Annotated in this window: 53 protein-coding genes and 1 riboswitch (1 of these 54 running past the window's edge); of the genes, 38 read left to right on the top strand and 15 right to left on the bottom strand. The window is 41.8% G+C overall.

All coding sequences use genetic code 11. The features are described 5' to 3' along the window. Positions 1 to 500 carry the final stretch of a methyl-accepting chemotaxis protein gene (locus tag VB083_RS08405; protein ID WP_323401960.1) on the top strand. Its footprint begins 1516 nt before the window's first position, so 500 of the gene's 2016 nt are visible here — the last part of the coding sequence; its start codon lies off the left edge, out of view; the stop codon is at positions 498 to 500. 166 nt (positions 501 to 666) lie between these two features. Here the strand turns inward: VB083_RS08405 and VB083_RS08400 are convergent, their stop codons facing one another. Next, positions 667 to 1281: a hypothetical protein gene (locus VB083_RS08400; protein ID WP_323401959.1), complete on the bottom strand. Its 615-nt coding sequence runs from the start codon at positions 1279 to 1281 to the stop codon at positions 667 to 669. A 416-nt stretch (positions 1282 to 1697) separates the two neighbouring features. Between VB083_RS08400 and VB083_RS08395 the strand changes: the two genes are divergently transcribed. Both VB083_RS08395 and VB083_RS08390 read left to right on the top strand, forming a co-directional pair. Further along, positions 1698 to 2564 (top strand): hypothetical protein, encoded by an 867-nt coding sequence (locus VB083_RS08395; protein ID WP_323401958.1) that lies wholly within the window; start codon positions 1698 to 1700, stop codon positions 2562 to 2564. Between the two features lie 86 nt (positions 2565 to 2650). Further along, on the top strand, positions 2651 to 2908 hold the full coding sequence (locus VB083_RS08390; RefSeq protein WP_323401957.1) for a hypothetical protein: 258 nt from the start codon (positions 2651 to 2653) through the stop codon (positions 2906 to 2908). A gap of 195 nt (positions 2909 to 3103) precedes the next feature. On the opposite strand, the gene VB083_RS08385 is transcribed toward VB083_RS08390, so the two are convergent. Next, positions 3104 to 4096: a DUF128 domain-containing protein gene (locus VB083_RS08385; protein WP_323401956.1), complete on the bottom strand. Its 993-nt coding sequence runs from the start codon at positions 4094 to 4096 to the stop codon at positions 3104 to 3106. 229 nt (positions 4097 to 4325) lie between these two features. Here VB083_RS08385 and VB083_RS08380 point away from each other — a divergent pair, with 229 nt between their 5' ends. The 21 genes from VB083_RS08380 (at position 4326) to VB083_RS08280 (ending at position 29229) form a co-directional block, all read left to right on the top strand. Continuing rightward, complete coding sequence (locus tag VB083_RS08380; RefSeq protein WP_213691199.1) at positions 4326 to 5714, top strand: acyclic terpene utilization AtuA family protein; 1389 nt, start codon at positions 4326 to 4328, stop codon at positions 5712 to 5714. Beyond that, on the top strand, positions 5714 to 7114 hold the full coding sequence (locus VB083_RS08375) for an MmgE/PrpD family protein (protein ID WP_213701635.1): 1401 nt from the start codon (positions 5714 to 5716) through the stop codon (positions 7112 to 7114). Before VB083_RS08380 ends, VB083_RS08375 begins: the two co-directional genes overlap by 1 nt. Further along, positions 7111 to 7437, top strand: coding sequence for a DUF4387 domain-containing protein (locus VB083_RS08370; protein WP_213691201.1), 327 nt, complete (start codon positions 7111 to 7113; stop codon positions 7435 to 7437). Before VB083_RS08375 ends, VB083_RS08370 begins: the two co-directional genes overlap by 4 nt. After that, positions 7430 to 8809 (top strand): MmgE/PrpD family protein, encoded by a 1380-nt coding sequence (locus VB083_RS08365; RefSeq protein ID WP_213699565.1) that lies wholly within the window; start codon positions 7430 to 7432, stop codon positions 8807 to 8809. Before VB083_RS08370 ends, VB083_RS08365 begins: the two co-directional genes overlap by 8 nt. A 14-nt stretch (positions 8810 to 8823) precedes the next feature. After that, on the top strand, positions 8824 to 10209 hold the full coding sequence (locus VB083_RS08360; protein ID WP_213691203.1) for an MmgE/PrpD family protein: 1386 nt from the start codon (positions 8824 to 8826) through the stop codon (positions 10207 to 10209). A 2-nt stretch (positions 10210 to 10211) separates the two neighbouring features. Beyond that, on the top strand, positions 10212 to 11486 hold the full coding sequence (locus VB083_RS08355; RefSeq protein WP_213691204.1) for a 3-isopropylmalate dehydratase large subunit: 1275 nt from the start codon (positions 10212 to 10214) through the stop codon (positions 11484 to 11486). Next, positions 11486 to 12001 (top strand): 3-isopropylmalate dehydratase small subunit, encoded by a 516-nt coding sequence (locus VB083_RS08350; protein WP_213691205.1) that lies wholly within the window; start codon positions 11486 to 11488, stop codon positions 11999 to 12001. Before VB083_RS08355 ends, VB083_RS08350 begins: the two co-directional genes overlap by 1 nt. A gap of 64 nt (positions 12002 to 12065) precedes the next feature. Beyond that, positions 12066 to 13088, top strand: a complete 1023-nt coding sequence (locus VB083_RS08345; protein ID WP_213701637.1) for a TAXI family TRAP transporter solute-binding subunit — start codon at positions 12066 to 12068, stop codon at positions 13086 to 13088. Between the two features lie 79 nt (positions 13089 to 13167). Next, positions 13168 to 15099: a TRAP transporter permease gene (locus VB083_RS08340; RefSeq protein WP_213701638.1), complete on the top strand. Its 1932-nt coding sequence runs from the start codon at positions 13168 to 13170 to the stop codon at positions 15097 to 15099. Further along, positions 15077 to 15949 (top strand): isocitrate lyase/PEP mutase family protein, encoded by an 873-nt coding sequence (locus tag VB083_RS08335; protein WP_213695619.1) that lies wholly within the window; start codon positions 15077 to 15079, stop codon positions 15947 to 15949. Before VB083_RS08340 ends, VB083_RS08335 begins: the two co-directional genes overlap by 23 nt. A gap of 192 nt (positions 15950 to 16141) precedes the next feature. Further along, positions 16142 to 16897: an IclR family transcriptional regulator gene (locus tag VB083_RS08330; RefSeq protein ID WP_213691308.1), complete on the top strand. Its 756-nt coding sequence runs from the start codon at positions 16142 to 16144 to the stop codon at positions 16895 to 16897. 83 nt (positions 16898 to 16980) lie between these two features. Then, a complete protein-coding gene (locus tag VB083_RS08325) occupies positions 16981 to 18222 on the top strand; it encodes a LeuA family protein (protein WP_213691309.1) in 1242 nt (413 codons plus the stop codon). A gap of 34 nt (positions 18223 to 18256) precedes the next feature. Continuing rightward, positions 18257 to 19426 carry a pyridoxal phosphate-dependent aminotransferase gene (locus VB083_RS08320; protein ID WP_323401955.1) on the top strand — a complete coding sequence of 390 codons (1170 nt, stop codon included), beginning with the start codon at positions 18257 to 18259 and terminating at the stop codon, positions 19424 to 19426. 21 nt (positions 19427 to 19447) lie between these two features. Continuing rightward, positions 19448 to 21871, top strand: coding sequence for a glycyl radical protein (locus VB083_RS08315; RefSeq protein WP_213691311.1), 2424 nt, complete (start codon positions 19448 to 19450; stop codon positions 21869 to 21871). Between the two features lie 14 nt (positions 21872 to 21885). After that, positions 21886 to 22659 carry a glycyl-radical enzyme activating protein gene (locus tag VB083_RS08310; protein ID WP_323401954.1) on the top strand — a complete coding sequence of 258 codons (774 nt, stop codon included), beginning with the start codon at positions 21886 to 21888 and terminating at the stop codon, positions 22657 to 22659. Between the two features lie 91 nt (positions 22660 to 22750). Next, positions 22751 to 23764: a TRAP transporter substrate-binding protein gene (locus VB083_RS08305; RefSeq protein WP_213699571.1), complete on the top strand. Its 1014-nt coding sequence runs from the start codon at positions 22751 to 22753 to the stop codon at positions 23762 to 23764. 95 nt (positions 23765 to 23859) lie between these two features. After that, positions 23860 to 24363 carry a TRAP transporter small permease gene (locus VB083_RS08300; RefSeq protein WP_213691314.1) on the top strand — a complete coding sequence of 168 codons (504 nt, stop codon included), beginning with the start codon at positions 23860 to 23862 and terminating at the stop codon, positions 24361 to 24363. Between the two features lie 28 nt (positions 24364 to 24391). After that, positions 24392 to 25675, top strand: coding sequence for a TRAP transporter large permease (locus VB083_RS08295; protein WP_213701643.1), 1284 nt, complete (start codon positions 24392 to 24394; stop codon positions 25673 to 25675). A gap of 31 nt (positions 25676 to 25706) precedes the next feature. Beyond that, positions 25707 to 26702: a C-terminal binding protein gene (locus tag VB083_RS08290; RefSeq protein WP_213701644.1), complete on the top strand. Its 996-nt coding sequence runs from the start codon at positions 25707 to 25709 to the stop codon at positions 26700 to 26702. Between the two features lie 163 nt (positions 26703 to 26865). Then, positions 26866 to 27588, top strand: a complete 723-nt coding sequence (locus VB083_RS08285) for a FadR/GntR family transcriptional regulator (protein WP_213691317.1) — start codon at positions 26866 to 26868, stop codon at positions 27586 to 27588. Positions 27589 to 27624: 36 nt separating this feature from the next. Continuing rightward, positions 27625 to 29229 carry a gamma-glutamyltransferase family protein gene (locus VB083_RS08280; RefSeq protein WP_323401953.1) on the top strand — a complete coding sequence of 535 codons (1605 nt, stop codon included), beginning with the start codon at positions 27625 to 27627 and terminating at the stop codon, positions 29227 to 29229. A gap of 43 nt (positions 29230 to 29272) precedes the next feature. Here VB083_RS08280 and VB083_RS08275 read toward each other — a convergent pair whose 3' ends face one another. The 6 genes from VB083_RS08275 to VB083_RS08250 form a co-directional block, all read right to left on the bottom strand. Next, on the bottom strand, positions 29273 to 30754 hold the full coding sequence (locus VB083_RS08275; RefSeq protein WP_213701646.1) for a tripartite tricarboxylate transporter permease: 1482 nt from the start codon (positions 30752 to 30754) through the stop codon (positions 29273 to 29275). A gap of 14 nt (positions 30755 to 30768) precedes the next feature. Then, positions 30769 to 31209, bottom strand: a complete 441-nt coding sequence (locus tag VB083_RS08270) for a tripartite tricarboxylate transporter TctB family protein (RefSeq protein WP_213696066.1) — start codon at positions 31207 to 31209, stop codon at positions 30769 to 30771. A gap of 113 nt (positions 31210 to 31322) precedes the next feature. Further along, the gene (locus VB083_RS08265) at positions 31323 to 32294 is read right to left on the bottom strand and encodes a tripartite tricarboxylate transporter substrate binding protein (protein WP_213696067.1); all 972 of its coding nucleotides are present in this window, start codon (positions 32292 to 32294) and stop codon (positions 31323 to 31325) included. Between the two features lie 68 nt (positions 32295 to 32362). Further along, complete coding sequence (locus VB083_RS08260; protein WP_213696068.1) at positions 32363 to 33361, bottom strand: uroporphyrinogen decarboxylase family protein; 999 nt, start codon at positions 33359 to 33361, stop codon at positions 32363 to 32365. A gap of 28 nt (positions 33362 to 33389) precedes the next feature. Then, a complete protein-coding gene (locus tag VB083_RS08255) occupies positions 33390 to 34049 on the bottom strand; it encodes a GntR family transcriptional regulator (protein ID WP_213696069.1) in 660 nt (219 codons plus the stop codon). A gap of 68 nt (positions 34050 to 34117) precedes the next feature. Then, positions 34118 to 35731, bottom strand: a complete 1614-nt coding sequence (locus tag VB083_RS08250; protein WP_323401952.1) for a PucR family transcriptional regulator — start codon at positions 35729 to 35731, stop codon at positions 34118 to 34120. Positions 35732 to 35870: 139 nt separating this feature from the next. Between VB083_RS08250 and VB083_RS08245 the strand changes: the two genes are divergently transcribed. The 3 genes from VB083_RS08245 to VB083_RS08235 are packed head-to-tail and all read left to right on the top strand — an operon-like array spanning position 35871 to position 39321. Next, the gene (locus VB083_RS08245) at positions 35871 to 36182 is read left to right on the top strand and encodes a YhdT family protein (RefSeq protein ID WP_213691320.1); all 312 of its coding nucleotides are present in this window, start codon (positions 35871 to 35873) and stop codon (positions 36180 to 36182) included. A gap of 14 nt (positions 36183 to 36196) precedes the next feature. After that, positions 36197 to 37699 (top strand): sodium/pantothenate symporter, encoded by a 1503-nt coding sequence (gene panF / locus VB083_RS08240; protein WP_213699576.1) that lies wholly within the window; start codon positions 36197 to 36199, stop codon positions 37697 to 37699. 20 nt (positions 37700 to 37719) lie between these two features. Continuing rightward, positions 37720 to 39321: a D-aminoacylase gene (locus VB083_RS08235; protein ID WP_323401951.1), complete on the top strand. Its 1602-nt coding sequence runs from the start codon at positions 37720 to 37722 to the stop codon at positions 39319 to 39321. An 85-nt stretch (positions 39322 to 39406) separates the two neighbouring features. Here the strand turns inward: VB083_RS08235 and ortB are convergent, their stop codons facing one another. The 7 genes from ortB to VB083_RS08200 all read right to left on the bottom strand — a co-directional run bounded on the left by ortB (position 39407) and on the right by VB083_RS08200 (position 46426). Next, on the bottom strand, positions 39407 to 40813 hold the full coding sequence (gene ortB, locus VB083_RS08230; RefSeq protein ID WP_213695783.1) for a 2-amino-4-oxopentanoate thiolase subunit OrtB: 1407 nt from the start codon (positions 40811 to 40813) through the stop codon (positions 39407 to 39409). After that, entirely contained in the window at positions 40810 to 41127 is a 318-nt protein-coding gene (gene ortA, locus VB083_RS08225; RefSeq protein WP_307879784.1) for a 2-amino-4-oxopentanoate thiolase subunit OrtA, read from the bottom strand. The genes ortB and ortA overlap by 4 nt, the downstream gene beginning before the upstream one ends. Positions 41128 to 41133: 6 nt before the next feature. Then, positions 41134 to 42489, bottom strand: a complete 1356-nt coding sequence (locus tag VB083_RS08220) for an aspartate aminotransferase family protein (RefSeq protein ID WP_213691324.1) — start codon at positions 42487 to 42489, stop codon at positions 41134 to 41136. Between the two features lie 88 nt (positions 42490 to 42577). Further along, on the bottom strand, positions 42578 to 43615 hold the full coding sequence (gene dctP / locus VB083_RS08215; protein ID WP_213691325.1) for a TRAP transporter substrate-binding protein DctP: 1038 nt from the start codon (positions 43613 to 43615) through the stop codon (positions 42578 to 42580). A gap of 93 nt (positions 43616 to 43708) precedes the next feature. Continuing rightward, the gene (locus VB083_RS08210) at positions 43709 to 45010 is read right to left on the bottom strand and encodes a TRAP transporter large permease (protein WP_213691326.1); all 1302 of its coding nucleotides are present in this window, start codon (positions 45008 to 45010) and stop codon (positions 43709 to 43711) included. Further along, positions 45010 to 45612 (bottom strand): TRAP transporter small permease, encoded by a 603-nt coding sequence (locus tag VB083_RS08205; protein WP_213691327.1) that lies wholly within the window; start codon positions 45610 to 45612, stop codon positions 45010 to 45012. Before VB083_RS08205 ends, VB083_RS08210 begins: the two co-directional genes overlap by 1 nt. A gap of 19 nt (positions 45613 to 45631) precedes the next feature. Continuing rightward, entirely contained in the window at positions 45632 to 46426 is a 795-nt protein-coding gene (locus VB083_RS08200) for an IclR family transcriptional regulator (RefSeq protein ID WP_213691328.1), read from the bottom strand. Between the two features lie 168 nt (positions 46427 to 46594). Here VB083_RS08200 and VB083_RS08195 point away from each other — a divergent pair, with 168 nt between their 5' ends. The 11 genes from VB083_RS08195 (at position 46595) to VB083_RS08145 (ending at position 57601) form a co-directional block, all read left to right on the top strand. Continuing rightward, positions 46595 to 47734 (top strand): metallophosphoesterase, encoded by a 1140-nt coding sequence (locus tag VB083_RS08195; protein ID WP_323401950.1) that lies wholly within the window; start codon positions 46595 to 46597, stop codon positions 47732 to 47734. A 250-nt stretch (positions 47735 to 47984) separates the two neighbouring features. Next, entirely contained in the window at positions 47985 to 48689 is a 705-nt protein-coding gene (locus VB083_RS08190; RefSeq protein ID WP_213691330.1) for an aspartate/glutamate racemase family protein, read from the top strand. 34 nt (positions 48690 to 48723) lie between these two features. Then, positions 48724 to 48821, top strand: a riboswitch (THF riboswitch). A 68-nt stretch (positions 48822 to 48889) separates the two neighbouring features. Then, positions 48890 to 49417 carry a folate family ECF transporter S component gene (locus VB083_RS08185; protein WP_213695787.1) on the top strand — a complete coding sequence of 176 codons (528 nt, stop codon included), beginning with the start codon at positions 48890 to 48892 and terminating at the stop codon, positions 49415 to 49417. 514 nt (positions 49418 to 49931) lie between these two features. Next, a complete protein-coding gene (locus VB083_RS08180) occupies positions 49932 to 51155 on the top strand; it encodes an ABC transporter substrate-binding protein (RefSeq protein WP_213691332.1) in 1224 nt (407 codons plus the stop codon). 73 nt (positions 51156 to 51228) lie between these two features. Next, a complete protein-coding gene (locus VB083_RS08175) occupies positions 51229 to 52032 on the top strand; it encodes an ABC transporter ATP-binding protein (protein ID WP_213695788.1) in 804 nt (267 codons plus the stop codon). Then, positions 52026 to 52733: an ABC transporter ATP-binding protein gene (locus VB083_RS08170; RefSeq protein ID WP_323401949.1), complete on the top strand. Its 708-nt coding sequence runs from the start codon at positions 52026 to 52028 to the stop codon at positions 52731 to 52733. The genes VB083_RS08175 and VB083_RS08170 overlap by 7 nt, the downstream gene beginning before the upstream one ends. A 3-nt stretch (positions 52734 to 52736) precedes the next feature. Further along, entirely contained in the window at positions 52737 to 53639 is a 903-nt protein-coding gene (locus VB083_RS08165) for a branched-chain amino acid ABC transporter permease (protein WP_213691335.1), read from the top strand. 12 nt (positions 53640 to 53651) lie between these two features. After that, on the top strand, positions 53652 to 54695 hold the full coding sequence (locus VB083_RS08160; protein WP_213691336.1) for a branched-chain amino acid ABC transporter permease: 1044 nt from the start codon (positions 53652 to 53654) through the stop codon (positions 54693 to 54695). Next, complete coding sequence (locus tag VB083_RS08155) at positions 54670 to 55539, top strand: acetamidase/formamidase family protein (protein WP_213691337.1); 870 nt, start codon at positions 54670 to 54672, stop codon at positions 55537 to 55539. The genes VB083_RS08160 and VB083_RS08155 overlap by 26 nt, the downstream gene beginning before the upstream one ends. A gap of 624 nt (positions 55540 to 56163) precedes the next feature. Further along, on the top strand, positions 56164 to 56895 hold the full coding sequence (locus VB083_RS08150) for a DUF5058 family protein (protein ID WP_213695789.1): 732 nt from the start codon (positions 56164 to 56166) through the stop codon (positions 56893 to 56895). Positions 56896 to 56914: 19 nt separating this feature from the next. Further along, positions 56915 to 57601 (top strand): hypothetical protein, encoded by a 687-nt coding sequence (locus VB083_RS08145; RefSeq protein ID WP_213690257.1) that lies wholly within the window; start codon positions 56915 to 56917, stop codon positions 57599 to 57601. Positions 57602 to 57671 lie beyond the last annotated feature (70 nt).

The following is a 57671-nucleotide window of genomic DNA, read 5'->3' as shown; positions in this document are numbered from 1 at the left end:
GAGAAGCGGGGCGAGGTTTTGCTGTCGTTGCCGAGGAGGTTAGAAAATTGGCAGAAGAGTCGGCCGAGGCAGCTCAGCAGGTTCGCTCTATTACTGATGTGATAGTGACCGATACGGGTAAGACTAATGAAGCGGCAGAAGCGGTGATAGGCATTCTTCAAGAGGCATCTCAGCGGATAAAAGATACACAGATAAAGGTGGGGGAAACGAGTGATATGTTGCCCCAGATTAATGAGGCGGTGCAGAATATAGTAGAGCTGTCTTATGGGCAGGCAACAGAGGCTCAAACTTTAAGCAAAAACACCGACGAGTCTACACGACGTATTGAGGAATTGTTAGAGACAATACGTCAGATCAGCCAGGCCTTTGAAGATACGGCTCGTGCGGGAGAACAGCTAGCCATAGAGGCTCAAAGAATGTCGTCTCAGGCCGAGGAAACTCAGAATATTATGGAAGAGTTTACGTTAGAAGAAGGCACGGCTCTTATGGCGCAAGCGTAGTTCAAGAGTAGTTAAAGAAGGCTGCAAAAGACGAGAAAAAAGGCAGGAGACCTCAAAAGTAAGACGCGAGGTCCCCTGCCCTAATAATTGACGAGTTATAAATATCGGAGAAATATATTGATGTTTTTGCCCCACAAACATACAAATTGATTTAGGATTTAAAATCCTACTCTTCTTCGTCCTCTTCTCCAGGCTCCTTTACATGAAAAAACTTTACAAAGACATCTTTTACCATATCGTTCAAGTCCAGAATGTCGTAACCCCTTTTGTCATAAAATTTTTGCAATTCGGGTGAGCATTTGAACTTTATTTTTGAGATATGTATCTGAAATCTGACAATGTTGTTGATATCTTCCGCCGGCATTTTCAACTTCCTATACGCGTGGGAAATGTCCCGTAATATATCGGTATAACATTCCTTTAACGGAATATACGGCGGGAAATAAGATGTGTTGTTCAAAGTGGTGAACGAAGGGTCGTAATATTTATAGAGCGCCTCTTCTTCTTCCTCCTCGTCATATTGACGTAGTTGTCTTCTAATCTCAACGAGGGGTTCAATGCGTATCCATGTCTCAATTTCTCCCTGTCCAAAATCCCGGAAAGGATATTCACTTTGCGAACCGTGATATCCTTGGTTTACATACACGAAATCTTTTTTTGATGAAAGGGGATTTGTCCCATCCGATTGTGTCATAACCATCATCCCAATCGCAATAACAATAACGAAAACTATTAAGCCTAAAATAACATATTTTTTATTAACGTTTTCTTTTGCTGACATATATATACTTCCTTTCTGTTATGTTTATATAAAAACATACAACATAATTAGAAAATATCAATCTTTATAGAATGTTTTATGAAAAATAATAAAAAGAGTTCATTATGCTATCAACTATATGATGTCACAAGCTGTACCTCATGCTGCTTTGTGTTATGGTGCTGGGCGCATAAATATACAGCCATTCTTAGCGTTTAGCGTTCGTATTTCGGTTCTTATACATACTCTTTCTCCTCTTTTTTGCCAGTGTTTCGGCCCGTCTAAAAATTATTAAGACTCTATGATTGACAAGGGTGAAGACTTTATATAAGATTAAAATTGTACAAAACAATTAAATCACAAGTTTAAAATGGGTATATAAATGCCGCTTGCAACTTAGTCTATTTAATTTAATTATACTGGGAGGACTTATATTTATGAGAAAAGTTTTTTCAATCAAAAATATGGTTGTGCTCGGAATATGTGGACTTCTGTTTTTTGTTGCCCCAATGAAGGGGCATGCTTTTATCGAAAACATGATACGAAATACGATAGTTGATGGAATTGCCGAATCACAGCGGGAGCAAATACGAGATACCCCGTCCCAGGCATATATTGCTCTTTTGCAGTCTTTTAGCGTTACAACAGATATTGATATTGACGCTAAAATGGCGAGCAAGCTATGGAAAGCAACCCGTCAGCCGTATGTGGATACCCCTAATAATATGTATCTTGGGTACAAAAAAACCGCTCAGGCATGCAGGTTGAGTAAGGACGATTACCAGGTCCTTATTTTTAAAGATAGGGATGAGATTTTTGTCAATGAGGATTCCTTGCGTAATGCGTTTTCCAAGGGAGCAACAGCGTTGGCTTTTATAAGCGATGATACATACCAAAAACAAAATAGCATATCTTCCACATCGTCTACGCTTCGTGATATTGGCTATCGTACAAAAGACCATGGTATTTTTAGTGACATGGCATATATAAACAGTACGGGCAAATATGACCGTAACTGTGAAGTGGCTGTTGCGATTTTGGGAATGACTGAGGGTGGCGACCTCATTGTGGCGGATGTTGATGGTCAATTCCGCTTGTATCCAGTTGATATTTTGGACGATGCCGAGTTTGTCATGGGGTTTCGGTATCTCCCCTATCAGGTTGACCGAAGTCATCTGGTTATAGATGAAGATACTATCGGTAAAAATAACATAGAGGAAAAAACGGAAGTGCGAGATAGTAAAATCTCTCAGGAGAGTGAAGATTATATTGAAAAAATGAGGCAAGAGCTTAAAAACAAATAAACATTGACGTTTAGGTAAAGTGTCGTAAACACTGATAATTTAATTTTATAAATTATTATATTATTTTTTAGCGGAGGTGTTTTTATATGGCGGATATGTATTGTGAGAATTGCAAGAGAATTGTTGGAACAAAGAAAAACTTAACTGGCGGTCTTCTTTGTTTGTTAATTGGAGTGATCTTAATGCTTTTTCTCCCTGTTATGGGATGGATCATTGGCCCGATACTTATTATTATAGGGATAGTCCTTATAATATGTGGTGGAAAAAGATGCTCAATTTGTGGGGGTAAAAACTTAAGCAAAAAAATACCTACAGAAGCGGATAGTGTGTCGACAGGTAAGTGATTTTTTTAGAGTAGCTTTGGGTGAATTATTATAATGTGGAAGGGAAAAGCTTTTTTGTTCATTTTTTTTAAACATAGAACCTTCACAATAACTGAAAAGGAATGAGGTAGAGCTAATTCCTTTTCAGTTATTTATAAGGCCTCGTATAGTTTAGTAGAAACTTGGTCGTTCTTTATCTTTGAACTAAATCTAGCCTTAATAATTTCGTATATCGGTCATTTTTTCTACATCGAATAGACTGCTGGCAATAGAGAGATTGGTAGCGATTCCTTTCTCTATGAGGGGGGCAAAAAGGTTGGCTCCTCCATAGATGATCATATATCCTTTATTCCTGTCTTTTGAGCTTATTCTGTATGAAGGGGAAATAATGCCACCATGCGAAATAAGACCGGAGAATATTGACGGTGTAAGTTTTTTAAGAGCATTTTGCAACTCTTTATACAGAAATGAAGGAAAAATTTTAATGGCCGCAGTAGCGAGTCCATTCCCCGTTTCTACAAGTTTGCTCACAGAGGTATATTTGCCCCGAATAAGAATTTCACCAGGGCTTAAGGTCGTTCCAGTATGAGAAATGATCTCAGTAAAACCACATGCAGTGAAGTTTTCAAGGCGATAGAGCCCTGTTGCTGACGTTTCTACGTAAATTCCCATTTTTTGAAGAGCGATGTCATAGTTTCGAGATGAAACACATACAAGTGCTACATAATCTTTAGAGATATTGCAATTCCAAAGCTTTTCTGGCTCTTTAGCTATACCAATCAATGAAGAAACACATATATTAACTTCAACAGCCTGTTTTAACTCCTTCAGAGCTTTTTCAAGCTTGTCTTTTTCGAGAAGCAGGCAGTTGACCACAATCCTTCCTTTGTTTTTTAATAGATCGTAAGAGTAGTAAGAAGAGAGTTTTTCTGTTTCAAAAGAGGATGTGCCAATACGATCAAAGACGAAGAGCATTTTTGCTTCGTTAATACCTTTTTCTGTAAGATGGGCCCCCCTGTTTCCCTTCCTCGTAATAAGGTTTTCTGTTTCCATATTCGAGAGGTGATATCGTATCGTTCTTGAATCGAGGTGATAGCCACGTTCTTCAAGCTGTTTTCGTATATGTCCTGACGATTGTAATCCTTCAGAAAAATAAAGAATGCGAAGTATCTCTATTACTGTCGCTGCATATTTTTCGTCGGCAAACATAAAAAAGACTCCTTTTTTGCTTGGCGTATTTTCGGAGATTGTTGTCCGAATTGCTATCCTGAATATTAATGATCTATAAAGAAAAAAGCAAGTGTTTTAGTCTTTTAGGCTGCTTTTTGCTAGTTTTTTTGAGTGAAAATAGAAAAAAGTTTATGTTGACAAAATACATTGATTATATTAACCTATGACAAAACGGAAGTCAACTTCCGAAAAAAGAGGAGGGAATGTTGTGGAAAAATGTTCACTTCTCGTGTCTACCGGCAATTTGGGTGACAACATTATTGAAGAAGAATCTTTCTACGAAGGGGTAAAGCACCATATTGATTGTTTTGCTGCCGATGCGGGAACCGCCGACGCAGGTCCTACTTTTTTAGGTGCAAACAAACCTCATAACCCAATTGAATGGGAAAGACACGATCTCGAAGTTATGCTTGTCGAATCGAGAAAGAAAAAGGTTCCCATGATTGTAGGTTCATGTAGCACTACCGGAACAGATCGCACAGTAGATCTCTACGCAGATCTTATTCGTGATATTGCCAAAGAACATCATCTCGCACCCTTTAAAATGGCCCTCATCTATTCTCAAGTTGATAAAAATGAGCTCTTGAAACGAGCTGAAAATGGAGAAACAGAACCTCTCGAAGCAGATTTTCCTCTAACTAAAGAAGTAATAGATCAAACGACAAATGTTACAGCCAGTATGGGGGTGGAACAGATTGTTTATGCACTGGAACAAGGTGCCGATGTAATTATGGCTGGCCGTGCTTGTGACGATGCTGTATTAGCAGCCTACCCCGTATTTAGGGGATTTGATAGAGGAATCAGTCTTCATATGGGGAAAGCCGCCGAATGTGCCTCTCTTGTTTGTTGGCCTCAGATGGTTAAAGAGTCTATTATTGCCACCGTTCATCCAGATCACTTTACTATTGAACCGATGCACCCGAATCAGCGAGCTACGCCCCATAGCTTGGCCGCTCATTCTATGTACGAGCGAACCAATCCCTTTGTTCAGGGGCTGCCTGGTGGAATTCTCGATATGCACGAAAGCGTGTATGAGTCTGTTACAGATCGTATTGCCAAGGTTTCAGGAAGCAAATTTGTTACCTCTCCCGATAGAAGTTACAAAGTAAAGCTAGAAGGGGCTGGCGAAGCCGGACACAGAGTCTATCACTTTGTAGGAATCCGCGATCCCCGAGCCATTGAACATATTGACACGATTATAGAAGACACGAGAAAAAAAGTGTCTCATATTATCGGCCCTTCCAGAGATAAAGATTATGAGCTCTTCTTCCATGTTTATGGACGCAATGCCGTTATGAGAGAGTACGAACCTATTTTGAAAACACAATCTCACGAACTGGGAATTTTTATTGAAGTTATTTCGCATGATTTGGAATTAGCTACCACTGTTGCGAAATGTGCTAAATTCCGCTTTTTCTATATGAGCTATCCTGGTCAAATGAACTCTTCTGGCGGTTCTGTTGCCCTTCTCACTGATGAACCTCTCTACCCACAGAATAAGTGTTATCGCTGGACTATCGACCATTTATTGAGTCTTAAAGATCCCCTTGACAGCGGCATTTTTAAATATCATTTCGAGATGGTAGGGGAGTCGTAATGAAAGTTCCCCTCGATCTAAACAACACGTATCTTTCAAAATTGAGCCGGTTCTACGCAGATAGTAACGCATCGGCTATTCCTGAAGATGTGCTTCTGAAAGCCCGTCGTGTACTTATCGATTTTCTTGCCGAAGTTGCAGCGGGGTATAAAACAGGAGTTTTCCCCGCTATTTGTGCTACATATTTTTTGGCTCTCGGTGGAAAGCCGGAAGCAACCATTCTTTGCTACGGCAAGAAAGTTCCGGCTCTTCATGGAGCATTGGCTCTTGGTGCCTTAGGTCATTCAATCGAATTGGATGATGGGCATAGATGGGGAACAAGCCATCCTGCAGTGGCTATTATCCCGGCAGCGTTGACCGTTGCAGAAAGGGAAAAAGCCGATTTTACACGTCTTTTGAGAGCTATTGTCGTTGGGTATGATGTAATGCTTCGCGCTGCGCGAGCTATCAACCCATCTCACTTGAGAAGGGGCTTCCACTCGACGGGAACATGCGGAGCTCTCGGCGCCGCTGCTGCATGTGCATGCCTTCATAACCTTGATGCCGAATCCTTTGCTTACGCCGTATCTCTTGGGGGATTACAAAGCGCAGGTTTGCAAGAGATGCTTCACGATCATCCTGAAGTAAAACCTCTTCAGCCAGGAAAGGCAGCCCTTGCCGGCGTTTTAGCAGCAGATCTGGTGAGAGGTGGGGCAAAGGGGCCTCGATCTCTTTTTGAAGGAGAGCATGGATGGCTCAAAGCCATGTGTCATAACGAGTTTTCCGAAGATGCACTCATGGGAGATCTGGGAACTCGTTGGGAAATCATGAAGACCTATACCAAGTTATATCCTACCTGTCGGCATTGTCACGCAGCTATCGACCTGGCGAAGGAGGCAAAAAAAACATTAGGTTTGAGCCTTAACGATATTCAGTCGATTCATGTGAAGACATATGCTTTAGGCATTGTCGAAGTCGGCCAGATCTTTGTTCCAGAGACCTTTGAAGAGGCTATGTTCAGCCTTCCCTTTTCCGTAACTTTGGCCCTTGAACGAGGACACGTAACCTTACAGGATTACGACAATGAATCTTTACATAATGAGGTTCTTCGGCAGGCGTCACTCAAAATACGTGTTGAAGAAGATGAAGCTATGAATCGCCTTTATCCAGAAGAGCGAGGGGCCTGGATGAAGATAGATCTGCATGATGGGCGCTCTTTTGAAAAGTACATTCCCGTAGCGAAGGGAGAACCTGAAAATCCAGTATCTGACAGTGATCTTCTGGAAAAACTCAAGGGTATGGTGGATGTCTATTATCCAGAAGAATTCTTAAGCGGCTTATGGCAGATTTGTGTGGAAAGGCCCATAGACTCTGTCTCCTATGGGGAAATTGTTGATCATTTTGGGAGGTTCCACTCATGAAAACAAAAAATATATGTGACCTGGCCAGAACGGTTCGAAGTAAAAATGCAGGGAGCTTCATGATTACTCTTGAGATTATTTTTGACGACCGTTCAGTCTACGAGAAAGTGAAAAAAAGCGGTGTGGTAACTCAGGAGGCTATCGCCCGTGTCTACGATGTTTCTACAGATAAAGTGCTTGATTTTATGTTTTTTGATCCTGGAATGGGTATAAAGGCCAATCTCCGTCGTTCAATAGCCAGTGGCGGGCCATCTGAGACAGATGTATACGGGTGTCAGCAGTACGCGCCACTCTTTTCATTAGAGGTTCCATGGGATGAGTAACAAGCCTTATGCAAGGAAATTAGCCGAATTTGCTGCCGGCGCAACTTTTTCAGATCTTCCTAAAGAGGTTGTTCATCAAGCACGGCGATGCCTTCTCGATACTGTTGGTGTCATTATTGCCGGTTCGGCTATGGCTGATTCATCGAAGGCGATACAAAAATTTGTGAAGAAAATGGCTCCGCAAGGGAAAGCGTCTGTTATTGGAACATCTCAAAAGGTGGAAGGGGCTTACGCTGCTCTTGCCAATGGAGTGGCTGCCCACGCCTTAGAACTTGATGATGGTTCTAAATATGCAACATATCATCCTGGAGCGTCTATGATTCCCACTGCTTTGGCCTTGGCAGAAGAGCGAGAAGCTACATTAGGCGATGTGCTTCTTGCCCTTGCTTTAGGATATGAAGTTTCATTGCGTATTGGTACATCGGTGAATCCCTCTCACTATTTAAAGGGTTTTCATCCTACCGGGACAGTGGGAACTTTCGGCACGACTATTGTAAGTGCCAGTTTATCGGGATTAGATGCTGATGGCATTACGTCGGCTCTCGGTATTGCTGGAAGCCTGGCATCGGGTATTAATCAATACGAGATTGACGGCTCGTATGTGAAACATCTTCATCCGGGGAATGCCGCGAGAAACGGCATATTTGCAACCCGTCTTGCAGAAAATGGTTTCACGGGGCCAGGGGAAATTATTGAAGGGCGATTGGGTTTTGCTCACTGTTTTTCCAATACATTTGTTCCACAAATTCTTTATGAAGACCTTGGTGGAAGGTGGGAGTTCTTAAAAATATACTTTAAGCCCTACTGCTCGTGTCGATATGTTCACTACGCTGTTGAAGCTGTTGAAAATATCTTGAAAGAACATCCTTTTGCGGCCGACGATATCGATTTTGTACGGGTTCGAACCCATCAGAATGCAAAACAGGGGTCTGATATTCCCGATTACCAGACAGTTCTTCATGCTCGGCTCAGTTTGCAGTATGGAATGGGATCAATGATCGTTCGAGGAAAAGCCGGTCTTCAGGAATACACGGAAGAGAGTATTAAAGACGAGCGAGTCAGAGCTTTGGCATCGAAGATCGCAATTGAAGAAGATGCTGAAATACAGAAACATTATCCTGAAAAACGAACAACTATTGTGGAAATAACAGATAAGCGCGGAGAGACCTTTTCTTCAACTGTAGATTATGCCAAAGGAGACCCACTAAACCCCATGTCAGATGATGACATACGAGAAAAATTTAAAGATGTTACCCACACGCTTCTCGAAGATAAACAGCAAGAAGAAATAATGAATTGGATTATGAATGAAGAACCGACGAAGAAGACTCTTCGTAATCTTATGTCTATGCTCTCAGTGAATGAGGGATAAGGAGGAGAATCGAGATGGCAGATAGAATTAATGAAAGTATTTCTCAGTTCATTTTTGATCTCAAATACGAAGATATTCCCCCAGAAGTAACGTTCCACCTAAAAAATATTCTGCTTGATTCTTATGGATGTGGTCTGTTTGGTTCAACAACACCGTGGATGAAAATCTACAAAGATGTACTTTTGAAAATGACAGACAGACAAGAGGCCACAATTTGGGGAACGAATCAAAAAACATCCACTACGGCGGCTATGATGCTTAACGGTTCTGCCATCAATTCTTTTGAGCTTGATGATACTCATACAGATGGCATTATTCACGTTTCCACGGGAGTTTTGGGATGTATTACTGCTTTTGCAGAAAGTCTTGGAACTGTATCTGGAAAAGATTTTCTGACAGCCGCGGTATTAGCTTTTGAAATTGCTTGTCGTGTCGCGGCTCCTATCGGTACAGAGCTGGCACATCAGGGATTTAATAACACCGGTACGTGTTGCCCATTCGGATCGGCTGCCGGAGTAGCTAAAATGTTGGGGCTGACTAAAGAACAGGTAATTCACGCTATGGGCATTACGGGAAACTGGTCGAGCGGTCTTCAGGCTGTTCAATTTGCGTCTATGGCAAAACGTATTGTGCCGTCGAAGTCTTCTGAAGGGGCCATTGTTGGTTGTCTTTTGGCCAAGGAAGGATTTACCGGCATAGAAGATGTTTTCGAGAATAAATTTGGTGGTTTCTATAATTGTTTCACCGATGATGTCTATAACATAGAACGAACGGCTGGTGAGCTTGGAGATCGTTGGGAGTTGCTTGGCATAGGTTTGAAGTTCTATTCAACGTGTCGCAGCAAGCATTCTACCATCGACACCCTTCGCAGATTCAGACAGGAACATCCGGAAGTTAAACCTGAAGATATTAAGAAAATAAGAGTGGGAACAACTTCGATTACCCATAAATATTCAGTTGATGCTGACGCCATTACCAGCGTTGTAGCAGCTCAATTGAGCCATCCCTATGTATGTGCTGTAACCATGCTTGAAGGAAATGCCTTTGTAGACCAGTTTACTGAAGAGAAAATTCGTAATAAAGAAATTCTTGATTTTGCCAAAAAAGTTGAAGTATACACCGATGAAGAGATAGAAAAGCTTCCACGAGCTCTTCGTTACACAGTAAATGTGGAAGTGGAACTGAATAGCGGTCAAAAATATGCCATGAAAACAGAGTACCCAAAGGGACATCCGAAAAACCCGTTCACGAAAGATGAATTACTTTGGAAATTCAACTCTCTTGCGGGAAAAGTATTTACCGACGAAGAACGGCGCAAGAATATTGTTGAAGCCGTGCTTAACCTTGAAGAACTAGATAATATTCAGACACTCACAAGCCTTTTGAGAAAAGAGGCATAAGAATGGCTCGCGGGAAGACCATTGTCGAGAAAATAATATCATCTCATTGCGGGCAGGATGTATATGCTGGGGATTTTGCCGTTGTCAATGTGGATTTGGCTATGGCCCATGACAGCACTGCTCCTTTGGCTATTCAAGCTTTTCGACAGTATGAAGAGCCTCGTGTTTGGGATGCTTCCCGTTTGGTTTTTGTACTCGATCATGCTGTTCCCAGCCCTAATGAACAGGTGAGTCGCCTTCATTCGATGATTCGCGACTTTGCTCATGAGCAGAAAGCGCATCTTTTCGAAGCAGGAGAAGGAATTTGTCATCAGTTGCTTGCAGAACAGGGTCTTGTGAGACCTTCAGATATTGTGGTGGGGTGTGATTCTCACACCTGTACCTATGGAGCTTTGAATGCTCTTTCTTTTGGTATCGGTTCTACTGATATGAGTGGCGTGTTACTTACAGGTCAGCTTTGGCTGAAAGTTCCTGAAACACTGAAGCTCATTTATGAGGGAAAGATGCAAAAGGGAGTAAGTGCCAAGGATGTAATGCTCTTTACTATTGGCAAGTTGAGATCTGACGGGGCTGATTATCTGGCCCTTTCTTTTACAGGTGAAGCCATAGAAAACATGGAGATCTGCGATCGTTTAACCATGTGCAATATGGCTATCGAATGCGGGGCGAAGGCTGGCATGATGGAGTGTGATGATAAGACAAAAGCATATCTTTCTGGTCGGTCAAAAATGGAAATTTTACCTGTTTTTGACGACAAAGATGCCCTCTACCGTGATACTATAACAATTAATATTAGTGCTTTAGAACCACAGATAGCCCTTCCCCATGCTGTGGATAATGTTTGCCCCGTAAAGAAAGTTGAAGGAACAGAGATCCAGCAGATTTTTATTGGTACATGCACCAATGGCAGGCTTGAAGATTTGCGAGCTGCGGCTTCGATTTTGCGCGATAAACATATTAGTTCGAGCTGTCGGCTCATTGTTGGTCCTGCATCTCGTGAGGTTTTGCGAGAGGCCATACGTGAAGGAATTATAGAAGTTTTACTTCAGGCGGGAGCTACTATTATTCCACCTGGCTGCGGACCTTGTCCAGGAACACATTTAGGGGTTCCTGGGGATGGCGAAAAGGTTCTTTCTACAGCCAATCGGAATTTTAAGGGACGTATGGGTAACAATAAAGCCTCTATCTATCTTGCTTCACCAATGACATGCGCAGCATCTGCTTTGAGGGGATGTATAAGTGATCCCCGGGAATTTCTCGAAATGGGGGATGCGTAATGATTGAGGGACGTGCACACCTTTTTGGCGATAACATAAATACAGATTACATTATTGCCGGTAAATATACGAAAACCCTTGATTATTCCGTTTGGGTTAGTCATCTCTTTGAAGACATTTCTCCGGGGTTTAGTCAGAAGGTGAAGCCTGGCGATTGTGTTGTTGCCGGTCGCAATTTTGGATGCGGTTCCTCGCGAGAACAGGCTGCTGTAGCTTTGAAATATGCCCAAGTCGGGGCAGTTTTGGCAAAATCTTTTGCCAGAATATTTTTTAGAAATGCTATCAATCTCGGAATTCCAGCACTTATTTGTAATACTGATGAAATCCACGATGGAGATCAGTTGGAAATTGATTTAACCAACCAGAAAATTTATAACCTCACAACACATCAAATACTCACAATTGAGCCACTTCCTGATGTAATGATCCAGATTCTTTCCGAAGGTGGGTTAACTCCCTACTTGAAAAAATTCAAGACATTTAAAAAGCCCCAGGTAAAGGAGGGACGCGCATAACGAAAATAGTCGTAATGTAGAAATAACTGAAGATACTTCTGTAGAGAGAAAAGGGGGAAACACAATGCAGAAACATAGAAAGTGGTTATTTGTTACATGTCTGCTGGTGATCTTTTCTTTAGGAATTGCAGGAGCAGGTTATTCACAGGAGACCAGTTTGAATATGGGCAGCACCTCATCATCTTCTGGCGTATATGCATGGTGTGTGGCCGCTGCCAATGTTATCAATAAGGCAGATGCGGGGTTAAATGTTACTGTTGTTGAAAGCGGAGCTGGAATTGATAACCTTAAGAAAGTTCGTGACGGTGTTTTTGATTTTGCTCTTTGTATCGATTTGCCTTCTACACTTCAGCTTTATGAAGGCACAGGCACTTTTAAGGGAGAAAAACCCTACACAGATGTGCGCTGGCTCTTTTTAAGAAATGTTTTCGCCGATCGGCTTTACGTGCGTAAAGATGCCAATATCAAAACTTTCGCAGATCTTGCCGGTAAAAGATTTTGCCCAGGCATTCCTGGTTCAGCTTCAGCTTCGTATGTAATGCAATATAACGATATTTTGGGAACTGGCATCAAATTGATGCCCATGGCCTACGGAGATGCTGTAAATGCCCTTAAAGAAGGGCGTATTGTTGGGCTTCAGAAATCAAGCGGGCTTAACTCGATGGATGCCTCTCTTATAGAAGTGAATATATCTACCCCTCTCGCTGTTATTGGCTACTCCGAAGAAGATGTGAAAAAGATTCGTGAAGACATTCCAAGCATGAGTTTCATGACCACTAAAAAAGGAACAATTTCTCAACTTCCAGATATCGGACCGATCTGGGAAGAGTGCCCCATAGCTGGAGCAGTTGCCAGTACTCGTATGTCTGAAGAAGTGGCATATAACCTCATTAAGGCATATATGGAAGGAATCGAAGAGGTCGCAGCCGCTTACGCTCCCATAAAAGGATGGGATCCTGTTGCAGATTACTTTAAATTCGCATCAGAAGATGCTTTCATTCCAGCCCATCCAGGGTTGATTCGTTATGCGAAAGAAAAAGGGATAGAGGTTCCTGAATACTTTATTCCACCTGAGTATAAAAAATAGGTCGTATAAAGCGTGGAGGTGGAGATTCCTTCACCTCCTGCACCCTCGATATATAACATAAGAAGAGGGGGGAGAGAGGGTGAACGTACAGAATTTCTTTAAGAAGCATATAGGCAGCATTTTATTTTGGAGCGGCATTGTCTTTTCTTTAACACAACTTATCGTTCCTATCTATTTTCAACATTTACTTGATATTCAAGTTCGGGCTCTTCACGTAGCGTTAGGTGTTTCTATTGCATTGCTGAACTTTCCCTTTCGAAAAAAGGGTGACGATAGCGAGCGTTCCTACGTTTGGGATATCTTTCTTATCGTTGTTATTGTTGTTGCGTGCGTCAATATTGTTTTGAAAGCGCTTGATGTATATATGAACCCCGGAGGGGCTACTTCTCTTGATCTGCTTTTGGGAACAGCTCTTATGGTTATAGTTCTTGAAGCGGCTCGTCGCACTGTTGGTGCTGCTATACCCATACTTGTTGCCCTTCTGTTTAGCTATATCTATGTGGCTCCTTATTTAGGCGGTTTATGGAAGATTCGAGGCTTATCTTTTGAGTTTGTCATGAATTCTATATATTATTCTCCCCTTGGTTTGTTTGGTAGTGTAACAGGCATGTCTGCTACCTTTATTGCAATGTTTATTATCTTCGGTTCTCTTCTTTCTGCTACCGGAGGAGGAAAGACATTCATTGATTTAGCGCTGGCTCTTACTGGCCGTTTCGTTGGAGGCCCGGCGAAAGCAGCCGTTATTTCAAGTGCCCTCTTTGGCAGTATTTCAGGAAGTTCGGTTGCTAATGTTATGGTAACGGGCAGCTATACCATTCCCCTAATGAAACGACTCGGATATCGTCCAGAATTTGCCGGAGCCGTTGAAGCTATTGCCTCTACAGGAGGCGGAATTACACCTCCTATTATGAGTATTACGGCTTTTATGATGGCCGAGTTCTTAAATATTTCGTATTTGAATATTATCGGCTACGCCCTTTTACCCTGTTTGCTTTTTTATACAGGTGTTTTGAGTGGCGTACATTTCCAGACGAAACGGAGAGGATTGGCCTCGGTTCCAGAGGATGAAATTCCACGTTGGAAAGAAATTCTGACTTTTGAGCGAATGGCAGGATTGCTTATTCCGACGGCGCTCCTTCTATACCTCATCGCCACAGGACAACCTCTTTTGAAAGCGGGATTTTATGCCTGTATTTCATCTATTGTTGTTTTGATTATCAGCGATGCTTTAAAGAAAAAAATCAAAGAAACGCCCCAAAAAATACTGTCAGCTCTCAGTGAGGCAGGTTCTGACGTTGCCCGTATCGCTCCCATTCTTATTTCAGTGAGTATGCTTGTGAATCTTATTGGAATAACTGGAATCGCTCCTAAAATAAGTGGCCTGATTCTTGATTATGGAGGGTCTAATCTTTTTATAGCGTTGCTTGTCGCTACTATCGTGCCCTTTCTTCTAGGAACCTCCCTCCCTGTTGTGCCCACTTACGTTCTCTCTGTTTCCATTCTCGTTCCTCCTCTCTTGAAGATAGGCATTGATCAGGTTGCAGCGCACCTTTTCTTTATCTATTGGGCCATTCTTGGAGGCGTAACTCCGCCTACATGTACAGCAGCAGTTGCCGCATCAAGTATTTCTAAGGGGAATTGGGTAAAAACAGGTTTTAATGCCGTAAAACTCGGGGCTGTTGCCTTTATATTGCCATACTTCTTTGCTTTAAACCCCTCTCTTGTCGGAAGAGGAACGTCTCTCTCTATTTTGAGTCACGGTTTAACTGGGTTTATCGGGGCAATTTCCATAGCTTACGGGTTCTTTGGTTTTGGAAATAGCATTATGGCGAAGATCAGCCGAGTGCTCTTTTTTGTCAGTGGAATATTACTTCTTTTCCCTGACGTGAAGCTTTCTGTGATTGGAATAGTCGGTGTATGCGTTGCTTTCTTCTGGAATAGACTGATTCTTAAAAGAGAGCGCCTTAATTTTAATGGAGGGGTAAGAGTTGAAAAAAACAACGAAGCTTAAACATATGATTCTTGAGCGTCGTGCCCTTGTTTGCCCTGGAGCACACGATGCCCTTTCTGCAAAACTTATTGAAAGAGCGGGGTTTGAAGCTCTTCAGGTGAGTGGCTTTGGATTATCGGCAACATGGTTAGGGTTGCCAGATATGGCTTTTCTTTCCTTTGGAGAGATGTTGCAATTTACGAGGAATATAGTTAACGCTGTTGAGATTCCAGTTATGGCCGATGCAGACACAGGATTTGGAAGCAGTATTAATGCCATGCATGTAACAAAGGAACTTATCCGGATCGGTGCTGCCGGCATGAACATTGAAGATCAACTTTTCCCTAAACGATGTGGCCATTTAGAGGGAAAACAAATTATTCCCATGGAAGAGATGGTTATAAAGCTGAAAGCTTGCGTGAAAGCTCGGAATGAACTTGATTCTGACTTCGTGATCAATGCTCGTACAGATGCTATTGCAGTTACCGGTATAGATGATGCCATCAACAGAGCTAATGCTTATGCGGATGCAGGGGCAGATTTGATATTTGTCGAAGCGCCTCAATCGAAAGAAGATATTTTACGAATAATAAAAGAGGTAAAGGCTCCTATTAGTGTCAATTTGTTTGATGCAGTGAGTGGAGGTAAAACGCCGCTTATCCCAATCGAAACGTTGAAAGAGATGGGTGTGGGGCGTGTAAGTATTCCAGTAGGGCCGTTGTTTGGCGCCATGAAAGGAATGCAAGCATATCTTGAAGCGATAGCAGGAGGAAAGTTGGCTGAAGGTAGAGATGATTTAGTAGTTCCTTTCGGGGAGTTTAAAGATGTAGTTGGTTTTAACTTTTTCAGGCAGTTAGAGAAAGATATCTAGCCTATAAAAGTTGACGTAGAGAAACTAAGCTACTGGAAATGCTGATTAGTTCAGCTTCCCAGTAGCTTTTTTAGTGTGTTAAAAGTTTGCCTTGGATTTATACCCTTGACAAAAAGAAATCTTTGGGTGTACCCTTGTCTTGTACCACTGAATGGACATGCGTTTCTCTGAGCGGAACCAGGAGGTGAGAAAATGGCAGAAAATAGTTTGCAATTAGTTGATAGAGTAGTTTCAATAATGGGTTTTCTTTCTGAAAAACAAGAGGCTATTGGAGTTTCTGAAATAGCCCGTTCGGTGGAGTTATCGAAAGCGACAGTTCATAGAATTTTGAATACTCTATTAGGTTATAGTCTCGTTCTCAAGAACGAGCGTGGCCAATATCAAATAGGTCCTGGAGTTCTTCTTTGGGCTAATTCTTATAGAAAACGTTCTGGCTTATCAGCAGTAAGTGCTCCCTTCTTAAAAGAATTATTAGCTTTTACAGAAGAGACGATTCATCTTTTTATATTCGAAAATGGAGAAGGCTATTATCTCGAAAGAGTTGAAAGTCCTCAGCCTCTCATCACCCGTTCAGCAGTAGGGTCCAAATTACCACTTCACAGTTCATCCGCTGGGAAAGCTATCTTAGCTGCTCTTCCTTTAGATGTTTTTAACGAGTTTATGGAAAAAATAGAATTTACTCCCCGTACTCCCAACAGCATAACTGACAAAGAGGTCTTGCGCGATCAGATTGCTAAATGGAGAAAGCTTGGCTATAGCGAAGAAATAGAAGAAAACGAGCCGGGAATTCGTTGTGTAGGGGCTGCTATCTGTGATTCTAAGGGCTATCCCATAGGTGCTATAAGCGTATCTGCTCCAGCATTCCGTTTTGACGACGAAAAATCAGCGTTAGTTGGAAGAAAACTTCGTGAAGTAACTGCGGCAATATCGGCGAAGTTTGGGGCGTAAATAAAGGTAGTTTTTAATGGTCAGACCATTAACTTTTATTGGTCTATTAATCGTTACATTTTAAAACAGGAGGTGCGTTTTTTATGAAATTTCTGGAAACAAAAACACCGTGGATGACGGAAGATTGGTACACGAGTCCGTGGAACTTTTCCGAAGAGGCCAGAAAGGGGGTCGAGTTTTCTAAGAATCTTCAGTTTCATGACGTTTCCCTTCGGGATGGAGAGCAGCAGTCTGGTTTGATCTTCAATAAAGATCAGAAGATTGCGTTGGCAGAGAAGTTGGCTGAGCTTGGTATTCATCGTATTGAAGCTGGTATGCCTGCTGTTTCAGATCAGGATGAAGCTGCTATTCGTGAGATCGTAAAGAGAAATCTTGGCCCAACTATTTTTGCTTTTGCCCGTTGCATGAAAGTTGATGTTCAGAAGGCTTTGGATTGTGGCGTAAAGCATATCGTTATGGAGGTTCCCACAAGCGATCACTTAGTGAAATATGCTTACCGTTGGGATATGCAGAAGACAATTGATCTCTCTATTGATGCGACGTTATTCGCTCATGAAAACGGGATGTATGTTTCGTTCTTCACAATTGATGGAACCAGAACTGATATTAACGATTACCTCAACCTGATTCAGAAGATTGCTACAGAGGGTCATATGGATGAACTCACCGTAGTCGATACTATGGGTGGTTTGAATCCTCACGCAGTTCCTTATTTGATTCATAAGGTTAAGGAGCGTATTCCTGATAAACCAATCGGAATTCACTTCCACGATGATTATGGTTTGGGTGCTGCTAATACAATTGCTGGTTTGGCCGCTGGAGCGGATATAGCTCACACAACTATTTCCGGAATAGGCGAACGGGCTGGAAATGCTCCCTACGAAGATGTTGCTTTGGCTCTTCTCACTATGTATGGCGTAGATACAGGCTTGAATTACGATAAGATGTACCCCCTCTCTAAGTTCCTTCGTGATATGACAGGCCTTACAGTTCGCCAGAACCGTGGAATCGTCGGAGATCATGTGGCTGATATCGAGTCTGGAATCGTTGCAGGCTGGTATAAGAACGCAGCTGAAGAGGCTCCTTTGGAGTTGTCTCCCTATCTCTATGGTTTAACAGGACATCCTGATGCGAAAGTAACTATCGGCAAGATGAGCGGGATTCCGACAGTAGATATTTACCTTGAACAGTTGGGACTCTCTACTGATGATAAAGAGTTGAAGTTAGAGATAGTTAACGCTGTAAAAGCGAAGGCCTTCGAAAAGAGTGATCTTCTCGAGCTTCGAGAGTTTGAAGAAATAGCACGTAAGATTCTTAAGAAGTAGCACCATATTCAGTATTACTAAGGACGTGAAAGAAATGAAGACACCGAAGGTTCTAGAAGGGTTTCCTGCTTCTGGCATCAGGAAGATGGCACAACTCTCAACAAAGTATAAAGATGTGATCTTCCTAGCCTTTGGCGAACCCGATTTTGATACGCCAGCACATGTTAAGGAAGCAGCTAAAAAAGCTCTTGATGAAAATTTGACCCATTATTCAAGTAATATTGGCGCCATTGAATTTAGAGAGGCTGTTGTTGAGAAGTACAAAAGAGAGATGGGACTGGAAATTAAGCCGGAGAATGTCATTGGAACTATAGGCGGTATGGAATCACTTTTCCTTGCTTTCCTTTCAAACTTCAATCCTGGCGATGAAGTTCTTGTTACAGACCCATACTACTCAAACTACTTAACGCAGCTTCACGTAGTAGGCCTGAAGCCCGTGTTGGTCCCCCTTTACGAAAAGAACCAGTTCAGGCTCCAGGCTGAGGACGTCGAGAAGGCCGTCACACCTAAAACTCGCGCCCTTGTATTGAACTCCCCATGCAACCCAACAGGAGGAGTTATTGATTATGATACCATGAGCAAAATCGTAAAGGTAGTAAGAGAGCATGACCTTATGGTTATTTCTGACGAGGTCTACGAGAGCATTCTTTACGATGGAGCCATGCACGTGTCTCCTGCGCAATTCCCCGAGATACGCAACAATGTCATCATCGTTAACAGCCTTTCCAAAACATACGCTATGACAGGCTGGCGCATTGGGTATGCCGTTGCTTCTGAAGAGGTTATCAATAATATGTGCTGCCTTCAGCAGGCTGTGACAGACTGTATTCCTACCTTTATACAGCACGCAGCAGCGAAAGCTTTGACTGGCAGTCAGGAAGCCACTCTGGATATGTTGAAACAATATACTTGCAGAAGAGATATTGTTGTTGACGGACTCAATGAGATACCTGGAATTTCATGTTCTAAAACGGCTGGCGCTTTCTATGCTTTCCCGAATATAAGCGCATTAGGTAAAACATCAGAAGAATTTGCTATCGATCTTCTCGATAAAGAGCAGGTTGTTACTGTTCCCGGATCCTACTTCGGAAAAATGGGAGAGGGCTTTATCCGGATATCATTTGCAACATCTGAGGATAACCTCAAAGAAGCCGTTCGCCGTATTGGACGGTACGTTGAAAAGTATTGCACAGTTAATGCTTAACTCCTAAGGGGAGGCATATTGATGACACGGTCAGAGATTTCCTATGACGAAAGTGTTTTTAGAAAACAGATAAGCCCTCGTATAGCCCATATGCGTAAAGATGTGGTTTCCGCCAAGCCGATTCTGTGCAGCGAGCGCGCCTTGCTTGTTACAGAGGCATATAAGGAAACTGAAAATACTCCACGGGTTATGAGAAGAGCGCTGGTTTTCAAGAAAATAATGGATCATATGACGCAAAACATCTGGGATGGCGAATTGATAGTCGGTAGCCATGGTAGTAACGGGCGACGATCTGCGCCACTCTTCCCTGAGTATGCAACGGCATGGCTCGAAGAAGAGATAGACGAGATGCTTGAGACAAGAACTCAGGATACCTTTATAGTTCCTCAGAAAGTAAAAGACGATCTTAAGGGAATTTTCCCATATTGGCATGGAAAAACTCTTCATGAGCGTTATCGTGCCATGCTTCCCGAAGAGACGAAACGGGTGCGCGATGCCTATATGTTCACTCGTGATCTCTTTGAGCGTAACGGATATGGTCACGTAGCCTACGATATTCCCAAGCTTTTGAAGGTCGGGCTTAAAGGAATTAAAGAGGAGATTTGTCAGAAGCTGAGCGAACTTGATTTAACGACAGCAGAAGATCTTGATAAGAGACTTTTCTATGAAGCCCTTCTTGTATGTTGCGATGCCGTTATTGGCTATGCCAGACGGTATGCGGAAAAGGCAAGAAGTCTTGCTGCAGAAGAAAAAGATGCTGCTCGGAAGAGTGAGCTTGAAAAGATTGCCGATGTCTGTTCATGGGTTCCTGAGAATCCTGCCCGTGATATCTGGGATGCTATTCAGGCCGTTGCGTTTATGCAGCTGATCATTCAGACAGAGACTAGCGGAGATTCCGTTTCTCCGGGAAGATTAGATCAATATCTCTATCCCTACTATGTAAAAGATATAGCCGATGGTCGTTATACCATCGACGAAATACAAGAATTACTTGACTGCCTCTGGCTCAAATTCAACGAGATTATCAAAGTTCAGGATAGTGAGTCTATTCGTATTCATCCGGGGTTCCCGATGACTCCGAATTTGACTATCGGCGGGCAGACTCCTGAAGGAGAAAATGCCGTTAACGAGCTGAGCTATCTTATGTTGAACAGCCAGGAGCATATCCGTTTGACGAACCCTCAGTTTACAGTTCGTTTCAACGAGAAAACTCCTCAGGATTTTATTTTGAGGGTTGCTGAAATCGTACGACTTGGAACAGGTGTTCCTGCCATGTTCGGTGATGATGCCTGTATGGCTGCCATTCATAGAACACTTCCCGATATGCCTCTTGATAGAGTTCGAGACTTTAGAATTGTAGGTTGCGTTGAGCTTGCTCCTCGCGGCTTCCAGGGGCGTGTAAATGGTGGCTTCCTTAACGTTGCCCGAGTTGTTGATTTAGCTCTTAACAATGGCGTTGATAGACTTACTGGAGAACAGATTGGCCCTAAAACTGGCAATATCAACGACTTCAAGTCATTTGATAGTGTCATTGATGCAGTGAAAGCCCAGATGAACTATTTTGTGACTCAACAGGTTATCAACGCAGCAGTAGTCGATATGGTCCAAAGAGATCTAACTCCTCATTTGTTTCTTTCAGCTCTGATCGAGGGGTGTATTGAGAGCGGTAAGGATATGACATGGGGTGGATCTCTTTGGGGCGCCACACCTATTCTTCACGTGGGGATGGCAACGGCCTCCGATTCCCTGGCTGCTGTGAAGAAAGTGGTTTTTGACGATAAACAAATAACTATGGCGGAACTAAAGAGTGCTCAGGATAGTGACTTTGCTGGGGAAAACGGGATAAAAATTCAGAAGATGTTGCTTGATGCACCTAAGTATGGCAACGACGATGAAGATGCTGACGCCATGGTTCAGACAATGACCAACCTTACTTTCGATGAGATTGAAAGACATAAGGATATTGATGGTCGACCCTACACATCGATGATTTTGACCTTGGGGGCTACAGTTCCCCATGGTTGGAAGACAGGAGCTACGGCAGATGGTCGAAAAGCTACAATGCCCGTATCTGATTCCATGTCTCCATCGAATGGAGCAGATAAAGAAGGCCCCACGGCGGTTCTTAAATCTGCGAGCAAGATTGATCAGACACGACTTATGGAAGGCAACGTCCTGAATTTAAAGTTTAGCAGAACAGCTTTGGATGGGGATGAAGCCCTTCACAAGTTTGCAGACCTTGTGTGCGCATATCTTATTGATCTTAAAGGTCAGGAAGTTCAGGTTAACGTTGTAGATGGAGCTACGTTACGAGATGCGCAGAAGCATCCTGAAAACTATCAAGATCTGGTCATTCGCGTAGCAGGGTATAGTGCTCGTTTTGTCGAGTTGGATAAAGAACTTCAAGACGACATTATTCGAAGAACAGAACACCAGACGGTCTAATGGTGATGAGGGCTGTGGATAACTCAATTCGTACGCTTAACGGATGCATCTTCAATATACAAAGATATAGCCTTCACGATGGACCGGGAATTCGGACTATTGTTTTTCTGAAAGGATGCCCACTTCGGTGTCCCTGGTGTGCTAACCCAGAGTCTCAGAATGCTTCTCCTGAGATGATGGGGTCGGAAATGGTCGGAAAAGTGGTTACGGTTGATGACGTTATTCGTGTTGTTGAGAAAGACAGTGTTTTCTACAAAAGATCTGGAGGGGGAATGACCCTTTCTGGAGGGGAACCGCTCATGCAGCCGGAGTTTTCAACAGCGTTGATGACTGTCGCTAAAGAGCATGGTTTCAATACGGCCATAGAAACATCTGGTTTTCAAAAATGGAACCTTATGGCTCCTGTTATTGAAAAAACGGATGTTGTCTTTTTTGACATCAAAATGATGAATTCAAGCCGCCACGAAGAAGTTGTAGGGGCTCCCAACGAGCTTATTCTTGCGAATGCAGAGAAAATAGCCAAAAGTGGAAGACGAATAATTATTCGCCTTCCACTGATTCCAGGCTATAACGATGGTTGCAATTTGGATGAGACCGCAGCATTTGCTAAAGAAATAGGAGCCAGTGAACTTCATCTTCTTCCATATCATCGTTTGGGAGTATCCAAATATACCAAATTGGGGCGCACATATTCTTTAAACGATGTAGTGGCTCCTGAGAAAGAGCGAGTGGAAGCAGAAGCGAAAAGATTGAAAGAGCGCTTCTCTTTTGAGGTGTTAGTTTCGTAAAAGGAAAATACTGCAAGACAAAATGAAAATACAGACGGTTTTTCAGCAGAGTAGAGTGCTGATAATCGATTTCGGCCAGGAGGAATGACAAGTGAAAAATTTGAAAAATATGGTTTGGGGAATTTTATGTGTATTTGTCGTCTTCGCATTTCTTGCAACTACCGGAGTTGATGCAGCTTTGGCTGCCAAAAAATTGGAGATTCGCGTAGGGCATGGTGTTCCTGAATCAAATGCAATGCATCAGGGATGGGTTAAGTTTAAAGAGGTTATCGAAGCTGAATCGAACGGGAAAATGACCGTTAAAATTTATCCTAATCAGCAGCTTGGCGGTGACAGAGAGTTAATAGAAGCTGTTCAGATGGGCAATCTTACGATGACAGCTCCATCAAATTCTCCTCTTGCTGCTTTTGACAAAGAATTCTTTGTTCTCGACATTCCCTTTTTGTTCAAGGATAGAGCCGATGCCTATCAGATGCTTGATGGTAATCCCGGTCAGACTTTGCTTGCTACTCTTGATAACTTCAATCTTAAGGGACTTGGATATTTTGAGAATGGTTTCAGAAACTTGACCAATAGTAAAAATCCGGTAAAATCTCCCGCTGATTTGGACGGCCTTAAATTAAGAACAATGGAAAACCCCGTTCATCTTGCAGCATGGAAGGCTCTTGGTGCTAACCCCACCCCCATGGCATTTGGAGAACTTTTCACAGCATTGCAGCAAAAGACCGTTGATGGTCAGGAGAACCCATTCGAGCTTATCCATGCAGCGAAGTTCAATGAAATTCAGAAATATATCACCAAAACTCAGCATATCTACACAACATACGTCATGGTTATTAACAAGAATTTCTATAACAAGCTGTCTGACGAAAATAGAGCGATTGTCGATAAAGCCGCTAAAGCAGCTGTTGACTATGAACGTGAAATAGCCATGAAGAATGATGTGGATGCTGAACAGAAACTTGTTGAATTTGGTAATGAGATCGTTGAACTTAACGATGAGCAGAGAAACGAATTTAAAGAGAAACTCCTTCCAGTCGCAGATATGGTGAAAGAAAAGGCAAGTGCTGAAATAGTTGACCTTTTCGTTGGTTCGTCAAAATAAACCTTATTGCGGCTAAGCATTAGAAATATACCTTCCGCAGGGAATAGAAAGAGGGCTCTCTGCGGAAGGCTTTTAAATGAGAGGAGATTTTCCCTATGAAATTGTTTCGTTTTTTAGATGACTATTTCGAGGAAATACTTGTCATCATTCTTCTTGCCGGGATGAGCATCATCATAGGCATTCAAGTTTTCATGAGATACGTTTTGAAATCATCCCTTTCATGGTCTGAAGAGTTGGCCAGATATATGTTTATATGGATGATATATATAGGAATAAGTTACGGTGTTAAAAAAGACAAGCATGTCAAAATTGAGGCGGTTTTAACAGTTCTTTCTTCTTTTTGGCAAAAGGTTCTTCTTATTATCTCTGATCTACTTTTCTTGTTCTTTGCCGTCATTATCGTTATCAAGAGCTTTGAAGTAAGCAATACCATTCAGAATCTGGGACAGTTGTCTCCTGGAATGGAACTTCCCATGTGGATTGTTTATATGGCTGTTCCGGTGGGATTCTCTCTTGTATGTATCCGATTGATTCAGAGCCTTATTCGCAAGATACGCAACTTCTCTGAAAAGACGGATAGCGTGACGGCAGCAGAGTAAGCAAGAAGGTTTGATTGGAGGATTTACGATGGTATCTCTTATTCTTTTTGGTAGTTTTGTTATATTCCTCATACTAAATACACCCATAGGAATAGCCTTGGGGTTGGCAGCTATGTCAACAATTGTCTATAGCGGAGACGTGAGCGTAAGCTATTTGGCTCAAAGCTTAACAACCTCTGCAGATTCTTTCCCGCTAATGGCCGTTCCCTTTTTTATCTTGGCAGGCGAACTTATGGGGAAAGGCGGCATATCAAGACGACTTCTTAAAGTAGCGAATATTTTCTTCGGAAAATATACAGGAGGTCTTGGAATAGTTACAGTTGTGGCATGTATGTTCTTTGCGGCCATATCCGGTTCCGGGCCGGCAACAGTTGCTGCTATTGGAGGCATTATGGTTCCAGAGATGCTTCGCAGAGGATACGATAAAGGATTTACCTCTGGACTTATTGCTTCAGCTGGAAGTATTGGCGTTATTATTCCGCCCAGCATTCCCATGGTTATTTACGGCGTATCAACAGGCGTCTCTGTAAGTACTATGTTTATTGCAGGTTTTGTCCCGGGAATGCTTATTGGGTTGGCATTAATTGGATGGACATATTTTTACTCGAAAAAGCACGGATATTGTGGAGAAAAAATCGAGTACACCTCTAAGGAAAGATGGAAAGTTGTCAATGAGGCCAAATGGGCTCTTATGGTTCCTGTAATTATTCTTGGAGGAATCTACGGTGGCATATTCACTCCCACAGAAGCGGCAGCAGTTGCAGTTATTTACGGATTTTTCGTTGGAGTTTTTATTTATAAAGATCTTTCTTTAAAAGACGTTCCTAGCGTTATCGCTTCTGCTGCACTTGTAACGGCTACGGTTATGATCATTATAGGAACAGCAACAAGCTTTGGCAGAATTCTTACCTTTGAACAGATTCCTACACGCTTGGCAGAGGCTATTATATCCTTCTCAAGCAGCAAGTTTGTGGTTATGTCTCTGATTATGCTATTGTTGCTTTTCGTAGGATGCTTTATGGAAACTCTTGCAGCCATCATTATTTTGGCTCCCATTCTTCTTCCGGTGGTGACGGCCATAGGTGTCGATCCTGTTCACTTCGGTATTGCCATGGTTGTTAACCTCGCTATTGGATTCATAACCCCGCCTCTTGGCGTCAACCTCTTTGTAACGTGCGGTATTGCAAATATTTCAATGGAAAAGATTTCCAAGGCCATCATTCCGTGGTTGTTGGTGCTTATGGTTACATTGTTGATTATTGTTATTTTCCCTGCGGTATCTCTTCTATTGCCGCAAATGCTTGCTAAATAGAGAGTCTTATTATTTTAAGAGGTGAAATGTAATGACTAAGATAGTTGTAACCGATGGATATAGTTATCCTGGAGAAACCTTTGATTTACCCAAAAAAGTTTGTGAGCAGTATGGTTTTGATTTTGAGATTTTAAATTGCCGTAATGAAGAGGAATTGGCAGAACAGGCTAAAGATGCCGATGGCCTTCTGGTGGTTTATTCTGATATTACAGAGAGCCTTTTACAGAAGTTGCCGAAGTGTAAGGTTGTTGTCCGCTTTGGTGTTGGTGTAGATACAGTAGATATGGACGCCTGTTCAAAACATGGAGTTCTCGTTTGCAATGTTCCAGATTACGGTGTGGGAGAAGTAGCCAGTCACGCCTTTTCTCTGATCCTTGCCTTGGAAAGAAAAGTAGCTTTGTATGATCGAGCTATCCGTAGTGGCAGATGGGACGATTCTGTTGGTTATCCCATAAAGAGACTTAAAGGACAAATCCTTGGTTTTGTCGGGTTTGGTCGAATTGCTCGCCAGACAGCAGAATATGCAAAAGTTTTTGGTTTTGACATTGTTGCATATGATCCCTTTCTTCCTGACACTGTATTTGAAGAGAATAATGTTAAGCGTGTGAATCTCGATGAACTCTACAAAATTTCTGATGTTATTTCTATTATGGTCCCCTGTACGGAGGATACATTCCATTTGCTGAATACTGAAGCTTTTAATAAGATGAAAGATGACGTGCTGATAGTCAATACTGCACGAGGCCCCATTATTTCTTACGATGATCTTGTTGAAGCACTAAAGCAAGGTAAAATAGGAGCAGTAGGACTGGATGTTATTGAGGGAGAGCCTCTTAAAGATACAAGTATGGAAATTTTCTCCTTCGAAAATGTAGTTCTCACCCCCCACGTTGGATACAAGTCAAATGAATCTTTTGCAGATTTGAAAACAAAAACAGCAGAAGCTGCATGCAAAGTTCTTTCTGGAGAAAAGCCATTTAATATTTTAAATAAAGCTGCTATAGAGACAGCGAAAGCTTATAAATAGGTCTTTTAAGATTAAGACAACGATTCAGATTTTCCTTTTATAATTTTGTAAGAGAAGGGCAGAAATCTCGTGTTCATTTGAGGTTTCTGCCTATTTTTCAAAGCGAACACATTATGAAGACAACGGCCGTTGATATTATTTTTCCTAGACGAAGGAGTTTGCAATGTTACAAAAAATAGAGAAGAGTACTATTTCAGAACAGATTATTCGACAGATAAAAGAAATAATTTTAAGAGGAGAAATAAAGCCTGGGGAAAAACTTCCGCCGGAAAGAGAGATGGCTGAAATTTTTTCTGTAAGCAGATCTTCGGTCAGAGAGGCCATACGGGCACTTCAATATATGGGGATATTAGATATACGATCAAATGATGGTATTTATCTGAACAATAATATTAATATTCTTGCTGACCATTTGAAGTTTAGTTATCTATTGAAAAAATTCTCCTTTATGGAACTCGTGGAAGTACGGAAAATATTAGAAGTAGGTGTTGTTCGCCTTGTTGCAGAGCGAGCTACAGAGGAAGCTAAGCTTTCCTTGCATTCTATTTTTGAAGAATCTCTTTCATGCCAGGATGAAAATGAAAAGTATGTTATAGCTGATTATGCTTTTCATGAAGCTCTTGCCGAAGCAACACAGAATTCTCTTTTGGTTGATATGCTTCAAGGCATGAAGCCGCTGCTTTTAGAGTCGAATATAGAACTTGTAAAAAATCCTGGACAAATTCAGAAAGCTACAACTATTCATAAAGCCATTCTTAACGCTATAGACATGGGGGCACCTGATTTAGCTGAAAGGGAAATGCTGATACATTTTAAAAACGTATCTGAAACGTTGGATGTTGTTTCGCAACATGAATTTGATAGAGAGGTGCGAGAGAAGGCGTAAAAGGATATACTTCATAATGGATTTGAGGTGATAAACATGAATTTTGATCCTTACCACTATAAGTATCCGTCGCGAAGAAATGTTGTCTATAGTTCCAGAGGGATGGTGGCTACATCCCATCCTTTAGCTGCTCAGGCTGGGTTAGATATATTGAAAAAAGGTGGAAATGCTGTTGATGCAGCTATTGCTACGGCAGCAGCTTTAACTGTTGTAGAGCCTACAAGTAACGGTTTGGGGAGCGATAACTTTGCTCTTATCTGGAAAGATGGAGCTCTCCACGGCATAAACGGTAGTGGTGCTGCTCCGTTGTCTTTTGATGCAGATGCTTTTCGAGAGCGGGGATGGCAGAAGGTTCCAGAGCAGGGATGGGCTTCCGCTACGGTTCCGGCAGCACCTAAAACATGGGCGCTTCTTGCTCGTAAAATGGGAAATCTTTCGTTGGCTGAAAGTTTGGCCCCTGCTATAACGTATGCACGTAATGGGCATGCAGTGGCTGTAACAGTGGCTCATAATTGGCGCTTGGCTTACGAAAAATATGTAAAGCTACTTCATGGAAAAGAGTTTAATCCCTGGTTTGAAACCTTTTGTCCGAAAGGCCGGGCTCCTCGTGCAGGTGAATTGTGGCGTTGTGGAGAGCAGGCCCATACCCTTGATCTCATAGCAAAAACTGAAGGAGAAGCCTTTTATACTGGGGAGATTGCCGAGAAAATTTTAGATTTCTCAAATCAGACTGGTGGTTTTTATAGCTCTGAAGATCTTGAGCGACATTCCCCAGAGTGGGTTGATCCCATCTCTGTGCAGTACAGAGGATACGATATATGGGAGATTCCTCCTAATGGCCAGGGAATTATAGTCTTGATGGCCCTCAATATGCTGAAGGGATTTTCCTTCTCTCAGCGAAGTGCTGAGACCTGTCATAAACAGATTGAGGCAATAAAGCTGGCTTTTGCTGATGCCCATCGTTATGTGGCCGATCAACGGTTTAGCCATGTTCCTGTAACAGAAATGCTTTCTGATCATTATGGTGATGTACGGCGCAATTCCATTCACGACCAGGCGTCTATACCTGAAGCAGGAAATCCTGAAGCGAGCGGAACGGTTTACTTGTGTACTGCTGATGAACAGGGAAATATGGTTTCATTTATACAGAGTAACTACACCGGTTTTGGGTCAGGTATTGTGATTCCGCAAACTGGCATTGCCTTAAATAACAGGGCAAAGGGCTTTTCTCTCGATCCGGCCCATCCCAATGTATTAGCTCCTGGTAAACGTCCTTATCATACGATTATTCCTGGCTTTATAACGAAAGATGGAGACCCCTTAGGTCCCTTTGGTGTGATGGGGGGATATATGCAACCGCAAGGGCATGTTCAGGTTGTAATGAATATGCTGGATTTCGCAATGAATCCTCAAGAGGCTCTTGATGCTCCACGATGGCAGTGGGTTGGCGATATGGATGTAGCTATTGAACCGGGGTTTCCCGTTTCGGTAGCGCAAAAATTACAACAAATGGGGCATCATATTCGTATGGCTCTTGATTCAAATACCTTTGGGCGGGGAGAAATTATCTTGAAAACCTCTGAAGGAACGTTGATAGGAGCAACCGAGCCTCGGGCTGATGGTTCAATTGCTGCTTGGTAAAGAAATAAAGCCAGGTCTCTTAAAAAAGACCTGGCTTTATTTATTACGCTGTCCGTTTGCGTTTTAGATATGGTCCCACCAATGAGAAGATGACTAATAAGAAAAGGAAAAGAGAAAGTGGGCGACTTAGGAGAGGAAGAAATGCGCCTCCACTGAGCATAAGAGCTCTTCTCAACTCTGATTCAATCATAGGCCCAAGAATAAGACCCAGAATAAGCGAGGCAAGGGAATATCCCGTTTTTTTCATATAGTAGCCCATAAATCCGAATCCAAGCATGAAAATAACGTCCCAGACGTTATTGCGAATAGCGTAGGATCCTATGATGCACAAGCTCATAATAATGGGCGCAAGGATGTTAGTGGGACATACAGCTACTTTCGCAAAACGTTTAGCTGCCAGCGATCCCACAACGAACATCATAATGTTGGCAATGAAAATACCAAAAAGCAGAGCATAGGCAATGTCGGCATGTTTTGTAAAAAGTGTCATGCCAGGTTTCAAGCCGTGAATGAGTAATCCCCCAAGGAAAACTGCCGATACGGCATTTCCAGGAATTCCCAACGTGAGTAATGGAACAAGAGAACCACCTGTTACTCCATTATTAGCAGATTCAGAAGCTGCTACGCCCTCAAGTGAGCCTTTACCGAACTGATCGGCATTTTTAGAAAACCTTTTAGCTTCGTTATATGCCATGGCTGAAGCAATGCTCATTCCTGCGCCTGGGATAATACCCACGATTGTGCCGATAACGCTTGAGCGAAGTAAATTGCCCCAAAGATGTTTCACTTCTGAAAGACGAAGCCAAGTGCTTTCTGTTGTAGGTGTAGCATCTTTATATTGGATTGTTGTCCTTTTTTGTTCTGCAAGAACGAAGACCTGAGATGCTGAGAAAAGACCGATAACTGCGGGGACAATAGGTATGCCTTCAAAGAGAGCCATGTTGTTAAAGGTATATCGATATGTTCCTGTTAATGCATCCACTCCGGTAGTTGCAAGAAGAACCCCGAGTGCCCCTGATATCAAGCCCTTTACCATAGATCCTTTGGAAAGACCGACAATGATTGTCAGTCCAAATATGGCAAGGAAGAAAATTTCAGACGGACCAAAACGAAGAACAAGTTTAGAGAGGGGAGGCGCTATAAGAAGCAATGCTGTTGCGCTGACAAGTCCGCCTATAAAAGACGCAAAAGTTGCCATGGCGAGAGCTTTACCGCCGTGTCCCTGTTTAGTCAGTTCATACCCGTCTATGGCTGTAATGATTGCAGATGGCGTTCCAGGTGTTTGAATGAGAATGGCAGAAATAGACCCTCCATATGTTGAAGCGCAATAGATAGAGGCCAGGAAAATCAACCCTGTCTCTGGAGACATTGTAAAAGTAACGGGAATAAAGAGCGCTACCCCCATTGTTGATGTGAGCCCTGGAAGAGCGCCGATAATTATTCCTAAAACGGTTCCAATAAGCGCAAAGAGAAGGTTTATCGGAGCAAGGGCGAGCATAAGAGCGCTAAGAATTGTGCTAGACATGGTTATCACACCTTTTAACCTAAAAATATTCCTTCGGGAATGGGCACGTGCAATGCAACCTTAAACCCGAGGAAAATAAGTGCAACAGTGACGATAGAAACAATTGCTGCTACTTTCTTGTTTTTATATCCAAGGCATGTCATTAAGGAAAAAAGGAAAATTGGAGTAATAATGACATAACCAACAATATTGACAAGGGCTACGTAAGCTATTGAAAGCATTGCAGCCATGCCATACTTTTTTTTGTCAACGTCCTCTTTCTTTTTAGAAGCTGGAATTTTCCCTGTGAAAGTTTGAAATAAAAGCAGCGTTGTAAGACCTATAAGAATAAGCGCTGTTGCTTGGGGAAATTTAGTAGACTCTTCTGCAAAACCCGATGTTGAAAACATAAAAAAGAAAGCAACGGCATAAAAAAAGATAGCCATAATCAAATTATCTTTTTTAGCGGTATTCATGAATCTGCCACTCTCCAATCTAAAATACTCTCAGTTACTTGAAGAATAGAGAGACTGTATATATAACAGTCTCTCTATCGTTATTCGTAAAGATGTTTTTTATAGCCCCTTTTTTACCAAGGAGAGTTTGTCCACTCATTTTGAAGGTCATTATTCATGGAGTTAAGGAATTGTGTATATTCTTCAGATCCCATGTAGTGGAGAGGCATCTGCATCTCTTTAGTTTTCTGAACAAATTCGGGGTCTTGCATTGTCATAGCGATAGCCTGTTCGATTTTGGCTTTTGCTTCAGCAGGGATTCCTTTGGGAGCTGCAACTCCTCTGAGTGCTACCTGAATAAGATCGAAGCCCTGCTCCTTGTATGTCGGAACATCTTTGAGGGTAGCGTCGCGAATTGTGGAACCAACACCGAGCAATTTGATGTTTCCTTCTTCTACCTGAGTATATGCCTCTGAAATGTTCATACATACAGCATCAACGTGCCCTCCAAGAAGGGCTACAACACTGGGAGCAGATCCTTCGAAGGGTATTTTGTTGAGTTCCATCTCATTCATGCGCTCAAGTTTTTTCAGAGTCATAGCTTCGGATGTACCAGGTCCGGAATAACCGATGGAAACAGCTTTTTTCTTTGCTTTTGCTGCATCAAAGAGTTCTTTAAGGGTGGTATATTTACTGTCTTTTTTTACGGCGATAACGCCTGGGTCCATAACTATATTAGCGATAGGTTCGAAGTCATCTAGGGTATAGCGGCATCCCTCTCTCTGAATAGGATGTAAAAGAATTGTGGGAGGATTAATAAAACCAATGGTGTAGCCATCGGCTTTAGACTGCGCAATAGAAGTAAAACCTATCTCTCCAGCTGCTCCTGGTTTATTGATAATGGCAAAATTCTGAGGGAAGTACTTCTGAGCATATTTAAAAACAAGACGTGCGGCAGCATCTGTACCTCCGCCAGGAGCGAAAGCGACCACAACCTCTACCGGTTTTTCAGGATATGCGGTAGAAGCTATCCCTACTGTGAAAGGTGAACATGCACATAAAACAGCGAGTGTTGCAATGAAGAAAACTTTTACGAAACGTGTCATATTAAAGCACCTCCATAATTAATTAGATATTTACGAACTGCCACATCTGGCAGTTTCGCTTTCTAAAGTTACATAACGTACGATGAATTGACAGCGTCTCTGACCTCAGCGACATATTTAAAGATTTCTTCGCAGAGTGGGTATCGGATAACGCATCCCGGAGAGAGTATGTGCTTTTTGCGTTTTGAATGAGCAAGAGCTGTTTCTATTTGAGTGTGTATAGCTTCTTTATTTTGTTCAGTGATGCTGAAGCGGTTTATACCTCCCATAAAACATTTGTTGCTTTTTTCTCTTGCTGTTTTTATGTCTGGATCTGTTTCCCATACATGCCAGTTAAGAATATCAACGGGGTAGTCTTTTACGAGATCAAACATGATATTCTCTCCATGAATATGAAGAGTATTACACCAACCCTTTTCAGCTGCTTTTAACACCTTTTCATCGTAAGGTTTCCCGAATTCGACGTATTCTTTTTCATTCATAACGTCACTTCTGCAAAGTTGTGTCGCAAGAAAAACGCCAGAAGCTCCCATTTCAATAGCTCTTTGGGCGAGAAGGGCGGTTGTTTTGGCAATAGCATCCAAAGCGTGATGTATAAGAGTCGTCTCTCCTTGGCGAATATGGGAAAGTATTTTCCCGTTTGAGAGCTTCTGTGCTGTTGTAAGAGGGCTGAAAATGGTAAAAAGAATAGGAGCTTCGCCTTTTACGAGAGAGAGCAGTTTTTCCAGAGAGATGAGTTCTCTTTTGAGAGCTCCTTTTTCAATAGAAATCGGTTCAATTGAGGCCCAATCTTCATAAGTCTTGACAGGGGTGCCTACAATTTTTGCAACACCCCCTTTGTTGATTTCCGAAAAATCGCAGGAGCATCCATATCCTTCAGTGGCATACATGCCATTTGACATCATTTTTATAAAGTCGATATCATATTTTTTATAGAAGTTATAAGAATTCTCAGCAAGGCGATCTGGATCAAGGTCGATTCCTGGAAAATGAGTCCAGAAACCGTAGGGAATAGTGTCAACTTCTTCCCCTTTTATCGCGTTTTGTAGCCTTTCGACTTTATTCACCGTATATCCTCCTTATCTTTTACGAATTCTATTTGACTAAGAATTGAGATATTTTCAAATCCGCATTTCTAAGGTGAATTTCAAGTAGAACAATAGCCTGTTCTGTGTCTCCTTCTTTTAAAGCTTTCATAATTTGTTTGTGTGCTTCTTCGGGCTCCCCCTTGGGCATCATAAATTGATGATATATGCGCAGATAGCGATCTATATTTGCATGGAGAGAGTCGATCATCTCGCAAAGACGGGGCATTCTCGAAAATTTATAAAGGGCAGAGTGGAATTGCCAGTTAAGAGAACTCCACAGCTCTGGGTTTTCTTCTTTTGCTCGTAATTCCATAATTTTTTCTATCCGCTTGTAATCTTTGGAGGTCATATTTTGAGCGGCTAGACGTAACGCTGCTGACTCTAGCGCAAATCGAATGGTAAATATCTCGTGAACATCGGCAGGAGAAAGACTTGAAACGATTGCTCCTTTATATGGATAAAATGTAACGAGTCCCTCTGCGTCAAGTTGAATTAGGGCTTCACGAACGGGGATTCTGCTCACTCCGAATTCTTTTGCTATATCGTCTTGACGAAGCTGTTGTCCTCCGCGCAGTTCTCCTTGAAGAATTCGCTCTCGTAATACATCACATATTTTTCGTTGCGCTGTGATTCCTTTTTCTTTCGACGCTTTTACCAGGGAACTCACCTTCTTCTTAAGGATTTTCTACAATATTTTATACAATAATGTATATAACGTCAACGAGATGGAGGTTTTTATTTATTTGATAGATCTTTAAGCTTTAAAGCAAGATCCAGCAAAAGGCGCTGATCGCTTGCATTTATATTTATGTCAAATAATTCTTCTATTCGGGCAATTCGATATGCAATAGTGTTAGGATGAACGTGCATTTTATGGGCTGTTTCTTTCATATCCCAGTTGTTTTTTTGAAGATTGGAAAGGGTTTCGAAATAGTGACTTCGGTAAGTATTATCGTTTTTTATTATCTTTTCTAACATAGATCTCCAAAAGCGCTCTCCATCTGCTGTTGCAGAGAGTTTTATTAATACTTGATATGCTCCCATTTCATCCCAGAAAGTCAACGGAGCCGTATCGGAATGTTCCTTTTTCTCAGAATATAACAATGCTTGAAAAGCTTCTTTATAACTTGCATGAGTAAGGTTTGAAGATTGTTTATAGCCTCCAATTCCGACATTAAGATAACAGTGTTGACGTTGCGCAATACTATCGATTTCATGTTGTCGTTTTTTTAGTGTTTGCTTGAAATGAGAGTAGTCTTCTTTATGTAAGGAGATGACAAATAAAATGGTCTGGTTGACGATTGTGTAATAAGAAGCTTCCCACACTTCTTTCATAATACTTTTGATTTTTGAGAAACAGGCGTTTCGAAGGCCTCGTAAAATATCTTCGTTTATATTTGAATAGGGGTGTATTGATGGTTTGAAGTTGATCGCGACAACAACAACTCCTTTATCTAAATCCCATCCGAAACATTGGCCTCTCAGTTTTATTCCCTCAAGTTCTATCGTTTCAGAGAATATAAGGTCCAGAAGAAATTCATCTCGGTATTTTTGTTCATTTTGCTGTATTGATATCCGTTTTTGAATGTCGAATTTTAGAAGAGTACTTGCGTGATTGAGAGTGTTTTTAACCAATACCTCACTTAAATTGCATTCTTTTGATGAAGAAAAAAGAATGTCACCAACATGTTTTCCCCCGATGTATAGAGGCTCACGAGGATATCCACTGATTATCTTTTCTAAGTTTGTTTCTGAATTTGACATTCTGTTTATAAGATGAGGAAAGGAATCCTTACGAAAGGATGAAAGAAAAATTTTATCAAAATGTCTGTCAAAAAAAGCTATAGGGCGCTGCAAAATTTTTTCTAGCGCTGTCAATATTTCTGTGGTGTCATTTGTTTCGATAGCTAGATTTGAAAGATACGAATGTATAGCTATAGATTTATTAAGTGTCTCTGCTTGCGAATTAACGAGTCTTGTGAGGACAGGAGAAATTATATTGACAAACCGAAGATGCATTGGAAAAGAGAAAAGGGGAAAGTTGAGTGCTTCGGTGAAAGTTAGAATTTCTTCAGGAATTTCTTCTATAAAGCGTCCGAGCTTTATTCCAAGGCCGGCAGCTTCATTTTCAGATATTTTTTTCAAAAACTTATTTATTTCTTCTATATTGGGATTTTGATACCAAATGTATCCAGTTGTTAAAACAAGATCACCTTTTTTAATCCATGAAGCCTGATCTGGCGCATCAAAAATTGTGACCGATTCAATATTGCGTTTTAACCCCTTTGTTCCAGAGAGGAGTTTGATTCCTTTTAATTCGGGAATATCAAAAAGATTTTTTACTTGCATAGGTAACCTCCCCCAATTTATTTTTTTGAATAAAAAAACTAAACTTTTTTGTTTATTTTAACAAAATTTTTTTGATTATTCTTGAGTAATATGTAGACATTGTTGTTTTTATTTAAATATTTAGACGGGAGGGGAAATAATGAACAAAGAAGAATTCTATGACCGGAATTACAGTTTCGATGACATTGAAGTTGACCCTCGTTTCATTCGTTGCGCCAAAGAAATGAAAATTACTTTTCTTGTTTGGATTCTTTTCGCAGTAATTTCCATTGGAGTTTCGTATTTGTTAGGACGTGGAGATGTGCAGGATTATACATATGTTGCAGGTCTACCTCTCTGGTGGTTTATGGCTATTCTGATAAGTTTGCTTTTTACAGCTCTGGTTATATTCATTACAAAATTTGTTTTTCAAGATATGGATTTAACAGACGAAGGATCTCTTAATAAATAAGGAGGAGCATTGCAATGGAATTCACAGTAAATAACGAAGCTAGATTTGCGATTATAGCTGCTTTTGTTTTGTATTCTGCTGCTATGCTTGTAATTGGCCTTTATTCCAAGCGAGCAATGGATAAAACATCTGTGGATAAGTATGTTGAAGAATTTTATACGGGAGGCCGGGGAATGGGAGCTTTGGTCATTGCTCTCATGATAGCCGCAGGGTTATGTAGTGCCGGTACTTTTCTTGGCGGTCCGGGGCTTGCTTATAGTGCCGGCCTGACTTGGGTTCTTGCGGCTCTTTCTCAAAATTTTATGAACTTTTGCGTTTTGGGAGAGATAGGGAAAAAGGTAGGAATTGTTGCTCGTAGAATCAATGCGCAATCTTATCTGGATTTATTTTTGTATCGTTATAACCATAACAAAATGGTAGGAATTGGCGGCGTTATTGCTATCGTCCTTTTCTTGGGAAGCTATGTTGTGGCTCAATTTGTGGGAGGGGCCCGACTTTTTGAATCGATGACGGGGCTGTCATATCTGCTGGGACTTGTCTTGTTTTCAGTTGTTGTTCTTGTTGTAGCTGCATTTGGTGGAATTAAGGGCGTAACGACGGCTGTTGTTCTTCAGGGAATTGTTATGACGGCAGCTGTATTTGCTTTATTCTTTGGGGCCCTCGCTCACATAGGTCCTCTTGAGCCAGCTATTCGGAGCATAGGAGAGCTAGATCCCAAGCTTATATCTCCATGGACATGGAATATTAAATTCCAGTCTTCAATGTGGATTATTTTTGGTCTCGTCTCAATAGGAATGCCTCATGCGGCTATGAATACCCTTCTTTATAAAGATACAAAGGCTATGCACAAAGCTATTATTTTAGGTGTCATTTTCGTTGTTCTCTGGACAGTAATGCTTATTTGGATGGGGAACATGGTTCGCGCAATTTATCCTGACCTTAAAGTGGTAGATCATGCTGTACCTATTCTTGCCATGACAGTGTTGCCCCCTTGGCTCGCTGGTATTGCTCTTGCCGGAGTTGCTGGTGCTATTCAGTCAACAGTGGGAGCAATGATTATCGTTATTAGTTCAAGCATTGTGAGAGACGCATATCAGGCTTATATAAACCCCAATGTCTCGCATGAAAAGTTGAAAAAAGTGACAGTGCTTACGACTGTAATAACCTGCATTCTCATTTTCATAGCTGCTATAAAGCCTCCTCATGCATTAGAGTGGATGATTGCTTTCTCTATGGGAGGTCTTGCCTCTGCCTTTTTCTGGCCCCTTCTTTTAGGTTTGTATTGGATGAGAACCAATGAATATGGAGGAGCTGCAGGTATGCTTGGTGGGTTGCTTACATATATTTTAGCTGCCGGGAAATATCTTCCTATTACTTTTGGAATGCATGCAATCGTTATATCTCTTATCGTTTCGCTTGTTCTTACTGTGGGAGTAAGCCTCATAACGCCGAAACCTCCTAAGGGAATTATTATGCAGTGGTTTGGTCGAGTTTATCCCAAAGAAATAAAAATGTAGTCTGAAAGGAGAAACGATTTATGAGATTCGATATCTACATAAAAAATGCACGAATTGTTGACGGCACTCGTTCTCCATGGTATCGAGGGGGGGTTGGCATTACAGATTCCAAAATCAGATATGTAGGCAGTGATCTTCCTGAGTATGCAGCAGATGCGTTTGAAGTTATCGATGCTAAAGATCATATTGTTGCCCCTGGATTTATTGATGTTCATACGCACTCTGATTTCCTTTTGTTGAGAGATCCGGTAATGCAATCAAAATTGAAACAGGGAGTAACGACACAAGGGATCGGTCAATGTGGAATAAGCCCAGCTCCCATTTCTTCAGAGCAAGTTGAAAAACTTGATATTTATTCTGGATTCATTAAGGCGGGAACTCACGCTGACTGGAATTGGAGAAGTTTCGGTGAGTGGCTGGATGTTTTGGAAGACCTGAATCTGGGAACAAATATAGTTGCTTTTGCAGGGCAGGGAACTATCAGAATAGCTGTTATTGGTTTTGATAATAGAGAGCCTTCTTCCGATGAAATGGCAGAGATGAAAAAATTAGTCTCTGAATCTATAGAGCAAGGGGCTTACGGTATAACGAGTGGACTTGTTTATCCTCCCGGAGTCTATTCTTCAACAGAGGAGCTTGTTGAGTTATGTTCTGCTATGACCTCGAAAAATGGTTTGTATCAATCACATATGAGAAATGAAGGACGAGATGTTGTAAAGGGAGTTGAAGAAGTTATTCGTATTGCAGAAGAAAATCGGATTCCAGCCCAGATTTCTCATCATAAAGCATTGGGAAGAAGTGCTTGGGGACTTGTGAAAAAGACACTTGCTTTAGTTGAAGATGCGCGGAAACGTGGTGTTGATGTGACTGTAGATCAATATCCCTACACATCTGCCAGTACAACTCTACGGGCAATTTTACCTCCATGGGTTCATGAAGGGGGAGTTATGAACGTTATTGAAAGATTGGCAGATAAGTCTCTTCGAAGTCGAATTATTAAAGAGATAGAAGAAGATGTCACTTGGGATAATTACTACCAAAATTCTGGAGGAGCTAGCGGAGTGACAGTTATATATTCTCCTCAGACTCCAGAGTATGAAGGCAAGTCGTTGAAAGAAATTGCAGAAATGACAGGCGTAGATCCTCTTGACATAGCAATGGATATTATTGCTGCCAATAAGGGAGACGATGCAGCTTGTTATTCGATGATGTGTGAAGATGATGTGGAATATGTTCTGAAAAACAACAATGTCATGGTTATTTCAGACTCTATTCCACCGGCACCAGGAGCAAAGAGCCACCCCAGAACCTTTGGAACTAACCCTCGAGTTTTGGGAAAATACGTAAGAGACAAACATTGTATTTCTCTGGAAGACGCAATATGGAAGATGACAGCCTTTCCGGCATCCCGTTTAGGGCTTCAATTTAAGGGCATTCTCAGAGAGGGAATGGATGCTGATATCGTTATTTTTGATCCAGATACTGTTGATGATAAGGCAACCTTTGAACATCCTTTCGAAGAGCCGGTGGGAATTGAATATGTAATTGTCAATGGAGTAAAAACAATGGAGTTTGGCAATTTTACCGGACATACGAATGGAAAGGTACTGCGGAAAGGATAACTAGGTAAGATATATATTCCAACACTAAAGGGGCAGGATGCCATTTTGTGGCTTCCTGCTCCTTCTATTATTGAATCTGTACAAGCTAAAGGACAAATAGCTTTTTTATATGTTCTTTTGTTGATTTTGTGTCTTCGGCGATAAATTGTATATCCGCCTCTGTCAATTGTTCTTTTGACATATTATTCATCTTCAAAATGTTTTTGCAGTACGAGCGTTTGAGGTCGTCAAGATCAACATTTTGAGCTTTTACGAGTTCGGGGCCTTCTGGAATGATAATATTTTCTCCTGGAATCTGTTCTTTCGGATTCCCTCTTCTTACATTGATACCTAATTTTTCCCGTGCAAAAGAGAGCTGGGCTGTTACGTGTTTTCCTGCACCAGTGTATTCAGTTTCTTGAACGACGATTACCTGATCTCTATCCATTTCCTGTGCAAGCGAAAATGCTGCTGTAAGAGAGGTGTTGCCTGCAGGGCCTCTTTCCAGACCTTCTATTTGGGCCAGAGCTTCTGTCATATAAAAAACTTCACCTTGGGTAACTGTAACGTATCTGTCTGTATAGCGAAGACTCCGTGCTGCGTTTCTTGGAACGTCTGTTCTATCTGGCCATGTAGAGAAGGGCATGCCAAAACCAGTGTGTCCTGTGGTGAACGATTTTCTGTTAAAAGCCTTGTCACTTGCCATATGGAGTCCTGTAATGTCTACGCTGGCTGCTATGACCTTCGTGTTTGTACACCCAGCTTTTTCAAGGCCTCTGGCTGTTCCCGTCAGGTTTCCTCCGCCGGCATTTGTAATAACGACAGCGTCGGGATCTCTATTACACATACTTCTTACCTGATCTGCTATTTCGTATCCCAGTGTTTCTATACCCGCTATAGCGAAGGGGGAATATAGCGAGGCGCTGCAATAACTCGTTTCATCAAGAAGGCGTAAAAATTCTATGAAAAGTTCAGGTCCTACTGTCAACTGAACAACTTCTGCTCCGAAGGCTTCGCAAATTCTGCCTTTTTCTAGAATTTCAGGTTGTCCGACATGATGGCTGTCGAAGAGTTCCTGTACGATAATGGCTTTTAGATTCCTCATGTTTGCTTGAGATGCAACAGCTGCTCCGTAGTTTCCGCTTGACGCTGCTATAACACCGGCATATCCTCTTTGTTGAGCGTAATGACATGACATGGCCGCACGTCGTGCCTTGAAACTGCCAGAAGGGTTTGTTGCTTCATCTTTTACAAAAATGCGGGCTCCTTTGCCTGGTCCAGCTAGAGCTCGGGCTGCTGCTGTAAGGTTGCGTAGCTCCAGCATGGGAGTATTACCAATATTTGTCTCGGCTTGAATAGATCGAATTTCATCGAGTGTATATCCTATTTTCCCCATCATGCCTTCATAGTCGAAAGCGACACCGGGAAGTTCAAATTCAGAGTAATCAATTCCCAGAGCCTTTTTTAGTATTTCGTTCTTTCTCTCAGCAACAGAGTCGAATACGGAGTTCATGCCTTTTCACCTGCCTTCGATATGAGGGCGTGTAATTCTTTTCCTACAGAAAGAAGTTCTGGAATCTGGCGTCCGAAGGTATGAGTATACGGAGGATTTTGAGAAACGAGGGTTCCTTGCACTTTCCTATCTGTCATTGTTGTTATTGTGACGTTGCTCCCTATGGGAGCGTCATTGTCTAAATAACCTTTGACCCAGAGTTCAAGAGGAACTTGTTTAGTATCTTGGGGTACATTGTCTGCCCGCTCAGATGGTTGAAGAACGATATAATGAATTTGAACCCAGCTTCCTTTTTTTATAATTTTTTCATCCATTTCCTCTTACCAACCTTTCACTGTCTCCAATACACTATCAGGTATAATTCCAGATTCATAATCTTCAAAAGCCTCTTCTATCTTTGAAAGTGCACTCTCCATTTGATCTTTCGAAATAACGAGCGGAGGTTGTATTCTCAACACAGAACCACTAAAGAAAGAGAGTAGAAGCCCCTTTTGCCATGCTTGGTAACATATTTTTGCGGCAGCTTCTGTATTCCTTTCTTTTGTCTCTCTGTCTTTTACGAGGTCTACTCCAATGGAAAGCCCGATCCCTCGTACATCTCCAATAAATTCGAAACGATTCTGCATTTCCTTCAATCTTGCGAGAGCATAGGCTCCTATAGCTGTTGCATTTTCTCTTAACTTTTCATCTCTGATGACGTCGACAGTTGCACATGCTGCAGCACAACATACGGGATTTCCAGCTGCAGTGAAAAGGTGTGCAGGAGCTTCCCATTGTTCCATCAATTCTGCCTTTGCAACCACTGCCCCCAGAGGCATTCCCGAAGCAATAGCTTTACCCATAACAACAACATCAGGAACTACATCGAAGTTTTCTATACCAAACCATTTCCCGGTACGTCCGAAGCCTTGTTGCACTTCTTCCGAGACGAAAAGAATGTTGTAGGTATCACAGATTTGTCTTAGGGCTTTAACATAGCTTTTAGGAGGAACAATAAGACCGGCGTCCCCTTGTATAGGCTCGAAGAATATGGCTGCGACCTCTTCAGCTGGTACACATGTTTTAAAAAGTTCGTTTATTCTTTCTACGCAATACTTCGTTACATCATCTTCATCCATTCCACTGTACGGAGTACGATATACATCTGGATATGGGATGTGGTGAATTTCGGGAAGAAGTGGTCCGAGCCCTCGGTGCATGGGCAGACTGACGGCACTTAAAGAAAGAGCACCATATGTGCTTCCATGATAGGCGCGGTAGAAAGAGATGATTTTTTTCCTTTTTGTAGCTGTTCTGGCCATTTTTATTGTTCCGTCATTGGCGTCAGAACCACAAAGACCATAAAAGACCCTTTTCCTATATTCTCCAGGTGTTATGTCAAACAGCTTTTGCGAGAGTTGTATAAGTGGTTCATGATACATATAGACAGGGGTATAAAGTATAAGATTTTCAGTTTGTTTCTTTATGGCATCGACAATTCTAGGGTGGCAGTGTCCTGTGTTTACGGCTCCTGCGCTGGAAAGTAGGTCTATATAGTGATTCCCGTCAACATCTATAACAGTTGCACCTTTCCCCCGATCAACAACAAGGGGGTAGTATGGAACTTTTGCAGCAGGAGATGTCATTTCCTTATCAATATTCACGAGCTCTAAACATTTGGGTATATTCAAAGCCATAATATTCATCCCCTTATATATGTTTTAGAGAGCTTTACAGTCTATATTTCACTGTAAAGCTCTCTTGTTAAAATGGGGTTACGGATTTCTACTTACGAGAAACTCCTGATCCCTCATAAACACGATCCATTATTTCTTTACCTACAAGTTCTTCCATTTCAGGCCAAACTTTTTCTCTTATCGCAGTAGCACATGTATCTAATTCTTCCGGCGTTAACATAACGATTTCCCAGCCGTATTCGTTTTTTAGCTTTTGACGGTATTCTTCGTCTTCTTTAGCTACGTTTTCCCAACGAATAACAGACTCTTCATTGGCCGCTTGTTGTAAAATTTCCTGTTCTTCGGGAGTTAATTTATTCCATACATCCATATTGATGGCTACCCACCACGATTCAAAGTAATCGTTGTACTGAATCCATACTTTATTGACGTCTTTGAACTGCCAGGCCTGGAAGGGAGGTCCTCCCATCTGCCCATCTGCTATTCCTGTCTGAATAGCACTATAAGCTTCTGCATAGGGTATGGGGGTAGGAATATATCCTAAAGCTTCATATGTTGCCTCGCAGGGTTTTATTGGCATTACTCTGACTTTCATGCCTTTGCTTTCTGATGGATCTGCATAATTTGCAGGTTTTGTTTTCAGAGATACACCAGACATCCCTATAGGCATGACGGCTAGAGCTTTTATGTTATGTTCTGCCCAGAGGTCTTTAATAATGTCGAAAGCCCATCCATCTGGTCCATATACTTTCTTTGCTTCTTCAATGTCTTTGACGATGTATGGGAAGTAGTATGCAAGATTGAGTTTGGGATCGAAGTTAGCATTGGCTTGGGCCATGTTGAGTTCTATTGTTCCCCGCATGAGCATTTCAAAAGTTTCTGTCCAATCTCCGAGAACGCCGCCAGAAAAAACATCAATTTGAATCTGGCCATTTGTCCTTTCTGAAACCTTTCTTGCAAATTCTTTTGCGCGAATGTCAAAATCACTGTCTACTGGGTGAACCTGGGCCATGCGCCAACGATATTTAGGTTTGGCTGCTTCAGCTTGTTGCGTGTAAACTGTAAAGATAGTGGCAACGACAAATAGTAAAACGAAAAGAAGACACCAACGTTTCCTGTGGGCCATAATCGCACCTCCGTTTCATCTTGTGAAATTGCCTATTGGTTACGAGCCGCGTTAGAATCTTTTTATGCCCTATACAGAGAGCAACCACCTCCTTTATTTAATTCCCATAATTAATTTAGGCAGGAACATAGAGAGTTCGGGAAAATATGTTGTAAGGAGAACGATGGGTACAGATCCGAAGATCATGAAAATGAGAGCTGGCTTAATATATTCATCGATGTTGACTCCTCCTATACGACCGCCAAGATAAAGGATGGGAGCTGTTGGAGGCGTAACGTTCCCCAGCCCGAGGTTGGTTCCCAGTATTGCTGCAAAGTGTATAGGATGGACCCCGATTTTCAGCATGAGAGGCATGAGAAGGGGAGCGACGAGCATTGTTCCGCTCAAATCGTCCATAAGCATTCCTATGATGATGAGGAAAATATTGACCATGAACAAAATAACGTATTTATTATCAGAAACACCGAGAAGAAAGTCTGCAATGAGCATGGGGACACGTTGCATTGTATAGAGGCGTCCAAGTATGGTGACGAAGAAGAGCATAAGAATAATAACGCCGCTCGTAGTTGCAGAGGAATGGAGGGCATCACTTAAGATGTTTTTGTTAAGTTCCCTATGAATAAAGAACCCAACGATGATGGCATAAAGAACGGCAACTGCTGCAGATTCGGTAGGTGTTGTAATGCCGCCATATATACCTCCCAATATAATGAAAGGCATGAGTAAACTCCAGAATCCACGTTTCGTTGCTATGAAAATTTCCTGATTGCGTTCTTTTCGTGGAACCTTACCTTTAACTTGCAGATTGGGAAATTTCTTACACATGAAATAGTTGATAATACAGAAAAGGGTCATGGTGAGGATACCCGGAACCACTGTTGATAAGAAGCAAGCAGCTACTGATTGTTGAGTAACCCAGCCATAAAGAATCATGGGGACACTCGGTGGTATAAGTTGCCCAAGAACGGCAGAACAACTGACCATGGCTGTGCTGTATTGTCTTGGATAGCCTAATTCTTCTAATCGCGGAATCATTATTGTTCCAATACAGGCGACAGCGGAGGATGCTGTTCCGGAAATGGCTCCAAATATTGCACAAGCTACGATTGTAGCGGCTCCCATTCCACCTCTGATACGCCCAAGCATTGAATTGGCAAAGTTAGTTAACCTTTCGGCTATTCCAGCAGATCCCATGAGGGCTCCGGCCATTATGAAAAAGGGAATGGAGAGTAACGTTAGCGAATTAAGACCTCTGAATCCCACTGTCATTAAAAAGGAGAAATCGGGGAAAAAGACAAGCCCCATATAAAGAGCTGCAGCCATAAAACAGAAGGGAACAGGAATACCAATAATGATCGTTACTATAAGAATAAGCAGGTCTATTATGATGTGCATTAGTATGTTTCCTCCTTTTCACAGAAATTACTGTCAAGGTTGTTTTCCATAGCAATTTCTTTTTTAAAGGCCTGCCAGTCATAATTTTCGTTAGGGAGACATAGCGGGGGCTTTCCTAATGCACGGCGCGCGAAATCGATGGTTATGATTAAAAAATAAAAACTCATGAGCGATGCGCTGATCAAAAGACTTGCTTGTGCAAAAATCATGGGAATCATTAAGGCAGGAGAGCGTTCCCAGCTTTTAAAAGACCATGAAACATAGTTCCATGCCCAAGATGTCATGATAAATGCGAGAATAGTGACGAGAGTGGATGTAAAAGTTTTGGCCCAGGCAAAAGCGCGAGAATTTTTAATGAGAACGTGAAGCAAATCAGCTTGAATATGGCTTCTTTCTCTTGAACCATTAGCGGCCCCAGTCATATACATCCAGAAGCCGACCAAACAGGCAAGCTCTTCAATTCCCATAATTGGCAGTTTAAAAATATAACGCAATAGAACTTGTGTAATGACGAGGCCGACGAGAACAAGAGATGTTAAAACCATGATGTAACGTTGTATTTTCCCCAAAATAAACCAAATAAAATAAAATACCCCTCTCATTTCTTTCCCACGCCTCCTTTTAAAAAATAAGATTGTCTCCCATATAGCTCAGGTCGAGAGATAAGGACCGGGCGGCAGTACAAATTAAATGGGCAAATCGTTGTTCTTCTTCAGGGTTATTTACATATCGAGCACGTGGATATGCAATACTTATAGAGGCAATAACTTCTCCTCCTGCATTTATTATTGGAGCAGCAACACACGCTAAGCCCTCTTCATATTCGCAGTTGTCATAGGCGTAACCACGTTTCTTTGTTTCGTCGAGGTCTTTTTTAAATAATTTTTGAGAAGTGATTGTCGTGGGAGTAAAACGAACGAATTCAGCGTTTACAAGCAGTTTTTCTTGTTTTTCTTTAGACATAAAAGCCAGAATAGCTTTTCCTAGCCCCGTGCAATAGGCAGGTATTCTCTTGCTTGAACCATACCCTACTCTGATGGCATCGGGGCTTTCAATTTTATCTATGTATATTAAGTGCATTCCAGATAAAACAGCCAGGTTTATGGTTTCTTTTGTTTCGCAGGCTAAATGTTTCAAATATGGTTGTGCCATTCGTCGCACTCCTAACCGTTCGACTTCTCTGTTCCCCATTTCAAAAAGTTTTAATGTGTTAACATAGCCAGCATTACGAGATATTTTTTGTGTATAGCCAAGTTCAGTAAGAGTGTTTAGTAGTCTGGATATAGTGCTTTTATTGAAGTGAAGAGTGGAGTGAATCTGAGAGATGGTTAAAGAGCCCTTTTGATTTAGTAGCTCTAAAATCTGAAAAGCTTTGATGACAGAAAATACAGATTGATTTCTTTTTTCCTTTGTCAATGATTCACCCCCCTTTGATATGCAAAAAAGAATTTTGCCATAGTAAACAAAATTCTGTATTGTAGAGATACTATATTATGCAGATAATTGTGTCAATATAAATATTTGTAAAATTCTGCATAATCTCGAGGCCCATATGTTTTTTGAGTTCCTTTGGGGAGGAGTTCTATGATTCGTCTGTGGCTAGTTGTTGCTCTTTATTTAAGCATTTATGGAGGAATGACCTGGGTTACCCTTTCTTCACTCATTCGTGCTTTTCGTATTCGTGATTTCGGTTTAATTTCAGCAAGCTTCTTATGGGGAGTGCTTATGGTTTTGTCTCCTTTATTTCTCAGAATATGGGAGGGAGAAGGATACAGTGAGATTCGTCATTGGCTTGCTCTCATTAGTTATGTGTGGATGGGATTTGTCTTTTTTGCCTTCTGTATTTTCCTCTTTTTTTCTGTGCTGCGATTTATTTTTTGGATATTAGGAATAAATCTTAGTGATTTTGCAGGTAGATTCATTTCTTGCATGGTGATATTGATAGCTTTTGTTTGCAGTCTTTTTGCGTATAGACAGGCCCTCACTATTCATCCTCTGCATATGGAAATGGAAACATGGAAATTGCCCTCTGAATGGCCGGTTCTTCGTATTGTCCACATTTCTGATATTCATCTTGGCCTTCTTGTTCGTGAAGAACAGTTGCTTAAAATTGTTGAAGTTATTGAGGAAGCCAATCCTGATCTTGTGGTTTGCACAGGCGATTTTGTAGACGGCATAATGAATGGACGAGAGAAAGAAGTTGAACTTTTTAGTCGTCTGACACCCCCTCTTGGGAAATATGCGGTAACAGGAAATCACGAAGTTTACGCTGGGCTTGACCAGGCAATATCTTTTATTGAGGCGTGTGGTTTTCGTATGCTTCGAAATCAAGCGGTAGATGTAGGGCCCGTCATTTTAGCAGGTATTGATGATCCTGACATGAAAATGGTTGAAGAGATTCTTCCTTTTTCTGAAAGGGATATTCTTTCTGCTCTTCCTTTCGATCGCTTTCGTCTGTTTTTAAAACATCGACCGGTTATTATGCAAGAAACGATGCATCTTTATGATATGCAGCTGTCTGGTCATGTGCATGGAGGGCAAATATGGCCTTTCACACTCATTACGAGAATAGTTTATCCTATGCATGCGGGATTTCATTCTTTGCCTGGAGGGGGCTCCCTTTGGGTTTCCAGTGGTTCAGGAACATGGGGACCTCCAATGCGTTTTTTGACATCGTCTGAAGTTGCCATTATTGATATTTTTCGAAAGAAAGACAAAAAATAATCAGAGGCCCTTGGGGGGTGGGCCTCTGCAAAAAAGGGAGATTTATTAACTCATAGGGCACACACAACAGGAGGATTAAAACTATTGTGTTACTGTGCGACTATATATTACACTGACAGCACCAAAGTACATCCGTTACTTTTACGGTAGTTTCTCTCAGCTAAACTACGTATTTATGGGTTTTGTTCGTGGTTTTCGCAGGTATAATATCCAAAGTTGTTACAAACTTGAAAGATAAGGACGTGACCAAATGAGTTCTTCAAAGAAACCTTCTAAAGTTCTTGGAATCCTTGGCGGGATGGGGCCAGCGGCAACAGCAGAATTCTTGAGGCTTCTTGCAGTTAAAGCACCAGCTGCATGCGACCAGGAACACCCTAAATTATATGTGCTTTCAAATCCTCAAATTCCTGATCGCAGTAGTGCCATTCTTGGGAAGGGGGAAGATCCTACTCCAGTATTGAAAGAAGGATTACGTACCTTAGCTGATTGGGGATCTGATATATTAGCTGTTCCATGTAATACGGCTCATTATTTTATTGACAGATTTCGTCAAGAGTTACCTGTTCCCTTAATACATATAATTGAGGCAACTGTTGGATTGGCAGCAGAAAAAAGTCCTGAAGGAGCCTGGCTTTTGGCAACTAGTGGAACAAAGCAGAGTGGGATGTACGAGCGATATGCTGAGAAAGTTGGTTATCCGTTTCTATTTCCAACAGATGAAGATCAGGCAAAAGTTCAGGAGAGTATTGTTTTGGTAAAGGCGAATCGTTTAAGAGAAGCCGGTACGTTATTGCAAGGAGTTGTAGAGAAGCTGTGGAAGGAGCGAGAGGTTCCTATTGTTGCAGCGTGTACTGAGTTGCCTTTGGCTTACGATGCTTCCGATTTACCAGAAGAAGGTATGGTTTCGAGTTTGGGAGCGCTTACTGAAGCGTGTCTGAGATGCCTTTATAAATAGAACTGATGCTATAATATGCTGAACAAGAAAATAAGGCAGAGTAGGGGCTTTGCGTGAAGTGCTTAAGGATGGGACGTTGCCTTGAGACGAAAAGTTCAAAAGAACTTGCGGTGAAGCTCCGCGTTCGCTGTCACGTCGATAGCAGAAAATAAAATCTCCTATGATGTGGCAGAACTGCCCATATCGTAGGAGGTTTTTTTATGCAAAAGAGTCGTTTTTCTGTGCAGGAAATTGTCTGTTTTTCCCTTCTTATCGCCTTGAATATTGTATTGACGCGAATGGCAAGCATACGAATTCCAATTGCTGGCATCGAAACAATTCGTATAGGTTTTGGCGCTGTACCTGTTATTTTGGCAGGTTACTATTTTGGTGCGAAATCGGGAGGGGTAGTAGGTGCCGTTGGAGATTTTGTCGGATTCTGGATCAATCCCATGGGAGCCTACATGCCTCATTTCACTCTGACAGCTGCTTTGACGGGGATTATTCCAGCTCTTATTTTAAAGATTTTTAAAAGTAGAGGGCAGTATCATTTCTGGCAATTGCTAATTGCTATAGGAATTGGACAGTTTATAACGTCTGTTCTTCTCGTTCCATATTTTTTACACATGCTTTACGGAATACCCTTTCTGACGACGATTCCAGCTCAAATACAGGCACAAGTAATTCAAGTACCTCTTTATGCCATGTTCGTTAGAGGGATCGCGAAACGTCTTACTCTTGCCTTCTAAAGCGTGTACAAACCAAAGTGGTCAGAAGATTAGATATTAAAAACTGACCACTTTTTTCTGCAATGATTTGACAAAACGGAGATCCACTTTATAATCCTCTTATTAATAAATTTAAACTCTTAAAATATATAAAAATAAATTCACATCTGAAAGAGAGGTCTTCCCAATGAGGCACAATGATATAGCGGGTTGCAATGTGTTCCTCCAAAGAAATGAAATACAGTTTCTCGAACGTTTATCCTTTTCTGGTATTACCCTTTCATCAGGTACCACTTCATCAAGTATTTCTTCATGCACGTGCACGTGCACATCAACATCAACAATAACTAGATAGTTTCCCCCTTAATCAATTTATTTAGCATTTATCTTTTTCAACAGTTGCATTTATTGTAATTCAATTTAATAGAAGCTTTCGTATTTTGTGCAGAAGCTTGTTCCATAGAGCTTTATACTCCCTGTTTTTATGAGAGGGTGTGTATCGTTGTATATATTATTTTATGGAGGTGCTTTGTCTATGAAGCATTCAAGAGTTTTTCAGTTTATGGTGGTATGTTTTGCTTTTATCTTTTGTTTTATCTGTGTGCCAGAAGCCTTTGCAGAGAATGAATCGATTATCATTGGGTCAATTTGGAGCCAGGTTGGTGTAGCGGCGCCATTAGGTCAGGCGGGTCTTCGTGGAAGCCAACTTGCTGTAAAGTTGGCAAATGAACGTGGTGGCGTAGTCGGGCATAGTGTAGATCTGAAGAATATCGATGGGCAGAGTGACCCTACTGTCATATCAAATGCTTCCATAAGATTGGTTGAAGAAGTTGGGGTAATTGCTGCCTGCGGATTGACTGACGATTCGCTTGTTTCTGCAGCTGGTCCCATTTTTCAAGAGGGTAAAACTGTTTTTCTTGATGGAACGGCGACCACACCCACCATACCTCGAATCGGAGATTTTATTTTTATGACTCCTTTTGGAGATAATTATCAAGGACAGGCTGTTGCTAAATATTGTGTCGATACTCTGGGATGGAAAAAAGTGGCTGTTATCTGGGACAATGCCAGTGCCTACAGCACAGATTTGTCCAATTTTTTTATGGAATCTTTTAAAGCATACGTAGGTGATGAAAAGGCTATAGCCCATCAGGAAATTTACCAGACAGGCGACGTAAATTTTATGGCTCAACTTACCCGTTTAAAGATGAAAGTACAAAAAGAAAAAATTGATGGGATTGTCATTACTCCTCCTTTTCCCCAGGATGGTCCTATCATTGCGAAACAGGCTGATAAGTTAGGAATCAAACTTCCTATCGTTCTTACCGATGGCGCAGATGACCAGTCTGTTATTGAAGTCGGTGGTCCTTCTATAGAAGGCGCCCTTGTTTCTACTCACTTTGCGGCTGAGTATCCCCTTACAGAGAATGCCAAGAAGTTTGTTGAAGCCTATAGAGCTGAATATGACAGTGAACCAGGCGCATTCGAGTGTCTCGGATTCGATGCTGTTCAGATGATGATTGAATCTATTGAAGTAATAGGAAAAGAAAAATGGGATGCTATGTCTCTTGAAGAGCAGCGTGTTGCTTTGAGAGATACCATTCAAAACCATAAGTTTACAACAACCACAATGCCTATTTCCTATCCAGATCCTTCCATGGTGGAGTATCCGCGCGTGCCACTAAAACCTGTTGTCTTTAAAGAGTTTAAGAACGGCCAGCGGGTTTATAAGGGCATACTCTATCCAGAGGAACTGTAAGTTATAAGGGTCCGTAGTGCAGAGGGCGCTTTGTGCGTTCTCTGCACATATTACTACGTTTGGAGCTGATACTATGCTGAAAGTTGATAATTTGACAAAAAGCTTTGGCGGACTCTGTGCTGTTAATAATCTAAGCTTTTCGCTGAATAAAAAAGAGCTTCTGGGCCTCATTGGTCCTAATGGGGCAGGAAAGACGACAGTTTTTAATTTGCTAACTGGTGTTATCAAAGCAACATCAGGGAGTGTTACCTTAGAAGGGAAAAATTTGACGAACAAAGCTCCCCATGTGATTACATCACATGGAATTGTTCGTACCTTTCAAAATTTGAGGCTAATGAAGGGACTTTCTCTTTTAGAAAATATGAAAATAGCCTTTCACGTTTCTCTTGATTATGGTTATAAAGATGCTTTTTTCTTTTCCTCTCGTTATAAGAAAGAGGAGAAAGAAATAGAAGAATCCATATTTCAGACTCTGGCTATGCTTCATATGGAAGACCATGCCTCTATTTCAGTTGATGATTTACCTTATGGCGTTCAAAAAAAGGCCGAGTTGGCCAGGGCTCTTCTCTTTAAACCACAAGTTCTTTTGTTGGACGAACCGGCCGCAGGCTTAAATCCTACGGAAACAGACGAGATTATAGAGATCATACAGTCAATTCACGAGCATTCTCAAATGGGAATCATTATTGTAGAGCACAATATGAAAGTTGTTATGGGAATGAGTGAACGTATTCTTGTCATGAATCAGGGAGCTCTTATTGCAGAGGGAATTCCGTCGGAAATACAAAACAACGAAGAAGTAATTACAGCATACCTCGGACAGAAAGCATGGAAAAAACAGGCTGTTCAGGCTGAAAAGGGGGAAGAGGTATGTTAAAGATCAAAAATGTCGTTGCGGGATATGGGAAAGCGGAAGTGCTTCATGGTATAGAGTTGTATGTTGATGCTGGAGAAGTTGTGGCTCTCGTTGGTCCCAACGGAGCAGGAAAGACGACGACGATTCGTTGTGTTACAGGACAGCTTCCAATAAAGCAAGGCTTGGTAACGTATAAGGAAAAAGATATTTCTCAAATACCGGCGTATCAGATTGTAAATTTGGGGATTTGTTGTTCGCCTGAAGGACGAAACGTTTTTGGAAACCTCTCCGTCTATGAAAATCTAAAAATGGGCGGGTATCTCATACATGGAAAGCAACTCTATAAAGAGCAACTAGAGTGGGTATACAGCCTTTTCCCCAAGCTTTGGGAGAGGCGTGACCAGTTGGCGGAATCTCTTAGTGGAGGAGAACAGCAGATGCTGGCTATCGGTCGGGCTATTATGTCAAAACCAAGTCTGCTGCTTCTTGATGAACCCTCATTAGGACTTGCCCCTGTTGTAGTTGATCAGATTTACGAAAAGATAGAGGAAATAAGTCATGAGGGTACTTCTATTCTGCTTGTTGAGCAAAATGTTCGTCTTGCCCTTGAAATATCTTCTCGTGCCTATGTGATGGAGAGTGGACAGATACGTCTCTGCGGAAAAAGTTCTGAGCTCGAAAAAGATTCGTATATTGAACAGACCTATTTGGGGGTGAAATAGCCAATGAATGTTCTTTACTTTCTTCAACAGCTAATCAATGGTCTTTCATACGGCAGTATCTTGGCGCTTCTTGCCATTGGCTACACCATGATCTACGGTATTTTAGGGCTCATTAACTTCGCCCACGGAGAAATCTTTATGATTGGTGCTTTTTGTTCATATCTCTTGGTGAGCTTTTCGGGAGCCAGTTTCTGGACAGGGCTTCTTGGGGCTGTTGGTGGATCCGTTCTTATAGGTCTTCTCATTGAAAAGTTGGTTTATGATCCGTGCCTTAAAAAGAACCCTGAAGTTTTAACCGTTTTTATCGCTTCCTTTGGAGCCTCATTAGGGTTACGGAATCTTTTTGTCATGATTTTTGGGGATGGACGGAGGGCTTTCCCGACGCCAGAATATCTTGAAGGAATAATTATTACAGAAAGTGGACTCTTTTTAAATGTTAAGGATCTTCTTATCTTGGCAGTAACGCTTATATTGCTGGTTGTCGTTACCCTCTTTATAAAATACTCCCGAATCGGAACCGCTATGCGTGCTGTTGCCTACGATCCTACTGCTGCTCAGCTCGTTGGCGTCAATAGCAAAACTGTAGTATTACTGGCTTTCATTATAGGTTCTGCCCTGGCTGGTATTTCTGCCGTTTCATATGGTATCAGTTTTGGTATCGTTAATCCGAGCATGGGCTATCTTATCGGCCTAAATGGTTTTATAGCGGCAGTTTTAGGAGGAATCGGAAACGTTCCTGGGGCAGCTATCAGCGGATATATCATTGGTTTGGGGGAGATATTGTTTGTTGCCTTTCTTCCTCCTGCCTGGTCGGCTGTTCGTCCTCTTTTTGTGTGGGCATTGCTTTTTATCATCCTTTTTATAAAACCGTCTGGTCTCTTCCGACCAAACGTGAAAATCCAATAGGAGGCAGACGAGATGAATAAGAAAACATATACTCTTATTGGTTCTCTATTGTGTTTGGCTATTTTGCTTTTTCTGGCTAATACTTTTTTACGAGGGTACTATTTGCGTCTTGTTATCCTTTTTGCTATTACATCAATTGTAGCTTTAGGTGTTAACGTGACAAATGGATATACAAATATCTTTTCTCTAGGTTTTGGCGGAACCATGATGGTTGCTGGTTATGCTACGGCATTGATGACTCTTCCTCCAGCCTATAAAAAGGCAGTGCTTCATTTGCCTCTATGGCTTGAGCAACTTCAGGTCGCCTTCCCTTTGGCCTTAGTTATTGCCGGGTTATTGGCTGTTGTTGCAAGTATCATTTTGCTTCTTCCAGCTTTTAGGCTTGAAGGGCAGTACTTTATATTGGCATCTATGGGAATTAATATAGTGATGGGAAACCTGGCGGAGAACCTTAGGGGAATTACCCATGGAGACATGGGGCTTCGCAATATTCCTGCCTATACGAACATATGGTGGGCGTATGGAATTCTACTGCTCGTCATTTATGCTATTCATAGGCTTGTCCATTCTCGATTCGGCCGAGGACTTATAGCGATTTCTAAAGATCAGCAATTAGCAAGTGTTATGGGAGTTCCAGTTGTTAAATACAAAATCATTTCATTTGCGATAGGAAGCTTTATCACAGGTATAGGAGCTTCTTTATGGGTTCACTTAGTGTTGACCATGAATCCCAAAGCTTTTAGCCTTGTTTATGTTTTCCAGGTTGTAGCAATGCTTGCTATTGGTGGAATCGGTACTCTTTCAGGTCCACTTATTGGCGCAGCCATACTCACCATTGGAACGGAACTTCTAGCCCCTGTGCAGGAAGGTTTCACTTTTTTAGGGTGTACCGTTCCGCCTATTTTCGGCTTCGTGAATGTATTTATGGCTCTTTTGCTTATTGTTATTATGATATTTAAACCTCGTGGTCTTATGAATGGAAGAGAAATTGGCAGCTTTATATGTTTTTCCAAAAAGGAGGGTAACAGTAATGGTAATTCGAATATCAAGGGATAAAGTTGTTTATGCCATGTCGAATGCTAACGAAGCTGTGGCGTCTGTTAAGGCAGGAAGTCAGGTTGTTTTTGAAACAGAAGATTGTTTCAGCCATAAGATTACCCGACCAGATCAAAAGCTTTCAAGTGATTTTGATTATTCTATTGTCAATCCGGCGACAGGCCCTCTTTGGATTGAAGATGCAGAGCCTGGCGATGTTTTAAAAATTCATATTGATAAAATAACTCTTGATAAACAGGGAGTTGTAGAAGTGTTTCCGGGCTGGGGACCTTTAGGTGGCGATGTAGTTGAGAGTCATACAGAAATTGTTCCGGTCTCTGACAGGAAAGGATTTTTTTGCGGCATGGAATTGCCTCTTCGCCCAATGATTGGAGTTATTGGTGTTGCTCCTGAAAAAGAGGAAATTGCCTGTGGAATTCCTGGTGTGCATGGCGGTAATCTTGATACTATTCAAATGACGGAAGGCGCAACTCTGCGCTTGCCTGTCTTTGTTCCAGGGGCTAAATTGGCCTTGGGAGACCTTCATGCCATTATGGCAGATGGAGAAGTCTGTGGCACAGGAGTGGAAATACGAGGAGAAGTGACTTTGAGCATTGATCTGGAAAAAAGAGTTAACCAGGCAACCCCTGTATTAGAAAATGAAGAGGCTTTCTTTATCTTGGCAAGTGGGGAAACTCTGGAAGTAGCTATTCAGAGGGCTCTCAAAGAAGCAGTTCCCTTTATAATGAAGCTTAAAAATTTATCGTGGGCGCAAGCATATATGTATGCCAGTGTAGCCTGTGATCTTTCTATCAGTCAGGTAGTCAATCCTCTCAAAACAGTAAAAGTAAAAATTTGTAAATAAAAAGGCTAATTAGGTCTCACATCGGCTGTTATGTTTTTGTATGCAAATATGGCTGATGTGAGACTTTTTCAGCATATCCATTGCATTGAGAAAAAAACGTATAGAGAATAATGTTTAAAAAAGCAAAAAATGCACATTTTTTACAAAATATTCATAAATATAATATTCTTGACAGCCTATCCCCCTTTACTTATACTGTTCCCGTCACTGAATGTAGAGCTTAGAAAAATGAGTTTTACACAGTCTATTTTTAATACGGGCGATCGATGAGGTTTGTTTTCCATGTAAAGAGGTTTTTGTTGAGAGAGTTCTATGTGTTAAGAGAGAAGAGCCTCTTCAGAAAGTAGTGCCTCTTAAGCAAGTGTTCCCCAGGCTGTGTTCCCAATTAAAGTCGCTTTTGATCGATATTCCCTAAACTGTGAAGGTTTTGCGCCATGTAAAACCGCAGGTTGTCTGTGTTCATGCCTTCGTACTTTAAACGGAGAGAGGATAGTGAGGGGGGTGATTGTCGCCTGATATGTGAATAAAATATCTTGTCATTGCTATTTTGTAACAGATCACACGTAGTATGCGTAATTTTTGATTCATATTTCTTTTCAAACATTATCCTATGGGGGTGTTAGTATGCCGGAAGCAGTACTCCGCGCAGCGAATGACTGGGTCGTATGGGCCATAGCCATCGCAATCGTAGTTATAGTTCTTATTCAGTCTCTTCTGTACATACGCCTTTCTTTTAGTACAGCCGAGAGAATCGGTTTTCCAAAAGAAAAATGTGTTCAGGGCCTTCGTGCTGGTGCCATTTCAGCTATTGGTCCTTCTATTGCCGTTTTTATCGTTATGGTTGGTATGATGTCCGTTGTTGGTGGACCTATCACATGGCTTCGTCTTTCCATTATCGGTGCTGCTCCCACAGAGCTCACCGCTGCAACAGTTGGAGCTGAGGCTCTCGGTGTTAAATTCGGTTCTGCAGATTATGATATTCAGGCCCTGGCTACCTCTTGGTGGACCATGACCATTAATGGAACAGGCTGGCTTCTTGTTACAGCCCTGTTTACACATAAGCTCGAAGGCCTTCGAGAAAAAATCGGCGGTGGAGATGCCAAATGGCTTGCCATCGTTTCTGGTGGAGCCATGCTCGGTTGCTTCGGATTCCTCAATTCCAGAAATATCATGGCTGGATTCAAGGGCCTCCAGGCTGGTACTGTTGGTGGCGGCGGCCCTCTTTATGCAGCCATCGGCGGTCTTCTCGGTATGGTCTTAATGCTTTGCCTTGCCAAGAAACTGACCTGGCTCAGAGAGTATACTCTCGGAATAGCCATGCTTATCGGAATGGCTGTAGCCGTCATTCTTGTTTAGTTGAAGGAGGGATCTCATTATGGTATCTCACGACGAATTTGAAAATATATGGAAAAAACCAGCAGTTAAAATTGGTTTTATCACTGTTATTATCCCGACATTAATGTGCTTCTTGCCAAATATCTATCTCTATTTACGTTACGGAGCATTTCCACCCGTTTCTGTGGCATTGAAGTCATGGGGCATGATTGCAGCTATCTTCGGCGCTTTTTATGTTGTTGAACCTGTTTCATACTATCCTATTCTCGGTCTGACAGGAACATATATTTCCTTCTTGAGCGGAAATATCGGTAACCTTCGTGTTCCTTGTTCCGCAGTAGCTCAGGAAGTTGTTGGCGTAGAAGCCGGTTCGCCTGAGGCTGAAATAGTTTCTACATTGGGGCTTACCGGTTCTGTTGTTACCAACCTTTTCTTCACAACGTTGGCAGCTATTGCTGGTACAGCTCTTTTGGCTGTCTTCCCCGAACCTATCGCTATCGCCTTTAAACAGTACACTGTAGCCGCTATCTTCGGTGCTGTTTTTGGACAGTTCACCCTGAAATATCCCAAATTGGCAGTCGCTGGAATTGCTATTCCTCTGCTTATTTATATAGTAGCGCCTAAAATTGGTCTCGGTTTCTTGACTCAGACTTGGATTGTTATCGTTGCTTCCGTTTTTGGAACGATAGCAGTAGGCCGTCTTCTCTACAAGAAGGGCCTGCTTTAGGAATTAAACATCAACCGCAGCGCCGCATCCTTGAAGGATGCAGCGCTGCGATTCTTTCGTTGCCTTTTGT

It is taken from the genome of Aminobacterium sp., assembly GCF_034926885.1.
Lineage (GTDB): Bacteria > Synergistota > Synergistia > Synergistales > Aminobacteriaceae > Aminobacterium.
Note: the sequence above shows the minus strand (reverse complement) of the source record. Positions and strands in the feature narration are given on the sequence as shown.

What these genes read in the sequence shown, in the direction of transcription:
- VB083_RS08400 (WP_323401959.1), bottom strand. Translation starts at nt 1,281, where the DNA reads ATGTCAGCAAAAGAAAACGTTAATAAAAAATATGTTATTTTAGGCTTA.
- VB083_RS08395 (WP_323401958.1), top strand. Translation starts at nt 1,698, where the DNA reads ATGAGAAAAGTTTTTTCAATCAAAAATATGGTTGTGCTCGGAATATGT.
- VB083_RS08390 (WP_323401957.1), top strand. Translation starts at nt 2,651, where the DNA reads ATGGCGGATATGTATTGTGAGAATTGCAAGAGAATTGTTGGAACAAAG.
- VB083_RS08385 (WP_323401956.1), bottom strand. Translation starts at nt 4,096, where the DNA reads ATGTTTGCCGACGAAAAATATGCAGCGACAGTAATAGAGATACTTCGC.
- VB083_RS08375 (WP_213701635.1), top strand. Translation starts at nt 5,714, where the DNA reads ATGAAAGTTCCCCTCGATCTAAACAACACGTATCTTTCAAAATTGAGC.
- VB083_RS08370 (WP_213691201.1), top strand. Translation starts at nt 7,111, where the DNA reads ATGAAAACAAAAAATATATGTGACCTGGCCAGAACGGTTCGAAGTAAA.
- VB083_RS08365 (WP_213699565.1), top strand. Translation starts at nt 7,430, where the DNA reads ATGAGTAACAAGCCTTATGCAAGGAAATTAGCCGAATTTGCTGCCGGC.
- VB083_RS08360 (WP_213691203.1), top strand. Translation starts at nt 8,824, where the DNA reads ATGGCAGATAGAATTAATGAAAGTATTTCTCAGTTCATTTTTGATCTC.
- VB083_RS08355 (WP_213691204.1), top strand. Translation starts at nt 10,212, where the DNA reads ATGGCTCGCGGGAAGACCATTGTCGAGAAAATAATATCATCTCATTGC.
- VB083_RS08350 (WP_213691205.1), top strand. Translation starts at nt 11,486, where the DNA reads ATGATTGAGGGACGTGCACACCTTTTTGGCGATAACATAAATACAGAT.
- VB083_RS08345 (WP_213701637.1), top strand. Translation starts at nt 12,066, where the DNA reads ATGCAGAAACATAGAAAGTGGTTATTTGTTACATGTCTGCTGGTGATC.
- VB083_RS08330 (WP_213691308.1), top strand. Translation starts at nt 16,142, where the DNA reads ATGGCAGAAAATAGTTTGCAATTAGTTGATAGAGTAGTTTCAATAATG.
- VB083_RS08325 (WP_213691309.1), top strand. Translation starts at nt 16,981, where the DNA reads ATGAAATTTCTGGAAACAAAAACACCGTGGATGACGGAAGATTGGTAC.
- VB083_RS08320 (WP_323401955.1), top strand. Translation starts at nt 18,257, where the DNA reads ATGAAGACACCGAAGGTTCTAGAAGGGTTTCCTGCTTCTGGCATCAGG.
- VB083_RS08315 (WP_213691311.1), top strand. Translation starts at nt 19,448, where the DNA reads ATGACACGGTCAGAGATTTCCTATGACGAAAGTGTTTTTAGAAAACAG.
- VB083_RS08300 (WP_213691314.1), top strand. Translation starts at nt 23,860, where the DNA reads ATGAAATTGTTTCGTTTTTTAGATGACTATTTCGAGGAAATACTTGTC.
- VB083_RS08295 (WP_213701643.1), top strand. Translation starts at nt 24,392, where the DNA reads ATGGTATCTCTTATTCTTTTTGGTAGTTTTGTTATATTCCTCATACTA.
- VB083_RS08290 (WP_213701644.1), top strand. Translation starts at nt 25,707, where the DNA reads ATGACTAAGATAGTTGTAACCGATGGATATAGTTATCCTGGAGAAACC.
- VB083_RS08285 (WP_213691317.1), top strand. Translation starts at nt 26,866, where the DNA reads ATGTTACAAAAAATAGAGAAGAGTACTATTTCAGAACAGATTATTCGA.
- VB083_RS08280 (WP_323401953.1), top strand. Translation starts at nt 27,625, where the DNA reads ATGAATTTTGATCCTTACCACTATAAGTATCCGTCGCGAAGAAATGTT.
- VB083_RS08275 (WP_213701646.1), bottom strand. Translation starts at nt 30,754, where the DNA reads ATGTCTAGCACAATTCTTAGCGCTCTTATGCTCGCCCTTGCTCCGATA.
- VB083_RS08270 (WP_213696066.1), bottom strand. Translation starts at nt 31,209, where the DNA reads ATGAATACCGCTAAAAAAGATAATTTGATTATGGCTATCTTTTTTTAT.
- VB083_RS08265 (WP_213696067.1), bottom strand. Translation starts at nt 32,294, where the DNA reads ATGACACGTTTCGTAAAAGTTTTCTTCATTGCAACACTCGCTGTTTTA.
- VB083_RS08250 (WP_323401952.1), bottom strand. Translation starts at nt 35,731, where the DNA reads ATGCAAGTAAAAAATCTTTTTGATATTCCCGAATTAAAAGGAATCAAA.
- VB083_RS08245 (WP_213691320.1), top strand. Translation starts at nt 35,871, where the DNA reads ATGAACAAAGAAGAATTCTATGACCGGAATTACAGTTTCGATGACATT.
- panF (WP_213699576.1), top strand. Translation starts at nt 36,197, where the DNA reads ATGGAATTCACAGTAAATAACGAAGCTAGATTTGCGATTATAGCTGCT.
- VB083_RS08235 (WP_323401951.1), top strand. Translation starts at nt 37,720, where the DNA reads ATGAGATTCGATATCTACATAAAAAATGCACGAATTGTTGACGGCACT.
- ortB (WP_213695783.1), bottom strand. Translation starts at nt 40,813, where the DNA reads ATGAACTCCGTATTCGACTCTGTTGCTGAGAGAAAGAACGAAATACTA.
- ortA (WP_307879784.1), bottom strand. Translation starts at nt 41,127, where the DNA reads ATGGATGAAAAAATTATAAAAAAAGGAAGCTGGGTTCAAATTCATTAT.
- VB083_RS08220 (WP_213691324.1), bottom strand. Translation starts at nt 42,489, where the DNA reads ATGGCTTTGAATATACCCAAATGTTTAGAGCTCGTGAATATTGATAAG.
- dctP (WP_213691325.1), bottom strand. Translation starts at nt 43,615, where the DNA reads ATGGCCCACAGGAAACGTTGGTGTCTTCTTTTCGTTTTACTATTTGTC.
- VB083_RS08210 (WP_213691326.1), bottom strand. Translation starts at nt 45,010, where the DNA reads ATGCACATCATAATAGACCTGCTTATTCTTATAGTAACGATCATTATT.
- VB083_RS08205 (WP_213691327.1), bottom strand. Translation starts at nt 45,612, where the DNA reads ATGAGAGGGGTATTTTATTTTATTTGGTTTATTTTGGGGAAAATACAA.
- VB083_RS08195 (WP_323401950.1), top strand. Translation starts at nt 46,595, where the DNA reads ATGATTCGTCTGTGGCTAGTTGTTGCTCTTTATTTAAGCATTTATGGA.
- VB083_RS08190 (WP_213691330.1), top strand. Translation starts at nt 47,985, where the DNA reads ATGAGTTCTTCAAAGAAACCTTCTAAAGTTCTTGGAATCCTTGGCGGG.
- VB083_RS08185 (WP_213695787.1), top strand. Translation starts at nt 48,890, where the DNA reads ATGCAAAAGAGTCGTTTTTCTGTGCAGGAAATTGTCTGTTTTTCCCTT.
- VB083_RS08180 (WP_213691332.1), top strand. Translation starts at nt 49,932, where the DNA reads ATGAAGCATTCAAGAGTTTTTCAGTTTATGGTGGTATGTTTTGCTTTT.
- VB083_RS08175 (WP_213695788.1), top strand. Translation starts at nt 51,229, where the DNA reads ATGCTGAAAGTTGATAATTTGACAAAAAGCTTTGGCGGACTCTGTGCT.
- VB083_RS08170 (WP_323401949.1), top strand. Translation starts at nt 52,026, where the DNA reads ATGTTAAAGATCAAAAATGTCGTTGCGGGATATGGGAAAGCGGAAGTG.
- VB083_RS08165 (WP_213691335.1), top strand. Translation starts at nt 52,737, where the DNA reads ATGAATGTTCTTTACTTTCTTCAACAGCTAATCAATGGTCTTTCATAC.
- VB083_RS08160 (WP_213691336.1), top strand. Translation starts at nt 53,652, where the DNA reads ATGAATAAGAAAACATATACTCTTATTGGTTCTCTATTGTGTTTGGCT.
- VB083_RS08155 (WP_213691337.1), top strand. Translation starts at nt 54,670, where the DNA reads ATGGTAATTCGAATATCAAGGGATAAAGTTGTTTATGCCATGTCGAAT.
- VB083_RS08150 (WP_213695789.1), top strand. Translation starts at nt 56,164, where the DNA reads ATGCCGGAAGCAGTACTCCGCGCAGCGAATGACTGGGTCGTATGGGCC.
- VB083_RS08145 (WP_213690257.1), top strand. Translation starts at nt 56,915, where the DNA reads ATGGTATCTCACGACGAATTTGAAAATATATGGAAAAAACCAGCAGTT.